At 48.9% G+C, this 57,671-nt stretch carries 47 protein-coding genes (1 of these 47 only partly in view); 18 read left to right on the top strand and 29 right to left on the bottom strand.

Annotated features, from left to right (window positions below; genetic code table 11):
- On the bottom strand, window positions 1-270 hold the start of the coding sequence (locus EKM73_RS03760) for an ABC transporter permease (protein WP_125700651.1). The gene continues 498 nt to the left of window position 1, outside the view; the window shows 270 of its 768 coding nt (coding positions 1-270); it begins with the start codon at window positions 268-270; its stop codon lies beyond the left edge, outside the window.
- The gene (locus EKM73_RS03755) at window positions 267-917 is read right to left on the bottom strand and encodes an ABC transporter ATP-binding protein (RefSeq protein ID WP_125700650.1); all 651 of its coding nucleotides are present in this window, start codon (window positions 915-917) and stop codon (window positions 267-269) included. Before EKM73_RS03755 ends, EKM73_RS03760 begins: the two co-directional genes overlap by 4 nt.
- Before the next feature lie 1,104 nt (window positions 918-2,021).
- Here EKM73_RS03755 and rlmD point away from each other — a divergent pair.
- The 5 genes from rlmD to EKM73_RS03735 all read left to right on the top strand — a co-directional run bounded on the left by rlmD (window position 2,022) and on the right by EKM73_RS03735 (window position 5,878).
- Complete coding sequence (gene rlmD / locus EKM73_RS03750; RefSeq protein WP_164508852.1) at window positions 2,022-3,422, top strand: 23S rRNA (uracil(1939)-C(5))-methyltransferase RlmD; 1,401 nt, start codon at window positions 2,022-2,024, stop codon at window positions 3,420-3,422.
- A gap of 163 nt (window positions 3,423-3,585) precedes the next feature.
- Window positions 3,586-4,038 carry a hypothetical protein gene (locus EKM73_RS03745; protein WP_125700648.1) on the top strand — a complete coding sequence of 151 codons (453 nt, stop codon included), beginning with the start codon at window positions 3,586-3,588 and terminating at the stop codon, window positions 4,036-4,038.
- A 207-nt stretch (window positions 4,039-4,245) separates the two neighbouring features.
- Window positions 4,246-4,371, top strand: a complete 126-nt coding sequence (locus EKM73_RS12940; RefSeq protein ID WP_263853795.1) for a hypothetical protein — start codon at window positions 4,246-4,248, stop codon at window positions 4,369-4,371.
- 104 nt (window positions 4,372-4,475) lie between these two features.
- On the top strand, window positions 4,476-5,333 hold the full coding sequence (locus EKM73_RS03740) for a DUF368 domain-containing protein (RefSeq protein WP_125700647.1): 858 nt from the start codon (window positions 4,476-4,478) through the stop codon (window positions 5,331-5,333).
- Window positions 5,334-5,581: 248 nt separating this feature from the next.
- Entirely contained in the window at window positions 5,582-5,878 is a 297-nt protein-coding gene (locus tag EKM73_RS03735; RefSeq protein WP_125700646.1) for a helix-turn-helix domain-containing protein, read from the top strand.
- A 236-nt stretch (window positions 5,879-6,114) separates the two neighbouring features.
- Here the strand turns inward: EKM73_RS03735 and glpK are convergent, their stop codons facing one another.
- The 4 genes from glpK to EKM73_RS03715 form a co-directional block, all read right to left on the bottom strand.
- Entirely contained in the window at window positions 6,115-7,632 is a 1,518-nt protein-coding gene (gene glpK / locus EKM73_RS03730; protein ID WP_125700645.1) for a glycerol kinase GlpK, read from the bottom strand.
- A gap of 498 nt (window positions 7,633-8,130) precedes the next feature.
- A complete protein-coding gene (locus EKM73_RS03725; RefSeq protein WP_225421264.1) occupies window positions 8,131-8,817 on the bottom strand; it encodes an endonuclease III domain-containing protein in 687 nt (228 codons plus the stop codon).
- 205 nt (window positions 8,818-9,022) lie between these two features.
- Complete coding sequence (locus tag EKM73_RS03720; RefSeq protein WP_125700643.1) at window positions 9,023-10,276, bottom strand: RNA-guided endonuclease InsQ/TnpB family protein; 1,254 nt, start codon at window positions 10,274-10,276, stop codon at window positions 9,023-9,025.
- A 284-nt stretch (window positions 10,277-10,560) separates the two neighbouring features.
- Window positions 10,561-10,806, bottom strand: coding sequence for a hypothetical protein (locus EKM73_RS03715; RefSeq protein WP_020089441.1), 246 nt, complete (start codon window positions 10,804-10,806; stop codon window positions 10,561-10,563).
- 592 nt (window positions 10,807-11,398) lie between these two features.
- Between EKM73_RS03715 and EKM73_RS03710 the strand changes: the two genes are divergently transcribed.
- The 3 genes from EKM73_RS03710 to EKM73_RS03700 all read left to right on the top strand — a co-directional run bounded on the left by EKM73_RS03710 (window position 11,399) and on the right by EKM73_RS03700 (window position 15,111).
- Complete coding sequence (locus EKM73_RS03710) at window positions 11,399-12,133, top strand: gamma-glutamyl-gamma-aminobutyrate hydrolase family protein (RefSeq protein ID WP_125700642.1); 735 nt, start codon at window positions 11,399-11,401, stop codon at window positions 12,131-12,133.
- Window positions 12,134-12,202: 69 nt separating this feature from the next.
- Window positions 12,203-12,859 carry a YczE/YyaS/YitT family protein gene (locus EKM73_RS03705; protein WP_125700641.1) on the top strand — a complete coding sequence of 219 codons (657 nt, stop codon included), beginning with the start codon at window positions 12,203-12,205 and terminating at the stop codon, window positions 12,857-12,859.
- Between the two features lie 431 nt (window positions 12,860-13,290).
- On the top strand, window positions 13,291-15,111 hold the full coding sequence (locus EKM73_RS03700) for a DUF5776 domain-containing protein (protein WP_225421263.1): 1,821 nt from the start codon (window positions 13,291-13,293) through the stop codon (window positions 15,109-15,111).
- A gap of 294 nt (window positions 15,112-15,405) precedes the next feature.
- Here the strand turns inward: EKM73_RS03700 and EKM73_RS03695 are convergent, their stop codons facing one another.
- Window positions 15,406-17,253 (bottom strand): S53 family peptidase, encoded by a 1,848-nt coding sequence (locus tag EKM73_RS03695; RefSeq protein WP_125700639.1) that lies wholly within the window; start codon window positions 17,251-17,253, stop codon window positions 15,406-15,408.
- Between the two features lie 186 nt (window positions 17,254-17,439).
- Window positions 17,440-18,327 carry an alpha/beta hydrolase fold domain-containing protein gene (locus EKM73_RS03690; protein ID WP_125700638.1) on the bottom strand — a complete coding sequence of 296 codons (888 nt, stop codon included), beginning with the start codon at window positions 18,325-18,327 and terminating at the stop codon, window positions 17,440-17,442.
- Between the two features lie 163 nt (window positions 18,328-18,490).
- On the opposite strand from EKM73_RS03690, the gene EKM73_RS03685 reads away from it, so the two are divergent.
- Together EKM73_RS03685 and EKM73_RS03680 are read left to right on the top strand one after the other, a co-directional pair.
- The gene (locus tag EKM73_RS03685) at window positions 18,491-19,285 is read left to right on the top strand and encodes a tyrosine-protein phosphatase (protein ID WP_125700637.1); all 795 of its coding nucleotides are present in this window, start codon (window positions 18,491-18,493) and stop codon (window positions 19,283-19,285) included.
- 424 nt (window positions 19,286-19,709) lie between these two features.
- Window positions 19,710-20,651 carry an alpha/beta hydrolase gene (locus tag EKM73_RS03680; protein WP_125700636.1) on the top strand — a complete coding sequence of 314 codons (942 nt, stop codon included), beginning with the start codon at window positions 19,710-19,712 and terminating at the stop codon, window positions 20,649-20,651.
- Window positions 20,652-20,967: 316 nt separating this feature from the next.
- On the opposite strand, the gene EKM73_RS03675 is transcribed toward EKM73_RS03680, so the two are convergent.
- Window positions 20,968-21,198: a hypothetical protein gene (locus EKM73_RS03675; RefSeq protein WP_125700635.1), complete on the bottom strand. Its 231-nt coding sequence runs from the start codon at window positions 21,196-21,198 to the stop codon at window positions 20,968-20,970.
- A gap of 26 nt (window positions 21,199-21,224) precedes the next feature.
- Complete coding sequence (purB, locus tag EKM73_RS03670; protein WP_125700634.1) at window positions 21,225-22,520, bottom strand: adenylosuccinate lyase; 1,296 nt, start codon at window positions 22,518-22,520, stop codon at window positions 21,225-21,227.
- A gap of 273 nt (window positions 22,521-22,793) precedes the next feature.
- Between purB and EKM73_RS03665 the strand changes: the two genes are divergently transcribed.
- Together EKM73_RS03665 and EKM73_RS03660 are read left to right on the top strand one after the other, a co-directional pair.
- The gene (locus EKM73_RS03665) at window positions 22,794-24,080 is read left to right on the top strand and encodes an adenylosuccinate synthase (RefSeq protein WP_125700633.1); all 1,287 of its coding nucleotides are present in this window, start codon (window positions 22,794-22,796) and stop codon (window positions 24,078-24,080) included.
- Between the two features lie 24 nt (window positions 24,081-24,104).
- On the top strand, window positions 24,105-25,091 hold the full coding sequence (locus tag EKM73_RS03660) for a GMP reductase (protein ID WP_125700632.1): 987 nt from the start codon (window positions 24,105-24,107) through the stop codon (window positions 25,089-25,091).
- Window positions 25,092-25,480: 389 nt separating this feature from the next.
- Here the strand turns inward: EKM73_RS03660 and EKM73_RS03655 are convergent, their stop codons facing one another.
- The 3 genes from EKM73_RS03655 to EKM73_RS03645 all read right to left on the bottom strand — a co-directional run bounded on the left by EKM73_RS03655 (window position 25,481) and on the right by EKM73_RS03645 (window position 28,110).
- Window positions 25,481-25,912, bottom strand: coding sequence for a universal stress protein (locus tag EKM73_RS03655; protein WP_125700631.1), 432 nt, complete (start codon window positions 25,910-25,912; stop codon window positions 25,481-25,483).
- Between the two features lie 179 nt (window positions 25,913-26,091).
- Window positions 26,092-26,523, bottom strand: coding sequence for a universal stress protein (locus EKM73_RS03650; RefSeq protein WP_125700630.1), 432 nt, complete (start codon window positions 26,521-26,523; stop codon window positions 26,092-26,094).
- Between the two features lie 3 nt (window positions 26,524-26,526).
- Entirely contained in the window at window positions 26,527-28,110 is a 1,584-nt protein-coding gene (locus tag EKM73_RS03645) for an Nramp family divalent metal transporter (protein ID WP_125700629.1), read from the bottom strand.
- Between the two features lie 398 nt (window positions 28,111-28,508).
- Here EKM73_RS03645 and EKM73_RS03640 point away from each other — a divergent pair, with 398 nt between their 5' ends.
- Window positions 28,509-29,156, top strand: a complete 648-nt coding sequence (locus tag EKM73_RS03640; protein WP_125700628.1) for a metal-dependent transcriptional regulator — start codon at window positions 28,509-28,511, stop codon at window positions 29,154-29,156.
- Between the two features lie 433 nt (window positions 29,157-29,589).
- Here EKM73_RS03640 and nhaC read toward each other — a convergent pair whose 3' ends face one another.
- Window positions 29,590-31,047 carry a Na+/H+ antiporter NhaC gene (gene nhaC, locus EKM73_RS03635; protein WP_125700627.1) on the bottom strand — a complete coding sequence of 486 codons (1,458 nt, stop codon included), beginning with the start codon at window positions 31,045-31,047 and terminating at the stop codon, window positions 29,590-29,592.
- A gap of 354 nt (window positions 31,048-31,401) precedes the next feature.
- Entirely contained in the window at window positions 31,402-31,932 is a 531-nt protein-coding gene (locus EKM73_RS03630) for a GNAT family N-acetyltransferase (RefSeq protein ID WP_125700626.1), read from the bottom strand.
- Between the two features lie 588 nt (window positions 31,933-32,520).
- Here EKM73_RS03630 and EKM73_RS03625 point away from each other — a divergent pair.
- Window positions 32,521-32,910: a hypothetical protein gene (locus EKM73_RS03625; protein ID WP_125700625.1), complete on the top strand. Its 390-nt coding sequence runs from the start codon at window positions 32,521-32,523 to the stop codon at window positions 32,908-32,910.
- On the opposite strand, the gene EKM73_RS03620 is transcribed toward EKM73_RS03625, so the two are convergent.
- Window positions 32,911-33,774 (bottom strand): aldo/keto reductase, encoded by an 864-nt coding sequence (locus EKM73_RS03620; RefSeq protein ID WP_125700624.1) that lies wholly within the window; start codon window positions 33,772-33,774, stop codon window positions 32,911-32,913.
- Between the two features lie 206 nt (window positions 33,775-33,980).
- Here EKM73_RS03620 and EKM73_RS03615 point away from each other — a divergent pair, with 206 nt between their 5' ends.
- A complete protein-coding gene (locus EKM73_RS03615; protein WP_125700623.1) occupies window positions 33,981-34,595 on the top strand; it encodes a hypothetical protein in 615 nt (204 codons plus the stop codon).
- Between the two features lie 75 nt (window positions 34,596-34,670).
- On the opposite strand, the gene EKM73_RS03610 is transcribed toward EKM73_RS03615, so the two are convergent.
- Together EKM73_RS03610 and EKM73_RS03605 are read right to left on the bottom strand one after the other, a co-directional pair.
- The gene (locus tag EKM73_RS03610; protein WP_125700622.1) at window positions 34,671-35,429 is read right to left on the bottom strand and encodes a potassium channel family protein; all 759 of its coding nucleotides are present in this window, start codon (window positions 35,427-35,429) and stop codon (window positions 34,671-34,673) included.
- Window positions 35,430-35,634: 205 nt separating this feature from the next.
- The gene (locus EKM73_RS03605) at window positions 35,635-36,807 is read right to left on the bottom strand and encodes an ArgE/DapE family deacylase (RefSeq protein ID WP_125700621.1); all 1,173 of its coding nucleotides are present in this window, start codon (window positions 36,805-36,807) and stop codon (window positions 35,635-35,637) included.
- Window positions 36,808-37,000: 193 nt separating this feature from the next.
- On the opposite strand from EKM73_RS03605, the gene EKM73_RS03600 reads away from it, so the two are divergent.
- Together EKM73_RS03600 and EKM73_RS03595 are read left to right on the top strand one after the other, a co-directional pair.
- A complete protein-coding gene (locus EKM73_RS03600) occupies window positions 37,001-37,513 on the top strand; it encodes a YbhB/YbcL family Raf kinase inhibitor-like protein (RefSeq protein ID WP_125700620.1) in 513 nt (170 codons plus the stop codon).
- Window positions 37,514-37,542: 29 nt separating this feature from the next.
- Entirely contained in the window at window positions 37,543-38,055 is a 513-nt protein-coding gene (locus EKM73_RS03595) for a universal stress protein (protein ID WP_125700619.1), read from the top strand.
- A 96-nt stretch (window positions 38,056-38,151) separates the two neighbouring features.
- Here EKM73_RS03595 and EKM73_RS03590 read toward each other — a convergent pair whose 3' ends face one another.
- The 7 genes from EKM73_RS03590 to xylA form a co-directional block, all read right to left on the bottom strand.
- Window positions 38,152-40,713 (bottom strand): YfhO family protein, encoded by a 2,562-nt coding sequence (locus EKM73_RS03590; protein WP_125700618.1) that lies wholly within the window; start codon window positions 40,711-40,713, stop codon window positions 38,152-38,154.
- Between the two features lie 255 nt (window positions 40,714-40,968).
- The gene (locus tag EKM73_RS03585) at window positions 40,969-41,343 is read right to left on the bottom strand and encodes an iron chaperone (protein ID WP_318531129.1); all 375 of its coding nucleotides are present in this window, start codon (window positions 41,341-41,343) and stop codon (window positions 40,969-40,971) included.
- Between the two features lie 233 nt (window positions 41,344-41,576).
- On the bottom strand, window positions 41,577-42,947 hold the full coding sequence (locus tag EKM73_RS03580) for a sugar porter family MFS transporter (protein WP_125700617.1): 1,371 nt from the start codon (window positions 42,945-42,947) through the stop codon (window positions 41,577-41,579).
- 440 nt (window positions 42,948-43,387) lie between these two features.
- Window positions 43,388-45,421 carry a right-handed parallel beta-helix repeat-containing protein gene (locus tag EKM73_RS03575; RefSeq protein WP_125700616.1) on the bottom strand — a complete coding sequence of 678 codons (2,034 nt, stop codon included), beginning with the start codon at window positions 45,419-45,421 and terminating at the stop codon, window positions 43,388-43,390.
- A gap of 315 nt (window positions 45,422-45,736) precedes the next feature.
- The gene (locus tag EKM73_RS03570; RefSeq protein WP_125700615.1) at window positions 45,737-47,110 is read right to left on the bottom strand and encodes a sugar porter family MFS transporter; all 1,374 of its coding nucleotides are present in this window, start codon (window positions 47,108-47,110) and stop codon (window positions 45,737-45,739) included.
- 392 nt (window positions 47,111-47,502) lie between these two features.
- Window positions 47,503-49,011 (bottom strand): xylulokinase, encoded by a 1,509-nt coding sequence (xylB, locus tag EKM73_RS03565; RefSeq protein ID WP_125700614.1) that lies wholly within the window; start codon window positions 49,009-49,011, stop codon window positions 47,503-47,505.
- A gap of 424 nt (window positions 49,012-49,435) precedes the next feature.
- Window positions 49,436-50,785 (bottom strand): xylose isomerase, encoded by a 1,350-nt coding sequence (gene xylA / locus EKM73_RS03560; protein WP_125700613.1) that lies wholly within the window; start codon window positions 50,783-50,785, stop codon window positions 49,436-49,438.
- 435 nt (window positions 50,786-51,220) lie between these two features.
- Between xylA and EKM73_RS03555 the strand changes: the two genes are divergently transcribed.
- Window positions 51,221-53,413, top strand: a complete 2,193-nt coding sequence (locus EKM73_RS03555; RefSeq protein WP_164508846.1) for a MucBP domain-containing protein — start codon at window positions 51,221-51,223, stop codon at window positions 53,411-53,413.
- An 80-nt stretch (window positions 53,414-53,493) separates the two neighbouring features.
- On the opposite strand, the gene EKM73_RS03550 is transcribed toward EKM73_RS03555, so the two are convergent.
- The 4 genes from EKM73_RS03550 to EKM73_RS03535 form a co-directional block, all read right to left on the bottom strand.
- Complete coding sequence (locus tag EKM73_RS03550; RefSeq protein ID WP_125700611.1) at window positions 53,494-54,693, bottom strand: ROK family transcriptional regulator; 1,200 nt, start codon at window positions 54,691-54,693, stop codon at window positions 53,494-53,496.
- A 365-nt stretch (window positions 54,694-55,058) separates the two neighbouring features.
- A complete protein-coding gene (gene arsC, locus EKM73_RS03545) occupies window positions 55,059-55,472 on the bottom strand; it encodes an arsenate reductase (thioredoxin) (protein WP_125700610.1) in 414 nt (137 codons plus the stop codon).
- 91 nt (window positions 55,473-55,563) lie between these two features.
- Window positions 55,564-57,288, bottom strand: a complete 1,725-nt coding sequence (locus tag EKM73_RS03540) for a DUF2075 domain-containing protein (RefSeq protein WP_125700609.1) — start codon at window positions 57,286-57,288, stop codon at window positions 55,564-55,566.
- A gap of 14 nt (window positions 57,289-57,302) precedes the next feature.
- Window positions 57,303-57,635, bottom strand: coding sequence for a nucleotide pyrophosphohydrolase (locus EKM73_RS03535; RefSeq protein ID WP_125700608.1), 333 nt, complete (start codon window positions 57,633-57,635; stop codon window positions 57,303-57,305).
- Window positions 57,636-57,671 lie beyond the last annotated feature (36 nt).

The raw sequence follows: 57,671 nt of genomic DNA, 5'->3' as shown, positions 1-57,671 counted from the left end.
CGCCCGTGGAATCCCGTTACTGCGCTGTTTGGCATTATAGCCGGCATTAAAAATAATAATTAAGATCAAGACTGCCGTGAGCCAAACGTTATCCAAACGGAAGACGTATTTCAACAGGTACCCGACCACGAACAGCTGAATGACGGCCCGCACAACCCCAATAATCATGTCGCGGTCGATGCCCAACTTCTCATGCCACCCGATTGCCAGGACAATCATCACCAACCCCAGTGCCAGAATCAACGATTGATTATTCACTGCTAGATTCATCGTGTACCTCCCGTGATGCGCCCATCGGTCAAGGTTACCAGCCGCGTCGCCGCATCGATCTCCGATTGATCATGCGTGATGGCAATGATCGTAATCCCATCGTCGCTATTAAAATGCCGAATCATCGACCAGACAAACGCCTTGTTTTCGGCATCTAGGCCAGCCGTAACCTCATCTAAAATCAAGGCCTCGGGATAGATCATCACGTTGCGCAGTAAGGCTACCCGTTGCCGCTGACCGCCAGACAGGTCAATAACGGCCTTATCCAAGTCACTGGCAACTAACCCTACGTAGTCCAACGCCGCCACCGCGCGTTGTTCATCGAACGGTAGCTGACGAATCTGATAGGGAAAGCTCAGGTTGTCGCGCACGGTTTCACCGAACAAGGTCGGCTGTTGAAGGCTGTACGAGACCCGCCGCCGATACGCTATCGGGTCGTAGGTATCGATAGATTTGCCGGCAAAATTCAACTCGCCACTGGTTCGACTCAGAAGTGACGCGATGATCCGTACCAGCGTGGACTTCCCGCTCCCCGACGGTCCGGCGATGGTCACCCACTCACCGGCGTTGATGGTCAGGTCGATATCTTCCAGGATCGTTGTTTCACCAGCTCGGTAGCCGACCCCTCTCAGTTCCAGCAGACTCATAGGCTCCTGCCCCCCTCTTTGGCCTTCATGCAGCATCTTGGGCAAAAACTGTCGCCTCCGGCTGCCAGGAATTCCGGCCGCTATGGGGAACGCCTCCAGCCAAAGAACGGGCTTCCGGCTCGGTTTAGAACCTCGCCAGAAACACGCGAGTTTCCAAACGCGTCCCGCGCTGTAAGACCGGGGAAAGTCATCCGGGTCTAACACCGCCGACACAGCTACCTCCATCCCTGGCCTCCTGCGGCTAAGCTAGTTTTTACCAAAGATGCTAATTTACAACCCCTACATAATTTACCTGCACCTGTGGGACAGCTTCCAGCTAACATCCACTATCCACTAGTGACGACAGCACATGTGGGATTACCGCCATCTCAGCCGCAGGGACGGTGAAAATGGGCCCAGCCGTGGGAGCTCTCTTAGCGGTGAATTGGGCCGCTTAGAGAACTGGTGACTTTGAGACTCGGTTCTCAGAGGCTTGAAGTCAAGCTTCGAGACCACCCTTTGGCTCGGAGCGTCCGCCCACCGCGCCACGGTCCCATTTTCACCGTCCCGGAGGCGCTATACTAACCCCCACGTTCGATGATATTGCCGTTATTGCTCACATCCGCGTCAGCCGTGAGGGGGTCGCAAATAGGCTCAGCCGTGGGGATTCTCTTAGTGACGTCCTTCGTCGCTTAGAGAATTGGTGTCTTTGAAACTCGGGCCTCAGAGGTTCAAAGCAAGCTTCGAGACCGCTCTATGGCTCGGAGCGTCCGCCCGCAGCGTCACGGCCTATTTGCGGCCCCCGGCAAGGCGCCAACAACGACCAATGTGAGCGATAACCGCATATAAGCTTATTGTACATAAATGGGGGCGGATTGCCTATGGAAACGGCTTCAATTTGGTGAAAAAGGCTCACGGCCCCGGTGAGCTCTAAAGTTTGGTATAATGTTCAAGACCGTAACTGTTCGGAATTAATGATTTAACTTAACTAACGTCAACCTAGTAGGAGAAAATATGCCAAATTATGAGTCAAAGAATCACCGCGGCTACGACCGCAATGACCGCAACGATCGGCGCCAACACAATGCTGGCAACCATTACCGGCCTAACAATAATCACCGGCCCATGAACCGACGGCCACGTCAGGAGACGCCCCAAGTTCAAGTCGAAGTTGGCCAACGTTTCCCACTGACCATCAAGCGCATGGGGATCAATGGTGAAGGGATCGGCTATTACAAGCGGATGGCCGTCTTCATCCCCGGCGCCTTAACGGACGAAGAAGTCGTTGCCGAAGTCACCAGCGTAGCCACGCGTTACCTGCGCGCCAAGATTCACCGGGTCCGCAAGACTAGCCCCCACCGCGTGGAACCTCGCGACAGCTACGCCGATCAAGTCGGTGGCTTTGAGCTGGAACATTTAGACTACCCCGGCCAATTGGCCTTCAAGCGAGATGTCGTTGCCCAGTCCCTCGAACGCTACAAGCCCGAGGGCTATCGCCACTACGACTTGCGCCCAACTCTGGGGATGGACGACCCTTATGGCTACCGTAACAAGGCCCAATTCCAAGTCCGCCGCAACGCCGAAGGCAAGGTCGAAGCCGGCCTGTACGCCGAACGTAGCCACGACCTGGTCGACCTGGAAACCTGCTCCGTCCAGATGCCTGTGACCATGACCGTCATGCGCGCCGTGGTCCAGATGCTCCAGGACTTAGACATGCCGATTTACGACGAAGAAGCCGAATCCGGTATCGTTAAAACGCTGGTGGTTCGCGCCGCTGCACATACCGACGACGTTCAGCTGGTGGTCATCACCAATTCACCAAAATTACCTCACAAACATGACCTATTGACGCGGATCGCAGACGAACTGCCCCAAGTTACTTCCGTCATGCAAAATATCAATCCTGGTAAGACGTCTCTTATCTGGGGTGATGAAACGGTTCATTTGGCCGGCGAAGAAACGATTACGGAAAAACTCGACGGCCTGGCCTTCAAGCTTTCCGCACGTGCCTTCCTACAACTGAACCCGTCACAAATGGAAGTCCTCTACGGCGAAGCCAAAAAGGCCCTGGACTTACAGCCTGGCGAAACCGTCGTCGACGCCTACTCCGGTATCGGGACGATTGGTCTCTCCCTAGCCGATGTCGCTGAAGAGGTTCGCGGGATGGATGTCATTCCTGAAGCCGTGGCGGATTCCAACGAAAACGCCGCCGCTAACGGCATCACCAACGCCCACTACGAACTCGGCACGGCCGAAGAACTCCTGCCTAAGTGGATCATGAGCGGTTTCCATCCGGACGCCATCGTGGTCGATCCACCCCGTACCGGTTTGGACGACACGTTGATTGAAACCTTGCTGGCAGTGCGGCCACCAAAACTGGTCTACATCTCCTGCAACCCTTCAACACTGGCCAAAGACTTAGTTGAATTAACGCACGATTACCAAGTCGACTACATTCAGTCCGTGGATATGATGCCCCAGACGGCGCGGTGTGAAGCCGTGGTTAAATTAAGTCGCCGTCATTAATCGCAAGAGCGTTGGCTGTTGACATTTCACTCAGTGGCATGTCGCTACTGCTTAATCGGCACCAAATAGTCACCGCCAATAGATTAATAGGCAGACACGTCTTTTCGTGTTAGACTTTTACTTAACGTATAACACTGAATTCTGTAGAAAGTTGGCAAATGACATGCAAGATCCTTTTAAGGGCTTTAACGACGATGATCCTGATAACCAAAATGGTGACGGCCCTCAAGGTCTGCCGTTACCGCCGAACTACGCTACCGTTGTTAATCCCGAAACGGGGAATATGCGTATCGCCAAGGTCGGATTTTCCTGGACGATGTTTATTTTCCCCCCATTTCCGACCCTTTTCCGGGCTGATTGGTACAATCTATTCTGTATCATGGGTGTGGAATTAAGTCTCATGATGGTGCTCTCCATGGCCGTTCCCGTTAAACAACTCGCCCAATTCTTCGCGATCGGCGGTTGGGAAATGTTGCGCGGCTTTCTGTGGGGCTTCCTTTACAATATGATGTACTTCCGGCACCTGTTCACCAAGGGATTCGTTCCAGCAGACGACCGGTCAAAAGAGCTTCTGACCCGTGCCCGCTACTGGTCACAACCAAAGAATAATGATTAAACGAACGATAACAAAAGCGCCCAGAACATAATTTGTTCTGAGCGTTTTTGCTATAGATATAAGACTTGGTCTCGATTGAAAAATCTGGGCAAATAAAAATCGTTCATCAAACTTTCGACAGACTAGAACGATTTTTGTTCGCTTATCAAACTGTCAGTAGTCTTCAACGACTTCACCATTGGCATGGGTGTAGACGCACCTGTGCCTTTGTTGCGTTCAGTATACCACAGACATCTGAAGGACAGTGACTTGACGCCCATCATGATTCAAAACAAGTACACGCAATCACCATCACTCAAGGTCAAGGCAACAGCCAAACCGTTCCTAAAGTAATTCCTAAGTTAACTCGCCCTTAGCCGCTTTTAGTTGCGCCGCTGTGTGGGATTTGGTAAATTGAGAGCTACAACTATGACCATTAAGTAAAAAAGGAGAAACGCATGCAAACTACGCGATCCGATGGCCCAGTGAAACGCTTCTTTAAAGGCGTGATCATTGCGCTAGGCTTCATTCTTCCCGGTGTTTCCGGCGGGGTACTCGCCGCCATTCTGGGAATTTACGAACGACTACTGGGCTTCATGGCCCATTTCCGACAGAACTTCAAACGTGACTTCTGGTACTTTGTGCCGGTCGGCCTGGGCGGCATCGTGGGCATTGCCCTCCTGTCGGCCCCACTGGAATACCTATTGGCGCACTGGCAAGTCATCGTGCTATGGGGCTTTGCTGGTGCCATCGTGGGGACCCTTCCTGCGCTGCTGCAGACGGCCAGCTCCCAGACACCCCGCGACGCTGCGGACTACGGTTGGTTCTTTGGCACGCTGGTGATCAGTGGCGGCCTGCTGTACTTCATGAGCGATATTTTTGGCACCCTTCCGGCTAACTTCTGGGGCTTCGTGGTCGCCGGTATCCTGATTGCCCTAGGTGTGCTGGTGCCTGGCCTGAGTCCATCCAATCTCCTGTTGATTCTGGGGTTATTCACGCCCATGTTGACTGGCTTTAAGAACTTCGATCTACTGGGCGTCTACTTGCCGATTGCGTTGGGGGGCATGCTGTCCATGATTCTCTTCTCCAAGGGCATGGACTATCTAATTCACCGCTTCCACTCGCGCGTCTACCACTTTATTCTGGGTATCGTGGTTGCCAGTACCATCCTGATTCTGGTCCCCAATTCTCACGCCGCCGAAAGTATCTCTTACGCGGGCGCGACCTGGAGCACCCTGTTATTCAGTGTGCTGGCATTGGCTATTGGAACTGGTCTAGGCTACTGGATGAGCCGGCTGGAAATTAAATATAAATAATTCCAAACTCCGCGAAAAATCAACTCTTTTTCAAAAATCAACTCTTTTTCGCGGAGTTAGTCTATGTACCGCCAATTTGAATTTCAACCTTTACCTACCGAATATGACATTTCCCTTACTTTCCGTAAGATTACTTGTTCCTAGCCACCAGATTAACTACACTGAATAGTGTTGTTTATTTTGTGCGCCAACGAATCGTGCACGATAAGCTGTTTACTCTTAATTCTACGATGTAAGAAGGAATCCCCATGTCCACTGATATCACCTCAAATGAGTCTCAAGACGGCGCTCAGCACAACGAACGCCCGCAACAAGGCGTCGATAACCCTGAAGTTGCCGTGGCAATGCGCGCATTACGCCAGGAAACTGGTTTATCGCAACACCGTTTTGCAAAGCTAGTCGGCAAACCCCAGTCGACCATCATTCGCATCGAAGCCGGAACAATGAATGTCTCCATCAAGGTTCTGCGCGACATCGCCACCGCTGCTGGAAAATCACTTTCTGTGAAGTTTGTGGCCCCGACGACCAACGAAAACATCTCCTAGATGATATTAAAGCACCGCTGTGATTCCCTTCACGGCGGTGTTTTTGCTAACGCAACTATTATTCAATCATCGGCTGAATTGATTCGTTACTGAAACGATTTTTAACCTTACTTCGCCAAATTATGAGACTAGATTCGTCATTTTTACATTAGTAATAAGTAAGGGACCAGTTCCGATTGGAACTGGCCCCCTCATAGAAAAAAGCAACTCAGTTAAATTCAACGCAACATCTTAACTCACAGATTGTCCGGTTTGAATGCCCGTGTCGCCTTCACTGCCTGCTTCCAGCCGGCGTAGAGATGCTCGCGGCGATCCGGCAACATGTTCGGCGTAAACAACCGGCCATCCGTCCGAATCTGTTTGATTTCATCCAGACTCTTCCAATAACCCACGGCCAAGCCCGCCGTAATGGCAGCACCCATCGCCGTGGTCTCTTCATCGGCCGCCCGTTGCACTGGCGTGTCGAGAATATCGGCCTGAAACTGCATCAGGTAGCGGTTCCGTGAAGCCCCACCATCGGCCATCAGTTCGGAGATGTCGATGCCGGTATCCTGCTTCATGGTCCGCAAGACGTCGCGCGTCTGATACGCAATCGACTGTAACGTCGCCTTCACAAAGTCATTACGATTGGTTCCTCGCGACAGACCAAAGACAGCGCCCTTCGCATCGGGATCCCAGTACGGCGCACCCAAGCCGTTAAAGGCGGGCACCACGTAGACTTCATCCTCATCGGTCGAGGCCATGGCAGCCTGGCGCGATTCGGGAACATTGTCGATGATCTTCATGCTTTCGTGAAGCCAGGCCAACGCGGTTCCGGCGACCAAAATAGATCCTTCTAGTGCGTAAGTCACCTTACCATCCAGTTTGTACGCAATCGTGGTCAACAGATTGTGCTCGGATGTCCGCGGTTCATCCCCAGTGTTCATCATGACGAAGGCCCCATCACCGTACGTGTTCTTGACGGTTCCGGGTTCCAAAGCCAGTTGTCCTAGCAGGGCAGCCGATTGGTCCCCAATCAGACCGGCGATGGGGACTTCGACCCCGTAGAATTGGAAGTTCTGCGTGACACCGTAGACCTCGGAACTTGACTTCACTTCGGGCAGCATTGCGGCTGGAATATTGAGCCAGTTCAGAATATCCTGATCCCACTTGAGCTCGTGAATGTTGAAAAGCATGGTCCGACTGGCGTTACTATAGTCGGTCACGTGAATCTTTCCCCCGGAGAGCTTCCAGGCTAGCCAACTGTCGACTGTTCCAAATAATAGGTCACCATTCTCGGCGCGTTCTTGCGCACCCGGGACGTGATCCAAGATCCAGCGAATCTTGGTGGCACTGAAGTAAGCGTCCAGCACTAGTCCGGTCTTGTCCTTGATGGTCTTGGCGCGCCCATCAGCAGCCAGCTTCTTCGCTAGGCTCGCCGTCTGTTGACTTTGCCAACCGATGGCATGATAGATTGGTTCACCGGTAATTTTATCCCACACGATGGTGGTTTCCCGTTGGCTACTAATGCCAATGGCTTGAATATTTTCTGGATGAATCGAGGCGTCGATAAGGGCGCTCGCGATCACCGAGAGCACGCTGTTCCAAATTTCATTGGCGTCGGATTCGACCCAGCCCGCATGCGGATAATACTGGGGAACCTCCTTATAGCCTTCGATGACCTTGCGCCCGGTGCGGTCAAAAATCATCGCCCGGGTACTACTCGTCCCTTGGTCGACCGCCAAAATATAATCTTCCGGTTGTTTAAGTGCCATATGTATTTACTCCCTCCATAACTGCTTTCGAATCGGAAGCGGTTCCAATTTCACTTCACTCATCATAGCACGACCCCGGTTGAAAACACCAGATTTTGTATCGGGCGCCCGCCGGCTTGGCAATTCCTTAAGATTTCAAATCCACGTGTTCATCGCCTTACCGGGTGGCGAAAATAAACTGGAACGCTAGGGCGGACGCTGGGAGCCAAAGAACGGTCTCCCAGCTTGACTTTGAACCTCTGAGGACCGAGTTTCAAAGGCACCAATTGTCTAAGTGGCCAAAAACGCCACTAAGACAATTCCCACAGCTGAGCTTATTTTCGCCACCCTCGCGGCTTACATGGATTTAAACCCTTACATCGCGCAATCCCATGTTCTCCCATGGACACAACTCGCCACTATCCTATCAATCCTGACGTGAATCCAACCGCAACTCACCGGCCCTACAGCTTCACATAGATTTAAACCCAGATAACCTTCAACCTCATGTCAGTCATTCTAAATCATCAGTTGTTTTCCGGCCAGAAATGATTGGTCAAAATCAGTATCGTTTTTGACTTGCTTGCCGAACTCGTCGATCAGGGCGTGGAACTCCTGGTAGTCGGCCAGACCGAAGTCGAGTCGACCCATGACTTTCTTCTGGAATGCTGGGTACGTCTTGGGCATGGTCACACCCAACCAGCCGAATAGTCGCCGCGCATAGGTGTCGACCATGAAGGTGCCGTGATCCAACGTGTACATCAGGATGTAATCGGCGGTCTCGTTGCCGATACCCGTAATACTGAGCAGTTCGGCACGTAGACTGGCCCCATCGCGTTGTTTCAACGCAACTAAGTCGTCATTGGCCCCGCCTAACCAGGTTGCCAACGCAAGAATCGCCTCACTCTTCCGTTGGTAGAACCCGCTGCTGCGAATCACCGGAATCAACGTATCCGGCGTGTATTCCCGCAATTTGGCTGGGTCGAATCCCGTCTGAGTCTTGAGGGCGATCAATGATGGTTCCACGTTGCGCCAGTTGGTGTTCTGGACCAGAATCGCGCCCAACATAATTTCAATCGGCGTTTCGGCCCACGGCGTACCGGGCTTCAACCAGGGTTGCGGCCCCATCTCCCTCGCCATCGTGCGATACAGTTCTTCTAGCGTCACATTGTCTGCCTCCAATTCTGTCAAATCAATCCTATCCATTCTACCGAAACTAGCCGCAATCCGCCAGCGAGCCCTCTTTTAATGGTAGTCAACCACGCCCGTTTAAAAACGGACGCTTGTGAGAACCACACCCCACGGCATGGTGACCACAATTTGCTTAGATACAGCGCTAACCTACGCATAGGACTTATCCGCTAATTACCAAAGCCTTTTAGGTCCGCAGGTTGCCAGGCGGACTCATTTCTTACAGGGTTGCTAAACCCTTAGCTAAAATATTTTCAGCTGCGTTATGATCACGCATATGAAACGTATCACATCTGGGACACGTCCACTTGCGATCAGCTAACGTCAACTTGTTCTTACCAGTCATGATGTGCCCACAATGGCTACAAGTTTGCGTGGTATTTCGAGGGTTGACAGTCAAGAATTTCCGGCCGTACAAATCAGCTTTGTAGGACAGCATGTTCAATAGTGTTCGCCAGCCAACATCCGAGATACTCATTGCCAAAGCATGGTCCCGCAACATATTTTTACCCCGCAGTTCTTCAGCTACGACTAAATCGTGGTTTTTGATCAAGGCCGTAGAGATGTGGTGTAGGAAATTCTTGCGTTGATTAGCGACTTTAAGCTGTAGCTTAGCCACTAATGACCGTTGCTTTTGATAATTCTTTGATTCTGATAAGCGTCGTTGGCTCTTTTTAGCTCGTCTGGCCCGCCGTGACAGCTTCCGCTGAGCTTTAGCTAATTTTCCGCTAATAGTCCGGTAGTAACGTGGATTGTCAACCATTTGTCCATTGGAGTCCGTCAGAAAATTATCAAGGTTCAAATCGATGCCAACTTTAAACTTAATGACTGGTTTCTCAGAAACGAAGGGGTACTCCGAACCCATCTGCAGGGAAACGAAGTAATGGCCAACAGCATCCATCGAAACTGTCGTGGTCCCGATTCTAATATCATCGGCCTGATCCAAAATTTTCGATGGTAACCCCTTGAAACGGAGATGCCCTAGCTTGGGTAGTTGTAGGTGATGGGTATCATTTAGTCTTACGCTACCATTACGCATGGTTGGCACTGTCACCTTAGCACTGTAAAGACAAGACGTTTGATAAGTCTGGGTATAACCACGTTTATGAAATTTAGGAGTTCCCGCCTGATGGACCTGGTGGAATAGCTTCCAGGCAGTCTTGTAATTCTTAATGGCATTAGCTTTCATCAGACTGTCAAAGTCCGGGTGATTGAGCCAACCATGAATGTTGGAGATAGCAGTTGATGGCTTTCTTAGACGTTCAGTCAGATCAGCGATCCGATCCAAGACAATTGTAATTGGAATCTTCACTTGCTTTAACCAGAACAATTCATTATTCATGCCGTTCATCTGATTATAAATAAATCGACTGGCGTCACTGTTACGCCTAATCAACCGTTTTTGTTCGGTTGAAGGAAAGACTCTAACTTTAACCCCATAATGATAAGGTAATTGGGCCATTGTCTTCGCCATAAGCTACCACCTCCTCTTGCTTGATAGGAGCATAGCATATGGGCATACTGTATCCATAACAAAACGGCTTATAATAATATTTATGGAGGTAACGTATGAGCAAGGAAATCGTAGAAAACTACATTGCCAGTCAGCGAAGGGCATAGCAGCATTCATCCCTTGTTTGAAAGCAAGGGGATTCTGCCTAATTTATATTAAAAAGAGCTTGAGGTCAGCCCCCAAGCTCCGGTAAGTCTAAAATTCGTTGCGCCCTATTCACTACCATAACCGCGAATATGTAAAGATTAAACCCGTTTGATGACTAAGCGGATATCGCCTTCGCCTTCAGGATTCAACTCTTCTTTGTACTGGAAGTTAGCGCTTTCGAAATACTTCTTGATTTCGTCGTTTAACTCCTCGATGGGCCGAACATCCTTATCTTGACGTTGCAGTAAAAGCGTGTATTCCTTTGAATCCTCATCGACGTTTTCAAAGCTGTAAAGAACCGCTTCAGAATTCAAAATCTCTTGAATCACTTGTCGTTCTGTCATCATGTTTACCTCGCTTTATTTTTTTGTCTACTATCCTATTGTAGGGTTATTCAAAATAATTGTGAATTATTTTGTCAAAGTATTTTCCACAGATTGGGTAGCGTTTCCAAATCAGTTAACTTAAGGCTTTCAATGCCCAGCCGACGACCGCAAATAACTCGCTGAATATCGTTACCAGCACCTGATTGAATCCCCAGTTTCCACCCAATCCCAACATTCCTATGCCCCAACTTAGCCAGAACCTCCAATTCGCCAAATAAGCGTGACAAAGGTTCAACACCACGGGTATACTGGGCAGTATCATCATATTGATTTCCATAAGATATGACCAATTACTAGAAATTCACTGCGGGTTAACACCGTGTCAGCCGTGAGGGTGGCGAAAATAAGCTCAGCTGTGGGAATTGTCTTAGTGGCGGTCTTAGCCGCTTAGACAATTGGTGATGTTGAAACTCGGTCTTAGAGGTTCAACATCAAGCTGGGAGACCGCTCTTTGGCTCCCAGCGTCCGCCCTAGCGTTCCAGTTTATTTTCGCCACCCGGCAAGGCCACGGACTTAACCCGCAATGAAGAAATTGAAAGGAAGCGACGCTATGCGCCCACGCATTGCTTTACCCGCCGACACCCTCGACGAGGCCACCAATATCATTAACGAACGGAACGCTGCTTTTGCGCCACGCCCCGCAGTGGAGGCCATCGTCAAGGCTGGCGGCCTGCCGGTTATCTTACCCAGCGTCGATCCAACCGATGTTGCCGAATACTTGCCCCTCTTTGACGGGGTGCTCTTCCTCGGTGGTGCCGACGTCGACCCGACGTTCTTCAATGAAGAACCCCACATCCGGTTAGGCAAGACCTACCGTAAACGCGACCTGTTTGAAGTCGAATTACTGAAGCAGGCCGTTGCCAACAACAAGGCCATTCTCGGTATCTGCCGCGGCTTACAGCTGATCAACGTTGGTCTGGGGGGCACCTTGTATCAGGATCTCAGTGAAGATAAGACTGCCTACATCAAACACAGCCAGGCGGCCATGGGCAACCAACCCAGTCACCACATCACGGTCACACCCGGTAGCATGTTGAGCACGTTGGTCGGTCCCCGGCCCTACGTCAACTCGCGGCACCATCAAGCCGTCAAGGACGTCGCGCCCAGCTTGCAAGCGACCGCTACGGCTGATGATCAAGTCGTCGAGGCCTTGGAGTCTCCCAACAGCGACCAGATTTTGGCTGTCCAGTGGCACCCTGAGAACATGTATAAACATCACGAAGAGTCACGTCAGATCTTCGCAAACTTTGTCCAGCGGGCGGCCAAGCGCACAACGACTTTGTGAAAAGACTTCCCATTGCAGACAAATTAAACTACACTAGAGGGTATATGAAAGAAAGCAGGGTGACGGAAAGTGGCGAAAATGCAAGACTTTGGACAACGCATGCGTTTTTTGGTGTTCTCCATCTTTTTAAACTCCGCCGCTAACGCCTTAACCATTTCGACCAACCTTGGGAGTGCCGTCTGGACTGGTTCATCCGTCAACCTGGCGAATTGGATTCACGTGCCCCTGGGGACGACGCTGTTTGGTTACGGGATTATCGTCACCATCATGAACCAGCTGTTTCTGGGTCACTTCGACCGCAAGCGGTTCGTGTCTAACATTCTCTATATCATCCCCTTCAGTTACCTGGTCGAATGGATCGGCTACTTCTGGAATTGGATCGGGGTCAACACGCTGAATCTGACCGGCCGCGTGATTGTCGATATCATTGGCCTCTTCGGGGTGGCAGCCGCCGTGTCCATCTACCAGCGTTGCAATATCATCATGCATCCCAACGATGACCTAGCTTATATTCTGCGGTTCCGCTTCCTGAAGGGTTCCGCCGTCATTGCCCAGTGGACGAGCTACATTCCACCAGTCACCATCATCGTGTTGTCCTACATCTTCACGGGCCAGTTACATGCCATCGGTTTCGGGACGGTGTTGGCCCTGGTTGCTCAGGGTGCCGTCATGGGCTGGTCAGACTATCACGTCTTTCCAAAGTTGAAGCACCACGTAGATGTTTAAATTATTTTACAAATTAAAAATATTTTTTTCGAACTATCCGAGGTTAGAACCCTATCGTCCTAACCTCTTTTTAATACTCAAAATGAGGGTAACCAATCATTATCGGTGGCATAGGTCATCATCCCCTGAAACCATTTCCATGTGAGACAAACCCTATTTAAATTGCTTGATATAACAAGTTTTCTAACCAAAAAAATTTTAAAATGATCATCGGATGAACGATTTCCGTGTTCATCATTCAACTGATTACCACTTTTTAGTTGTTTTGTGCAACTGACATTTTATCTATTATTCATCTCATTATATTTTAAAGTAGTCCGCTTTCATCATTATTACAAAGGCATTTCTGCTCTTATATTATAACTATAATTATGGTATACTGCTCTCCAATGAGTAAGTAAAAAGTATATGGGGTGATTTAAATGCTTAAAATGACTAGAAAAATTACAATTGCCGGTCTAGCACTGATTCTCTTTGGGGGAGTTGTCAGTCCCAGTGTCGTTCACGCTGATAGTACCGGAACAACAGATAATGCGACCGCAGCCACGACTAAGGCTAACGATTCTGCAGAAACCACGATTAAGATTGGCTCAATTGGAATGCCCTATACCCTAATTAGTGATAAGGATGGTAATACGAAATATTACACCTATCCCAATGCACCTACTGTGCTAACTGCCACAGAAATTAATAATGATGAGTTTATGAATAACATCCTGGCTGATTATCCTAATATCTCTATAGACCAAAGTTCACTTCAACAAATTCTTGAAACGCCTGTTACTATCAACTTAAATGAATCCTATCTCGATTACATGTATGACGCCTATGGCGCGGCAGAGGGACTTACAAAAGATGAGCTACGCAATGGACTAGTTCTACAAGCATACGCGGTAACATGGCTTGCTAGTCACGTTGCGCAAAAAAGTGCAGGAAAAATCACCTTTGATCAGCTCCAATCCGACTACCAAAACTCACTTCAAAAGAAGCTGGCTTCCTCTGCACTCACTGCAGGGACTTTATCAATGACAGATAAAATGTTCGCAGACGAACCGACTTATGACGCTGTGGGAGGGATCGTCTATGCTAGCTTAGTCGGTAATTCCGCCTTAAGTAACTATTCGGATGCTAAATTAATGACGCTTGATTCTGACGCCTCTTATCGCCAAATGGTCTCACTGCTCAACAAGCCAATGTCCGACTACTATATCAAACAAGCAGATGGTACTTACCAAATGAGTGGTCTACTTCTAAATGGTCTGCAGGCCTACAGCTTCTGGTTTGAGGAAAAGCCATCCATTCCCGACCCAACACCAACACCCACGCCTAGCGCCAGCCAACCCGTTACTGTCCACTACGTCGATGACCAAGGTAACACACTGAAACCAGACAAGACGCTAACGGGTAAGCTTGGGGACAGCTACAAGACTGAACCGCTCGACATCGATGGCTACGGTTTGACCAACACCACCGGTGACGAGACAGGAACCTTTAGCAATACTGCTAAATCCGTGACCTACACCTACGCTCCGGTTATTACCAGCGGTGGTGGCAATGATACCATTGCACCTGAAGGAACCGTTATTTACGCCACGAAGAAGATTGGTCTCTACAAGCATGCCACCTTCACCAACAAGGCGCGCAAGCAATGGTACGCTAAGAAAGCGCGGATCAACCGGCCAATGTTCGTCGTAACCGGCTACGCCAAGTCCAAGAACGGCGTCAAGCGTTACCAAGTCAAGGACGTCAACCACCACAGCAAGACTAACGGTAAGACCGGTTACGTCACGGCCAACGCGAAGTACACCAGCCGCGTTTACTACGCCACTAAGCACAAGACGATTACTGTGATTAATCCTAAGGGGGTCAACGCCTACAGCAAGAAGACTCTGACCAACAAGAAGGCCCACTACAAGCAAGGCCAAGTTCTAAAAGTTAAGAAGATCGTGAACCAAAACCTAACGACCCGTTTCGTCTTAAGCAACGGTCGTTACATTACTGCCAACAAGATGCTCATTCAGTCCGGCAAGCAAACGATGCCTAAGCGCGTTCAGACTAAAACTGGTTTGAACCGTTACAGCACAGCCAACCTGACGAAGCAGAACAAACACGTCTCCGCTCACGCCATTCTCAAAGTGACTGGTTGGACTTACTCCAACGCCAATAACTTTAGTAAGAGTGACACGTTGCGCTACCAAGTTGCCGGTGGCTACATCACTGGAAACAAACAATTAGTTCGCGTGTTTAAATAGAAGTTTAGATGTGAAGAACCGCCTCCCGAATGGATTGGGAGGCGGTTCTTTTTGGGTTTGGTTTAATATGATTTGGTTTGGAGATTGGGGCTGGGTTCTTTGTAGGTAATTGCTTGGCCTCTATACTTGCAGTGAGATCACGGCCGCTTAGGGACTTTCGCACCCTTTTCACATTGCCGAAACGTGCTCCACAAGGCAGGTCCCTGCGCTTAACCCCAATAAGGAAAAATCCAGGCCCGGGATTTTGCCCTTATTGACGTTAATGCTCAGGACCTAATCGCCTTGTTCCGCACTCTATTTATACTCCCCTGCCAACTTCCCAAAATCAACCGTCCCCAACCCCGCGGCTTGATTGTACGTCTTACCAGGTTGGCCAACGTAATAGAGATTGCCGTTGTTGGTTGAAGCATCTAGCGGGGTGAATGGCGACTGCGACGTCTGGGCTAGCTTGTAGATCTGTGGATTCCATAGTCCCATGCGCTTGCTGCGATTACTGTTGATGACCGCCGTCATGGCCGCAAACTGCGGCGCTACCACGCTAGTGCCACCAATGACATCCCAGCCATCTGCACGCGTGTAGGAATCGTAACCCGTCAATGGGTCCGCATCCGCCACAACATCCGGATAGTTTCGGCCGCTTGCCCTGCCCTGAATCAGACTCGCATTCAGGTTAGGTAGACCGCTCGCCGTCAGATATTGCCGCGCGTTGTAGGTGTTTACCCCGGAGACGCCCTTTTGGTATTTCGGCGTGCCGTAGAGTGTGGAAATTCCACCGCCACTGCCGGCTTGGAGCATCCCCATCAACTCGTCATTCTTCGTGAAGAACGCCTGGTCCTTCTGGTAGGCTGCGAAGAGGTAATCGCCACCCCAGGTCCGTTCCCGATCAATCTTGACCGTGATACCGTTGGCCAGCGTTCCTTCAACGGGAAGCGTCGTCCCACCGGTCGCGGTGACCCACGGGTTATTTGCTGGGAAGTTGGCGTAAATGCCTTCGGTGGTTGAACCGTCACGTTGCAAGCTTTCACCATAGGCTCCAGTATCACCGGACGCCGCAAAGGTTGAAATTCCTTGCGTCGCCCCCTGCGCAAGTAGCGTACTCATAATGCTCCCGTAAAGCGGCGTCAGGAGATGATATTTGTTCAGACTCTGAAGCACGCCTTCCGACAGCCCCCAACTCAATGATAACGAGCTGGCCTTGTTCTCCGCAAAGGCGCTGGCAAAGGAATTGATCCAACCAACATCACTCAAAGATGCCGTATACACGCGAATCTTAGTCTTTGGCGCAATCGCCCCCGCCTGTTCAACGTCCAATGCCGTCTCGGCGTTGCCAGGATCCACGTTACCCCAAACGTTATCGCCACCAGTTGCTTTCACACTGATCCGCGACGCTGAGGAAGAGACGCCCTCAGCCGACCAGAAGTGGGTAATGTCAGATTGGGCCACCTTACTAAAACTAATGATACCAATGGTCTGGCCCTTCCCCTTATTGCCTTGGGTGGCCTTAGTCGTCGCGTTGTATTGCGTCAAGAAGTTCTGCGGTGCACCATCACTCGTAGGCCCATTAGAACTCGTCGACGACGTATCCGCTAAGCTACTGAGCTTGACCATGTTAGTAATCCCCACGACCGCTTCGATAGGTTTGGCCACATTCTTGGGTAATTTGGGGGTCTTCTTAGCATACTGAATCTTTTCGCCGTGGTAACGAGCCGTCTTCAGATTTGTCGCAAACGTCTTATTCACAGCAGAGGCGGAACCCTTCAGTTGCATGATCAGTCCGTTGTTATAGGTCGCCACCTTTAAATGGTGGGCTTTAAAATAGGTGGCCAGCCGTTGCGTCGTGGTCGTAGACTGCCCGAACTCTTGGCGGAATTGCTTGGGCGTCAGGTACTTCTTGAATTGCTTGTTGCCGGTGGTATTGACCGCCAGCGCCGTCGATGTCAGCTTACTCCCATTGCGGGTCTTCAAGACCAAATCCAATGTGATCGTCTTCCCAGCCGACACCTGCTTAACTTGTTTCAAATTACGCAATTCACTCTCACGATAAGGTGTTGCTACCGGGGTGGTCGTCGCGGCCGAAGCCTGCACCCCACCATAACCAGCCAGACCCACTAACAGGCTGGCTAAAATCAATCGTCCCTTCATCCAATCCCTCCTCTAATCACTTACAAGTAGGCTTATTATACCCCGTGGCCATCTGAGTTGCGGGGTCAGATAACAGTGAATGACACAATTAGTTATCCTGTCAAACAGAACCCCCATCCACCTTTTTTCGGGATAAGTAAACGGGCAGCCGCAACCATTTCACGTTGCAACTACCCGTTTTAATGCCTATTCTAGTTCACCGGTTAAGATAAACTGTTTGATTTCTTTGAAAGTCTTTTTTGATTCCGGCAATTCTGGCCACAGAATGTAGTCATGTAGCATCGACTTCATCACGTGGGCCGTGAACGGCGTGCCGCTGGCGGTCTCCAACTTCTGGAGCAGGCGCTGATCATCGGCCCACAACAGTTCATTGGTGCCATAGTACAGCATGATTGGTCCCAAGTCGTCAAAGTTCCCGTAGATGGGACTGACGATGGGGTCCGTCACCGGATGATCACCCGCATAGCGATAGCCAATCTTCTTCAACGTTGCCAAGGTGAGAAACGGATCATGTTTAGCAGCCACGTTGAGATCGGGATTCATCATACTGAGGTCGGTCCACGGCGAGACGAGAATGGTTCCGGCCGGCAATGGTTCTTGGTGTTCCTGCAACTGCTGCAGCACCGTCAACGCCAAGCCACCACCGGCTGAATCCCCCATTAAGAAGAATTGGTCATCCGGATACTGTGCCCGCAGATATTCGTAGGCATTCATCGCAAACGTCACCGTTTGATCTACAGTGGCCTCGGGAACTAACGGGTAATCGACATAGGATACGCGCAGATTAGCTTGCTGGATCATCGCCACCATTAGCTTACGGTGACCTGTTGTGCCTTGCATGGTGTAGGCCCCCCCGTGAAATAAGATCACGTGTTGGGGCAACGGCGCACCGGAACCTGCGGTGAGAATCCGACCGCCAAACACTTCGCGTTCCTTGGTCACGATGGACTCAGGGAATTTCTGGGGTACCACGGCGCGATTCTGCCGACTGGGTTGTAAAAATGCCTGCTGCATCTGCTGCTTGAGCTGACTATGCTGGGTCTTGAAGAGTAACCATTTCCCACGCAAACTCACGACTATCACCCTATCTTTTTGCCTTCTTCATTCTCTTTGCCCTTATGCCAGTATACAGCGTTTCATGAAAAAGCGCTTCCCCCAGAAGCAATTACTAGGTAATTTTTGCAAAAACCGTTAAAATAGAACGCGTAGCAACTGATAGGAAAGGGTGGAAATAGTAATGACAAACAACCGAATTATCGCTGTGACTGGGGGCCTCAACTTCAGAGAATTAGGGGGTTATCCCACGATCGACGGGCACACAGTTAAATGGCATAAACTGATTCGGACTGCCGGTTTGGCTGACCTCACCCCCGCCGATCAACAACACCTCACTGATTACGGTGTCGTGGCTGATGTGGACTTTCGTTCCAAGGACGAACAGCTCCAGTCCCCCGACAAGGTGCCCGCTGGCGTAAACTATCATTTTCTCCCAGTCTTCCCTGCCGATGACGAGACGGACGCCTCTGCTTCACAGGAGCAATTGGAAGAACGTTTCTCAACCGATGACCAGTCTGGCCACGATCACATGCTGGATGTCTACCGGCAGATGATGACGCTCCGCTCCGCCCAGGTTGCCTACCACGACTTCTTTGAAACGTTGCTGGCAAATGACCAACCGGATAAGTCCGTACTATTCCACTGTACGGCTGGCAAGGACCGCACCGGGATGGGCGCCTACTTTGCATTGAGTGCCCTGGGCGTCGATCCTCAGGTGATTCGTCAGGATTATCTGATGACCAATGACGTGATTGCCCCTAAGATTGCGCAGCAGAGTGCGGCGGCCAAGGAACGTGGCTTGAGCCAGACCTTCATCACCAACATGCGCGCGCTCTACACGGTCAGCCCGGATTATTTTGATGCGGCAACTAAGATTGTAAATACCCAATATGGGGGTGCCCAGGACTATTTACGCGATGTGTTGGGTCTCTCTGGTCGTGACATTACCGACCTGAAGCGGCTGTACCTGGACTAAAATTAATTGACAAATCGTTGAATGACTGCCAGACTGACCGTTTATCGGTTAGTCTGGTTTTTAACCACAGTAAACTGTTGAGGTTAGTTTCGCCTGCGGCTGCTAGGGATTCCGCCTGCTGTGGGGACCGGTACAAGCCAAAATGCTGTCTTGTACCTCGACTCGGAGCCGTCAAAATACAGACGTCTCCAAGCTCGTCCCGTGCTCTAACCTGGCTGAGGAACGCCAGATAAGACCACCGACACAGCTGGCTGCATCCCTAGCCTCCTCCGGCTTACGGTATACGTTCAAAGTTTATCGTGGTTAAAGTCCTACTGCCTTCTCTATAGTGGCTTTTTATCAGCTACCTCTTGACCATGATTAGTGACAGCCATATTCAAAAACAAAATCCCAACAATCTCAAAATACGAAAGGACCTGATTAATTGAAGAAGAAAACATTGACCTGGACCCTCCCTCTGGCTGGTATCGCGGCGACCTCGCTGTTTGCCAGTGAACGGCTCTTTAATTTCGCTTTTAAGCGGGTCAATTACGTTCCCGAAACGTCTGCCGATAAGCAAAAATATGCCGATGCCTACTACGCCTACGTGGACTGGTACAAAGCCGTCCCCAAGGAAAAATGGTACCTCCACGAACACGATCCCAAGAACCGGATGGTCGCAGAATACATCCCCGCAGAGACACCGAGTGACAAGACCGTCATCATTTCTCACGGCTACAAGGGCAACGGCGAAACCATGGCGAACTTTGCCCAGATGTATCACCGACTTGGCTTCAACGTGCTCTTACCCGACGATCGCGGTCACGGTGAGAGTGCCGGTAAATACATCAGCTTCGGTTGGCTGGATCGCTTGGACTATCTCCAGTGGATTCAACAGGTCATCGACCGGTCTAACGCCGACGTAAAAATTCTAATGTTTGGCGTCAGCATGGGCGGTGCCACCATGGAAATGTTGTCTGGCGAAAGCCTGCCACCACAGGTCAAGGCCATCATCGCCGACTGTGGCTACTCGAGCATCGAAGCCGAATTAACCTACCTACTCAAACGGCAATTTCATTTGCCAAAATATCCGATTGAACCGCTTGTCAGCACCATTTCCAAGCGGCGGCTGGGTTATTATCTGGGCGACGTGACGGCAACCGATCAACTCAAGAAAAACAAGCGACCAATTCTCTTCATTCACGGCGAAAAGGACGTCTACGTGCCGGTGGGCATGGCCTACGAAAATTACGCGGCAACCCACGCGGCCAAACAGTTGTGGATCGTGAAGAACGCCTCGCATGCCGAGAGTTTCTGGATCAATCCGACCCGCTACCAAACCCACGTGGAAGAGTTTCTGGAGACCTACTTTGACGCAAAGAACTAAAGAAACTTCACACGTTTAGAATTCCTTTAATAAATTGTCAAAAAGTCGTCACAGGTTTCCCCCGTTTCTATTCACAAACTCCGGGTATAGTAATAATCATAGTAATTAGCCAATAACTGTTACTAGTCAAATTCTAGATATCCAATCCCTTTAGATTCTCTCCCCCTAAGAGAATCGCATCCTGGTTAGGTTCCCTCAAGCCTAACCAACTCCTCTAAACTGAGTGTCACTCCCCCTTAAGTGACCTCACTCCTCATAAAAAAGAATCGCACTGCTCTCTCCCCGAGACGGTGCGGTTCTTTTCGTTTACGTTCGTTTATAATCGACCCCACGCCCGATAGAAATCTTGGCGGTGGTGCAGTTCGTCCTCTGGCTCTTGACTGGCAAGCTGTTGTTGAATAGCCGCCCAGCGTGCTTCACTAAGAAGAACGGCGCCCTGTTGCGACCCTGCCTTGGTTTCAATCTTAACGGGTGCCCCCGTGCTGGCTGCCTGCATGAGTGCTTGTAAATTCTGCTGTGCGTCAGTCACTGAATAAGTCGTCTTCATGGTATCCGTTCCCCCTAGGATGTGCGCTAGTCTAAGCCTAACCGGTGGAAAATATAGTCCACCCGACGTAAGTGATAGTGATAGTCAAAGGCATCTTCGATTTGTTCTGGCGTCAACCGTGCCGTAATTTCAGAATTGGCTTCTACCAATGGTCGGAATTGCACCTGTTGGTCCCAGGCCTGTGCCGTTAAGGGTTGCACCAGGTCATAGGCGTCTTCTCGACTGAGTCCCGATTCAATCAACTTCAACAGTAACCGTTGGCTGTAGATTAGACCGTACGTCCGGTTCATGTTAGCCTTCATGGTTTCTGGGAAAACATCCAGATTACTTAAGATCCGGTTAATCCGGTGCAGCATGTAATCCAATAGCGTCGTGCTTTCCGGTAGAATCATCCGTTCGGCCGAGGAGTGGGAAATGTCGCGTTCGTGCCAGAGGCTCACGTCCTCGTACGCCGTGACCATCGTTCCGCGTAAGACTCGCGCCAATCCGGTCACGTTTTCCGAGCCAATCGGATTTCGCTTGTGTGGCATTGCCGAGGATCCCTTTTGTCCAGGATTAAAGTGTTCTTCAACTTCATGAATTTCCGAACGCTGTAAGCCACGAATCTCAGTGGCAATATTTTCCACACTGGTGCCAATCAGCGCCAGCGTCGCCACGTAATCGGCATGCAAGTCTCGCGGAAGCACCTGCGTTGCGATGGGCTGTGGCGTAATGCCGAGTTGGTCGCACACGAACGCTTCCACTTCGGGTGGCACGTTGGCAAAAGTTCCAACGGCCCCACTGATCTTCCCTGTCTCAACCTCGGCAGCTGCCCGGTCAAAACGGACCAAGTTACGTTGCATTTCTTCATAGAAGCGTGCCATCTTCAACCCAAACGTGGTGGGTTCGGCCTGAACCCCATGCGTCCGGCCAATCATGACAGTCTTCTTATACTGCAATGCCAGTGACTTTAAGGTCGCAATCAAATCTGTCAAACTTTGCCGAATCACGACATTGGCCTGCTTGAGTCGATAGCCCTGCGCCGTATCCACGACATCAGTACTCGTCACGCCAAAGTGAATCCACTTCCGTTCGGCCCCTAGTGATTCCGACACGTTACGCGTAAAGGCAACCATGTCGTGATGCGTGACAGCTTCAATCTCGGCAATACGATCCACGTCAAAAGTCGCGTTGGCCCGAATCTTCCAGGCATCTTCAGCGGGAACCTCTCCCAATTGTGCCCAGGCTTCATCAATGGCGATTTCAACCGCCAGCCAGGACTTGTATTGATTTTCTAGTGACCAGATCTGACCCATTTCCGGTCGGGTATAACGTTCTAACATGCGTTTCCTCCTATAAATACGGACTAAAACCCGAACATTATTTAAATTATAGCTTATGTTGCTCCGCAAGTAATCATACCATAGATTATCCCATTTTAGCTAGTCATTTTGAATGCAACTAGGGGATAATTAGTTTTATATAGAAATAAGTAGAACTTTATTGAATATAAATATAAAAATAGTTCGTTTTTCGGTTGCTTTTTAATTCCGAACTTGTTACACTTATTCTTGCTGGGTGTTCGGCCTAGCAAAATAAAGTAATGAGGTGTTGTTATGTCATCAACAGTAGTAGTTGGTAGCCAATGGGGCGACGAAGGTAAAGGAAAGATCACGGATTTTCTGAGTGAGAAGGCTGATGTCATTGCCCGCTACCAAGGTGGTGACAACGCCGGTCATACTATTGTCTTCAATGGTCAAACGTTTAAACTGCGACTGATTCCTTCAGGGATCTTCTACGCCGACAAGACCAGTGTCATCGGTAACGGTGTCGTCTTGAACCCCCAATCATTGGTTCAAGAACTCGAATATCTGCATGAAAACGGCGTAGCCACGGATAATCTCCGGATTTCCGACCGAGCTCACGTGATTCTGCCTTACCACATCTTGCTGGATCAAGCGCAAGAAAAGATGAAGGAAAATAAAATCGGGACGACCAACAAGGGTATCGGTCCCGCCTACATGGATAAGGCTGAACGTATCGGTATCCGGGTGGCCGACCTGCTCGACCACGATATCTTTGCCGACAAGCTCCGGCAAAACTTAATTGAAAAGAACAATGTCTTAACGAAACTCTACAATGAAGAACCGTTAGACTTTAATGAAATTTTTGAAAAATACTACGCACTCGGTCAACAGATCAAAGCTCACGTGACTGACACGTCCGTTGTCATCAACGACGCTTTAGATGCCGGCAAGAACGTGCTGTTCGAAGGTGCCCAGGGTGTCATGTTGGACATCGACCACGGAACGTATCCCTTCGTCACGTCATCGAATCCCGTTGCTGGTGGGGTAACCATCGGTGCTGGTGTGGGGCCAACCAAGATCGACCACGTTGTCGGTGTCTGCAAGGCTTACACGTCTCGCGTCGGCGATGGCCCATTCCCAACTGAATTATTTGATGAGATTGGTGATACCATCCGCGAGACCGGCCACGAATATGGGACCGTTACCAAGCGTCCCCGTCGAATCGGTTGGTTTGACAGTGTTGTCCTGCGTCACGCCAAGCGGGTTTCCGGCTTGACCAGCCTATCCTTAAACTGTCTGGACGTCCTGACTGGTCTGGAAACCGTCAAGATCTGCAAAGCTTACGAACTCAATGGTGAAACCATCTACCATTACCCAGCTAGTCTGGTCGATCTCGATGCTTGCCAACCTATTTACGAAGAATTCCCAGGTTGGACTGAAAACATCACGCACTGCCACTCAGTAGAAGACCTGCCCGTTAACGCCCAAAACTACGTCAAGCGCTTGGCTGAATTGGTCGGCGTCGATATCGCGACCCTTTCCGTCGGCCCTGACCGCGAACAAACGAACATTTTGCAAGACGTCTGGAACGCCTAATTCACGAACGAGGAGTGACCTTACATGCATCCTGCTGAAGTATTTGATTACGAAGATATCCAACTGATTCCCAACAAATGTATCATTGAAAGCCGTCACGAGGCCGATACGAGCATCGAATTTGGCCCCCACCGCTTCAAGATTCCCGTGGTCCCTGCCAACATGGAAACGGTCATCAACGAACCATTGGCCGTCTGGCTTGCCCAAAACGACTACTTCTACGTCATGCACCGTTTCCAACCCCAGGAACGTCGGGGCTTCATCGAACGGATGCACGAGAAATCACTATTTGCTTCCATTAGTGTCGGGGTCAAAGCCGACGAACATGCCTTTATCGACGAACTGGCTGCCGCTAATTTAGTTCCCGAATATATCACGATTGATATTGCCCACGGCCACAGCGATGCCGTGATTCGCATGATCAAGCAGATCAAGGATAAGCTCCCTGACAGCTTCGTCATTGCCGGTAACGTAGGCACGCCTGAAGCCGTCCGTGAACTCGAAAACGCTGGTGCTGACGCTACCAAAGTTGGCATTGGCCCGGGTAAGGCCTGCATCACCAAGCTCAAGACTGGCTTTGGGACCGGGGGCTGGCAACTGGCCGCCCTGCGGCTCTGTGCCAAGGCTGCCCGGAAGCCAATCATCGCCGATGGTGGAATTCGTTACAACGGTGACATTGCTAAGTCCGTACGTTTCGGCGCCAGCATGGTCATGATCGGTTCAATGCTTGCCGGTCACCAACAATCACCTGGTAGCCTGCTAACCATCGACGGCCGCACCTTCAAGCAATACTGGGGCTCCGCATCCGAGAAACAAAAAGGTGCCTACCGGAACGTTGAAGGTAAGCAGATGTTAGTGCCATTCCGTGGCGACATCGCCGATACACTCAACGCGATGCAAGAAGACCTCCAGTCCTCAATCTCCTACGCCGGTGGCCGCAACTTACTAGACATCCGGACCGTGGACTACGTCATCGTCAAGAGCTCCATCATGAACGGCGATAGCTACTAATCGTTTCACCTAACCCAGTGCTCCAATGAAATACTCTAAAATCACACACAAAGCTACCCCTGAAGACCAGCATCTAACTGATTTTCAGGGGGTAGCTTTTTTACTAGGCACTGTTGCTACTGACGATACATCGCAACCCTCATGACCATCAGCGACAAACGATAGCCGAAGGCGGCCAGAGATGGAACCAGCCGTGCAAATGGTGTTAGGGCGGGTGCTTGGTTCTTCCCGTTCTTACACCATGGGACGAACTTGGAAACTCGCGATTTTGGCGAGGTTTCAAGTCGAGGTCCAAGACCGCTCTTTGGCTTGGACCGGTCCCCACAGCAGGTGGAGTCTCTGGCAGCCATAGGCGACACTTTTACCCAATTTGGTCGCAGGTGGCAAGTCTATCGAACCACTAACACCGATACCGGCGAGTACTTCGCCATATAAGCCGCCTGGCTACCGAAGTGGCGACTAACACCCTTCTTAGCCAGCGACCCCACGATCAACAGGTCCGGGTCCACTGCCGGAATTACGTCCTTAACGATTGTCTCGCCGGGTTCACCCTCGGCCACCATCATGCGAACGTCTGCCACACCAGCCTCACGCGCCTGCTTCTTGTATTCCCGCACGTGATTTTCCAGGTCAGCATATTCACCGTGAATAAAGTCCGTGTCTAACGTCTGATAAATATTCATCTGTTGGTTCTCTAATACCGAGGCAATTACCAACTCCGCGTCATCACGTTTCGCTAAATAAATGGCGTAATCAAATGCTAACAGCGCATCCTTGGAATCATCGACACCAACTAGAATTCGTTTAAACGTGGTCGCCATCAGCCATCCCTCCCTCTAATTAATCTTGTGACTAACTCTCTTATCGCCGCTAGTGTACGCGCATTTACCATTAAGTGACTCATTTTAGGGATATTGTTGCGGGCCAACACCAACCCTAGCCACGAAAAAAGCCGGTAGACCGGGCATAACCGGTCTATCGACTTTGATAAGTCAACTTATTAGCGGATCACTAATACTGAGATTGGTGCGTATTTGGCCATGTAGGCAGCTTGGCTCCCAAAGTGACGCCGAACGCCCTTCTTGGACTCCGAGCCCACGATTAGCAGGTCCGGTTTCACATGAGGAATCACATCTTTGACGATGGTCTCACCGGGATCACCCTCGGCAACGACCATTCGTACCCGCGCGACACCCGCATCGAAAGCCCGCTGTTGATACGTTGCCACGTGTTCTTCCAATTCGCGATGTTCGCCGTGAATGTAATCAGAGTCCAACGCCTGATAAACATTCATATCGTCATTTTCCAATACGGAAACAATGACCAATTCTGCATCGTCTCGCTTCGCCTGATGCGTCGCATAATTAAAGGCTAACAAGGCATCCGCAGAGTCATCGACCCCAACTAAAATCCGTTCAAACGTTTTTGCCATGAGTTAGTCCTCCTTGTGTAGTTGCTGAGCATCAGTAGCGGCCTCAAGCGCCATCCGCTTAGCACTGCGATGCAATTCCCAAACGGTCCAAGCTAGCAATGCAATGATTGCCACATTCAAGGCCCAGGCAATCACATTGGCCATCGTCGTTTGACTAGCAGAAGGCGTATTGCCAAAGAAGGCAACGATTGAAGCTGGCATGTTGTACAAGTTCAAGCCAGTCAGCAAGAGTACTGAGAACCAGCCCAGGCCCTTGATCCACCAAGAATTCTTGAACCGTTTGCCCATTTCCAGTTTACTATCCGTCATCATCAATAACGGTAACATCGAGAATGGCAAAGCAAACGCCAGGAAGACTTGCGAATTGTTCATCAAATCGTTTAACGCTGTGTGTTCATCAATGGCACTCTTGCCACTGGTCAACATGACACAGATCAATACTGGAATAACGGAGATCAACCGGGTAACTAGCCGCCGTAACCATAGTGGCATCCGCATGTGGACGAAACCTTCCATGATAACTTGACCGGTTAAGGTCCCGGTAATCGTGGAGTTTTGCCCAGAAGCCAGTAAGGCAACCGCAAACAGCGTAGAAAGCACACCGGTCTTGGCAACCCCAGCTAACAAGCCATTGCTCATGGTGTTGGTGTCAGACAGCGCTTGGAACAACCCGAAGAAAGAAGGATCCTTGACGGTACCGCTCTTGAAGACGGCAACCCCCATGATCAATAGCAAAGCGTTGACGAAGAAGGCCAACGTCAGTTGAATGTTGGAATCCAAGCTGGCAAACTTCACTGTCCGAGCAACGTCGTCTTCATCCTTGTGATTGATTTGACGCGTTTGTGAAATCGCAGAGTGCAGGTAGAGGTTATGTGGCATAACCGTCGCCCCAATGATTCCCAAAGCCCCACTAATTGGCGTTTGACCACCAATTGTTGGTGATGATGAGATTGTCTTAACGTTAGGAACTAACCCAGCAAAGACACCCATCCAGTCAGGCTTAGATAAAGCCACTTGATAAGCGAAGACTAACAGAATTACCAGAATCAGGCACACAACGATTGCTTCGATCTTCCGGAAGCCAATCTTGGTCAACAGCAATAATAGCAAAACATCAAATACGGTGATAAACACTGAAATGACCAATGGAATGTGGAATAACAGGAATAAAGCAATCGCAGCCCCAATGACTTCGGCAATATCCGTTGCCATGATGGCAAATTCAGTCATGATCCAGAGCACGATCCCCAGTGATTTACTAGTCCGCGCCCGAATTGCCTGCGCCAAGTCCATTTGACTCACGATGCCAAGTTTAGCCGCCATGTATTGTAATAACATCGCGATCAAACTTGAGATCAAGATGATGGACATCAGCAGGTACTGGAAGTTTTGCCCACCGGTAATCGATGTGGACCAGTTCCCGGGATCCATGTACCCCACCGCAACTAATGCGCCAGGCCCAGAGTACATGAACAATGCCTTCCAAAAACTAATATTCTTGGGAACAGCCACGGTACCGTTTATTTCCTCCAATGAACGGCCGTTGGCATATTCAATCAATTTGTGCTTTTTAACAGTGTCACTCATGTTAAAAGCCTCCTCCTCAAAAATTTCTAACGGGTTCATTGTAACGTAAAAGTTAACCTTTGCAAATACTTTTTTAGGCGACCTTAACTTTAATATGCTTGTATATTAAGATATTAATATGGCGATTAAGCGATTTCATCCCCAGCCGATTACCATTTTGAATTTGTATAAGCCGTGACTATATCGTAATAAATGTTTTTTTGGTGTCCCAAACAGTAACAAGGGTAAATGCCCATTATTCAACGTTTTGTCTATAAAATAAAGTAAACTTTCATTGGCCAAATTCTATGATATCTAGAAAAGGTTGCAACCATGACTCAGAACCCTTAAAATTTCATTTGGAGAATATAATTTTTAGGGGCACTTAACTATTACAGAATTAATGGGGAGCTGATTGGATGTTGAACCATCGAAATACCTACTTAAAGATCATTGCTGAGTGTAACTTTGCCCGGCCACGCGTTAGCAATAAACAAATCATTCATTTCGCCAACGTTTCACCGGCTACCGTGACTGAAATGACGCGGTCATTAGAACGCGCCGGGCTCGTCAATCGCCGGCGTTATACTGGCGTCACCCTTACCACTACTGGGGAACAACTCGCTTGTCAACTCCTGCACCACTACCGTCTCTGTGAGACCTTTCTCGTACAGAAACTTCATCTGCCATTGATTGCGGTCCCAGAACAAGCCTGGAGCATGGCAGCCGACCTGAATAGCGAGACAGCGCTGGCACTTAACCACTATCTCAACGATCCACAGCGCAGTCCATTTGGCGGCAGTCTTCGTCCTGACCAGATTCTTAATGACCACCCCATCACGCGTCTAAGCGCTGTTAGTGTGCCGACGACCGTTGTTCTCACCAGTTACTTGGAGTCGGCCGCACTAGTCGATTACCTGCAGCATCTGGGCCTTCCTTTCGGCGTCCCACTTCGAGTCACCAAGGCGGACACCAGTCTCAACCTGCTCTACTTAGAGGATGCCCAGCAACGCGCGTACACCCTCAACGACCAGGCTGCGGACTACATCTACACGAAAAAGGCGTGAGCCACTTTGCTCACGCCTTCCAGAGGATACGATTTATATAACGGTGGTAAAAGTTGTCGCCTGCGGCTGCCAGAAATTCCGTCTGCTGTGGGGACCGCCTACAGCCAAAGTACGGGCTTCCGGCTTGGTTTGAAACCTCGCAAAACCCATGCGAGTTTACAAACGCATCCCATGATGTAATCCCGGGAAGAATCAATCACCCGGGCTAACATCATCGTCACGGCTGACTCCATCTCTGGCCTCCTCCGGCTAAACAAACTGTTTAACCGTAAATATTAATCAACTATCACGGCAGCTCTGTCTACATTCAGTCCGCGACGTCTAGTCGTTCACGGATGCCCACACGTTTGGTAGTACATTGCTGACATGATTTTAAAGATGGAGATTCATATATTCTCAGTTGCAGGCGACTTTATAGCACAGATTCAGTTACTTAGGCACCTTGGCCTTCACGTGCTTGTGTCGCAACGGTTGCGGCAGTTGCACTGCTGTCATCAGCTGATGGCAGGCGCTTCAGCCCAATGCCAGTGAACCCACTGAGGATGGAGAAGATCGGTGACAGGAGACTGAAGAAACAGAATGGCAGGTATGCCAACGTGGAGACACCCAGTGTGTTGGCTGCGAAGACAGCGGCAACACCCCATGGTATCAAGTAGTTAATAACAGTCCCACCATCTTCAAGGACCCGGCTCAAGGCCAAGTTGTCCAAGCCCCGGTCGTTAAAGGTTTGCTTGAAGGCTTTCCCAGGTAAGATAACTGAGAGGTATTGTTCCCCAACGAAGATGTTCACGCCAATCCCGGAAAGAATAGCGGCAGTGACAACGGAACCAGTATTCTTCAGGCGTTGGGCCAATGGCACCATTGCCGTTTGAATAATGTTGAACTTCATCAACAGACCACCTAAAGTCAGCGTCAAGATAATCAGAGAAACTGTAGACATCATGGCGCTAATCCCACCACGAGAGAGTAAAGCATCAACACTGGCATTACCAGTCTTAGAAACGAAACCAGATTCGATCATCGTGGCAACACTGCTCAATGACGTTGATGGCTTTTCGATAAATAACATGACGATCCCTAACCCAACGTTTAACAGTAACGTGGCGATAGCGGGAACCTTCCGCCATGCACAGACGAACATCACGATGATTGGTAAGGCAGCCCACCAGGACACGGAGAAGTTAGTGGTCAAGGTCGCAATGGTCTTGTTAATCTTGCCCATTGCATTAGCATCGGATGAACCCGTCCCTAAGATGAAGTACAGCACCAGAGAAACCAGAAAGGCAGGAATCGTAGACCACATCAAGTTCTTGATATGCGCGAACAATTCGGATTCGGCAATGGCAGAAGCCAGGTTGGTCGAGTCGGACAGTGGTGACGTCTTATCACCGAAGATAGCACCGGAGATGATGGCCCCAGCAACTAATGCGGGGTTAAAGCCCATCGTGGTTCCCATCCCGAACAAGGCAATCCCAATCGTGGAGATAATGGTAAAAGCACTCCCGATAGACGTCCCAACAATAGCACAAACTAAGAAGACGGATGGCACGAACCACTGTGCTGAAATCAAATGGAACCCGAAGACCATCATGGATGGAATAATCCCAGCGGCGATCCAGACACTGATCAACGCCCCAATCAGAATGAAAATGAAGATTGGAATGATCCCGGTTTTAATCCCTTCAATGATCCCATTATGAATGTCATCCCATTCGGCCCCACGAATCTTGGCCCACAGAATAACTAAGGCGATGACCAATAACACTGGCGTCATTGGGGATAAGCCAAACTTGATAACGCCCAAACCCATAATCAATAACATTGCTAACAGAATAATCATTGCTTCGCCAAAACTAACTGGCTTCCATGCTCTCTTGTTTTGTTCTTTCATAAAAATCGCTCCTCTTTGTTTATGCCTGATTTATGTATAAAAAAATCGCCCCCGCTGCAATCAACATTGCAACAGGGACGATTTAGACTTCAACCGTGGTACCACCCAGCTTGAGCCACTGGTTCTAGACCCAGTAACTCCACTCACTAGATGGTAACGGCTCTAGTTATTATCCGCCTGCCGGAGCAGGACATTCCACTGTATTTCATCGTAATCACCCTGATCGGTTCGCAGCAACCACCGACTTTCTGACACACAGATGACACGCTACTTGGTAATGGAAATTAGCGTTCGTTGTTTGATTGATTTGATAATAGCACGATGAGAAAGTATCGTCAACCTCTAATCAAAAATTTATTTTAGTGAGGTTGGATATTCCAGCATCCCACCGACGTGAGCTAACGCCCCAGCCGTCAACGGTTTGATGAGGTGACTTCCCATCGGTACAGCTAGACTATTATGAATTGAAAAATCTTCTGCCATGACATAGCCACGGCCACCAAAGAAATTCATATCGCCCACCACGCTGATAGCCGCAAAGCCAGCCAATCGCGCACGGGATTCCAATTCACTTAGAAGTTGACTTCCAATGGCTTGACCCTGCCACTCTGGCGCAACGGCCAGCGAAGCCAACCCAAGAATCGTGGTCGTATGACGGTTGCCACGAATCGTCACGGGACTCAATAGGCCATGGCCCACAACTTTGTGGATTTCTGGCTTAGCGACAACTTCTAAGCTTGGTTGATAATCGTAGGTCGTCCGTAACCGATGGACCAGATTACCCTCGGTACCGGCACTGGCCTGAGCGGGTGTGAACGCCGCCGTAACCAATTGGTCTACCTGTTTAAAATCTTCCGGTTGAATGGTTTCAAAACTCAAATTCAATTCGTCTACCTCTCATTTCCAAAGCGGTCTGTAACAATACTGTGCTATTATACACGACTCACCATTAAATGCGAAACTTTCCTTTGGTATTGATGGTTTTGTTTACTGAAATTTAAAGGTCAGATACAACTGTGATCTTACTTACGCCTTACCAGGGGACGGAAATCAACCGGAACGCGGTGGGCGGACGCCTGGAGCCACAGAGCGGTCTCCAGACTTGGTTTTGAACCTCTAAGACCCGAGTTTCAAAGCCACCAGTTTTCTAAGCGGCAAAAATCACCGCTAAGAAAACTCCCACGGCTGAGTTGATTTCCATCCCCCTCACGGCTTACATAGATTTCATGGTCGTTACTGGCCTTTTATTAATCGTCACATTTTCCCTAACCTCTCAACTCCAGTAAAAACATTCAGCACAGCCTCCTATCTTCAATAATCTTCGCTCCCAAAATAAACGGTTAATTTCCATCGCTTGTTATCCAAATAAGGCAGCTGTTTGAACTCTCACTAACTTATCACCGAAAATAACTTGAAATCTATCCCATAACCCCGTAAACTAAACGCAATCATTCAAGAATCGAGCTGAATCTTATGACGTCCAAACAGCGTTGGGCTGGTCTTTCCGTATTAATTTACGTAGCTTTTGTCCTCATCGCGATCTTTACCGGCTTCATCGCGCCCAGCCAGGTTGGCCTGGAGTGGACGATTTTCTGGTACTTTACCGTGGCCGGACTTTGTTATTACTTTTACTTTAAAAATGTCAGTTATCGCGAAGTTATTTATTACGCCAAAAAACTAGGCTATCACAAGGATGACCTAGTCTCGATGGTATCTAAATTAAAGGAAACTCAGGATGTGCCCGATCCGGACCATCCCCACATCTTCAGTCCCTTTGCGAAGGTGCCTCTCACCGTCGTCAATCAGTTGACCGACCAGCTAGAGGTCATCGCTAAGGAGCAGAATATTCCACCCTACCGTTAATTACTTACGGCTAGAGTACGTCTGAGATTGCTTGAGCCAGGCTTCGTCAGCAGGATCTGGACCCACGCGCTTGCCAGCATCCAGGTCGCTAATGGCCCGCATTTCATCTTCATCCAAGCCAAAGGCAAAGACATCGCGGTTTTGTTGAATCCGTGCCTCGTGGATGGACTTAGGAATCACGATTTCTTCGCGTTGAATGTGCCAGCGTAAAATGATTTGGGCGGCACTCACATCGTGGGCCGCAGCCAATTCATTGATAACTGGGTCAGTCAGCGCATTGTTGTTGCCGCCACCCAGCGGACTCCAGGCTTCGTGCAGAATGCCTTGGGTTTCCAGGTAAGCGTGCAAATCGTCTTCTTGGAAGTATGGGTGCGTTTCGATCTGGTCAACTACTGGCTTGACCGTGGCCGTCTCCATTAACTTCTCGAGTTGAGCTTGATTGAAGTTGGAGACCCCAATGTTCTTGATCTTGCCGGCCTTGTACAGGTCTTCCATGGCGCGCCAACTTTCAGCGTAGCCCGGAGCTGGCCAGTGAATTAGGAACATGTCGAGATAGTCAAACCCTAACTTGTCCAACGTCTCCTGGAAGGCCTGCTTCGTTTCGTCATAGCTCCGGACGCTGTTCCAAAGTTTGGAAGTGACGAAGATATCTTCGCGCTTCACATCACTCTCGCGAATGGCTTCGCCGACCCACTGTTCGTTGCCGTAGTAAGCCGCCGTATCAATGTGACGGTAGCCGGCAGCCAAGGCCCACTTGACCGCGTTCTTCGTGTCTTCAGCGTTATCGACTTGGAAAACACCCAAGCCAAGCTGGGGAATCCGGTTGCCATTATTTAGAGGTAATTCAGGAATGTCATTATGCAAAATAAAAACCACCTTTCAAACTTAGTTCCACTACCATCATACAATATGCTGGCAGTTTTCGCGGTAAGAAAGCTGGATAAAAAGTAAAATTTAGGGCTAAAATTTTCTTCTGCACCCGTTTTGCGTTACTATGGAGGGTGTGGTAGTTTGTCGTCCTGGCGGCAAGCTTGTTTTTTCACACCGTTTCTGACATGGAGGTTTTTCAGTTGAACAACCAAGAACCAAAATCACGCGTACAACGGTATAATTTTAATCAAGATCCTAACCGCCCTATGCGTCAACGGCCACGAAAGCCGCGGCGCTGGTGGCCGTGGGTCATGACGTTATTAACGTTGGCCATCGCTATCCTGTTAGTCTTAGGCATCACTCACCATAACAATTCCGCATCCAATACCGTCTCGTCATCGAGCAACAGTGCCTCTCTCGTAGCCAAGGCATCGTCCGTTTCCGAGCAGACCGCCTACGAGAGTTTTAAAGCCAAGTATGATGACTACAACGATAATGGCCTTACCGTTTCGCAAAAACAAAAGCTACAGAATGCCATCAATGATGAATCCAATAGTGCCGTTCAAGCACGCGAACAAAAACTACTCAACCAGGCGCAGACCAAGTCGTCTAACGCTAGCAGCTCGAGTACGTCAAGCTCATCATCAAGCAACCAAAGCCCAACATCGTTCGATTCTGTCCACACCTTCTCTTCCGTCGAAGACGCCCAGAGTTGGGCCCAGGCTTCTAAGAATCAATGGTTGCAGGCGGGCTACACGACCTATACGATCACATCGGATGGTCAGGGAAACTATAATTTACAGTTTGTCCGTTAAACGCGGCGCTCACAAGAGCGTCCGCGTTTTTTTGTTGTGGTTAAGAGCACTCAAGCTCTTGGCGCACGTGGTCGCCTATTCCTTCTTCTGCCGCGTCGTCGCCTCGAGCTGACGCTGCAAGTCATCGACCTTGGTCGATAGCGTCTCGATTTTCGCTAATAATTGGTCGAGATCGGCCTGCTCGTGGTCTTCTTGACTGGCCGCCATCTGCTGACCTCTGGCCGTGAAGAACCCACTAATGGTACTGGTCAACAACCCAATGAATCCGACGCCACCGATCATCAGGACGCTGGCAATGATTTTACCAAAAGCTGTGTGGGGCGTCTCATCCCCGTAGCCTACCGTGGTGGCCGTTGTGATGGCCCACCACAGGGCGCTTGCCAGGCTCTGTTTCTCGGTCAGGGAGAAGAGAAAGGCACTGATAACGATGATGGTCACACTGAAAGAAAACAAATAAATGAAACCGGTCTTATAAATAAACTGATGGTAGGCCCGCGTCCACTTGCTGTTGATTCTTAGCCGCCAAAACAAGTGGTGGTAACGAATCAACCGAACCAGTCGGCCCAACCGAAAGAACGCAAATACCGGGTGAAGGGGAATGATCCCCAACAGATCGAATGCCGACTGGACGAGAAAAATTTTACGATTCCTAGTCAACACCAGCCGAGTCACATAGTCAATGGCGAACACCACCAACAGACTGTTAATGATTGTCATTTCAACAGTCGCGTTGCCCCATCCCATTAACAATAGTAGTACCGTGCCAACGGAGATCAGCGTCAATAGCGTGACCCCCACGTGGTAGACGATTAGTCGTGGTCTCCGTTTTGCCATGGCCTTTCCACTCCCCCAATCACAATTACATCTTAATATAGGCGCATCTCTCAGAATTACCAGCCTCAGGAAGTCAATTTAACCAGTTTGCTAGTTTCTATATGTAAACTTAATAATTTTCCGCCATCACTTTGCGCAATCGTTGCCACACAAAAATGGTGATTACCCCGACTTAGCGGTAATCACCATCCCTAATTTTAATCAATTATTCAATAACACTCTCTGGCTTTTGTGCTTGTTGCAAGAAGGCGGGCACCAAAGCTTCATAGAAATCGATAGCCTGCAAATACTCCTTGATGGAAATGTACTCGTCAATCTGATGAGATGTATTGCTTCCAGGACCAATTTCAATACTGGTGAAGTCGGCCTTGGCCCGCAAGAACTCTGCCCCATCGTTGGCGCCACCGGAACCGACGACCTGCGTATCGTGACCGCAAACTTTATCGCTGATCTGCTTGGCTAGTTGAACCAGTGGGGCCTGGGGATCACCCGGAATTGCCTCTTCGGGGAAGCTATAACTGAGGTCGAGTTGTACCCCATCCTCTTTATTCAGCTCAGCAATCAAGCTCTCTAACTCATCGTAAATCACTTGGTTTGGATAGGCAGGAATCGTCCGCATATTGGCCATCAGTTCGGCATGGGCGGGAATTGAATTAATCTGTTCGCCCCCGGAGATCAGGTCCACGTTGTGTAGCAAGCCACCTAAAACGGGATCGGTCTTGGTATGCTTGGCCATCAACGGCCCCACCGCGTTATAGAATTTCATCAGATTATCAATGGCGTTGATGCCATTTTCAGGCTGCGCACTGTGGACACCTTTCCCGGTAGAAACGACCTTGTAGTCAATGACGCCCCGCGCCGTGTAGACCACATTGTCTAAGCCGCTGGGTTCGGCAATGACCAGGCCGGCCAGGTTATCCGCGTAGCCTTCATCCGTCAGTTGACCTGCGCCATATTCACCGGTCTCTTCGCCCACTGTAGCTAGTAACCGAATACTCCCGGGCAATTGTGTACCCTGTTCCAAGAATTCCAGCATCGTAATCACGATAGCCGCGAGTCCACTCTTCATGTCGGAAGCGCCCCGGCCAAACAGTTGATCACCCACGACCTCACCGGCAAATGGAGCGTGCGTCCAAGCGGATTCGTCCCCGGCAGCAACGACATCCATGTGCCCAGAAAGTCCCAATTGCGGGCCTTCATGGCCAATCGTCACGACCAGATTGTCACGGCCATTGGCATAAGTTACTTTCTCGATCTTTGCTTGGGGATACGGGGCAAACAGGCTAGCAATATAGTCCGCTACCTGGGCCTCGTGGTCGTTTACTGAGGGAATCTGAATCAAATGCTGTAAAATGGCAATCTTTGCTTGAGGAGTCATCCGCGTCAATCCTTTCGTCGTTTCGTTAAGTTGTTATTAGCATACGCCCTTTTGTGCAAAAGTCAAGCCATTTTTGTAATTATATTAGTTATATTCTATTTATTCGCATTTTTATACATTATTCATGAATATTCGCGACTGGCGTTTGACTGCGGTATAATGAAGAGTGTTAGATATATCTAGGAGGGATTTCATGCGAATCGTTGTGCCAACCGAAGAAAATGGCTACTTAGCCGATGAATTTAGCAAGTACGCCACGGGTGATGACGTCTATGGCGGACAACCCGTCAAGTCGTTCCCCATCAAGCTTCACAAGATACCGAAGAAGACTCAAACGCTAGCGCTGAACCTCATTGATTTCGATGCCGTTCCCGTTAGTGGTTTTCCTTGGATTCACTGGGTCGCCGCTAACTTTCCTGGGACGACGCGCGAGATTCCAATGGACGTCTCCCGGACCAACGCCATTCCCCACGTCCACGGCCGTAACAGTAATGGTGGCTCACTGATCGGCAACACCGACCCCGCCGTTTACCAGAATTACACCGGGCCGTTCCCACCAAATGAGGATCATGACTACAGTCTGACCGTTTATGCATTGAATACCAAACTCGACTTGGCCGATGGCTTCTGGTTAAATGACCTCCTCCATCAAATCAATGGCCACGTTCTCGACACCGCCACTATTACCTTACGTGGTCGCGTCTAGACAACTCAGCTCAAAGAAGAAGGCTAATTATGGGACAACAATACCAACAGATCTTAGTGCCCGTGGACGGCTCCATTCAAGCGGAACTGGCCCTAAAGAAGGCAGTGACCGTGGCCCAACGCAACCACGCCCACGTTGATCTGCTCAACGTCTTGCGGATCAACCACTACGGCTTCTACGCCAGTGGTTCCATGCCGGGCAGCGTGATTCACGAATTGGCAACGGACGCCACCTCTTATCTGACCTCATTGGTCGAAACGACCAAAGCTGCTACTGGTTTTACCGACCTCGACATTCACGTGCGGTTCGGCAATCCCAAGACGGTCATCGCTCACGAATTCGTCCGCGACCACCAGAATGACTTAATCATGCTGGGCGCCACCGGGATGAGTGCCGTGGCTCGGATGGTCGAAGGCTCCGTGACTGCCTATGTCAGTCGGATGGCCGACGTTGACGTCATGGTCATTCGGACCGACGAAGCGGGTAACCCCGTTGATACCAAGCAAGTTGCCGTTAAGAACCAAGATCAGCCAAAACTCTAATTGTATATTTTTCAAATTATTGTATAAAAGGATGGTGCTTCTCCAAACTTCTGGAGAAACATCATCCTTTTTATGTCACTATTTTTCAATTTACATTTACAACCGTTTACGATACCACAACGTCCCATAGCTGACCGCACAGCCGATGCTGGCTGCGAGACCGACCCAGCCGCCTGGCACATGATAACTGATGACGACTCGGTTCTGGCCCGGCGTCAGTGGGACTGCAGTCATATCGCCGAGTACCGTGCGGGTCTTAACTGACTGATCATTCACCGTGATGCGCCAACCGCTGTCCTGCGGCAGGCTCAGGTAAGCCCAGCGCTTGTTAGGCGTGGCTTCGATAACACCTTGATAATTGGTCCGTAAATGCCCGCGATGCTGCCGTAACCGCAACGCATGGGCACTGACGGCCTGATGGACCGCCGCCATGCGGTTGGCGGGTAGGGTTGCTACCGCTAAGACCTTCGGCGTGGGCCGATTGCTGGCGTATTTAATGGTCAATGCTTCACCTTGCCGGTACTCCCCCAGATTGATCATGCTGGTATTTCCATCGGTCAGCATCTTCGGCGCCACATTATGGCCATTGACACTCATCGTAGAATACTTGCTGGCGCTGGTCGGATCAAAGAGATAGACCCGTCCGGTAGCCCGAGGCGTCACGTGCCAAACATGATTGTAGACGAAGTTGGTGGGATGATTGTTGATCCGCCAAATCGCTTTGACCTGATCATGCCCCGCCATCACCGGCACAAAGTAAGCATGTTGACTGGGCCGTAATGCTTGGAGAATACTTTCTTGATTCGTCAGCGCATTAGCTGTCAGCTTCACCTTGAGGAGGCGTGAACTGACGGCAAACCCCATCCCGCTGTAACTACCCACGCGAACGTTTTCGTCCTTCGTCAACTTGTTACGTACCCCGAAGAGCATTTCGGTCACCGGCGTAAAGCCCTGATTACTGAGCCGACGGGCATCTCGCGTATAGAGCCCAAGTTGTTTAGCCATGGTCATCGTGTTGGCCGGCGTTGTCGAACTATACGCACCGGTCCCGTTATATCCCAACCACATCGCATCATTATAAGGATTGTAGTGATGCTGAAATCCAGGTGCCACGGTCGGTGCATCGTTACGAATACGATAGAGCTTAGACGTTGTCGTCACCGGCTGGAGACGCTGAACAGATTCATTGTAAGCCTTGGCGTAACGCTGCTGACTCCCGTAATCAATGCCAACCAGTGCAAAGCTAAAGTTTACAAATAGCTCGATAACGACAACCACGCCCAACCAGACTGGCGGTACGTTTCCAAACCACAGAAGGCCGGCCGTTACTGCCAAAATAGCGAGACTCGTCCATACAGCTGACCAGTTAATTGGCTGCAGACTGGCGTAATAGTCAGACTGGGTCCACGTCTGCATCAGTGGAATCATCCAACATCCCAGTAACATCAAGATGCCGAGAATCAACGGCGTGCCCCACCGCCAACGACGAGACAGCTGGGACAAACCCGCCTGCCACGCGCTACTGGCAATTAAGATCAGGACGAAACTAAAGAAGAAACTGTTACGGAATGGATAGCCAGAAGGCGGCGTCATTAAATGCCAGACCGTGTTGAACCCCCGTAACCACATGCCTAGGAATAGAAAGACAAGTAGCGCGGCTGCCCGGACCTTAGCGCGTGTTTTAATCTGCGGCAATCCAAAATACGTGATCGCTAGTAAGGCCACCAACGATGACGAAAAGATTGCTGGACCATGGCTCAGCCGTTGTAGGTAATCACCGGCACCTACGCCCAACTGGTTAAAGAACTCGAGGCCAAACATCGGAATCAAATGAAAATTTCCCGCTTGTCCCTGCGTTTTAGGCGTCGTTAGCATGCCCAGAACGGTCGGTAAAAGGATTACTAGCGTCGTACCGACACTCAGTAAGGAGGCCCCAATGAAGCGATAGCAGATGCGGTGCTTCTCATGGAACCATTTCCGTACCGATTGTCCAACCGGCCATTCAGCCGTCAGCATATACACGAAGTACGCCACAATAAACAAGCAGGTCATGTACCCCAAGTAGTAATCTGTCAAGACACTGACCAGTAGCCAGCCAAAGTAGCCGCCAGTGCGCCCCGTAATTACGAGACGATCAATCCCCCAGGCAACCAGTGGTAAGAAGATCAAAGCGTCCAACCACATCAAATTAAAGAAGTTCAGGGCAACAAAGCCACTGAACGCAAAGGCCAACCCGAAGACACCGGTAAATAGCTGTTGCGTCCGCCAATGTTCTTGCAGATAAAAAGTCATGGTCCCAGCAATTGTCGCAATCTTCAGCATGATAATCACGGCCATGGCAATCGGAATCTGACTCGTCTTAAAGAAAATCAGGAGCAAATTGAACGGACTTAATAAATAGTACGCAATCGTCGGTACCCAACTGGTTCCTAGGGCTTGATGAAAATTAAATAGATCCCAGGCATGACTGCGAATCAGGCGCGTAAAGTCTGTAAAAAAAGGAATGTACTGTGTTCCCAAATCACCGATCAGCAGGTTATGGTCGCCAAAGGGCGTCACCCCACGGATCGCAAATAAACTGGCCACCAAAGCAAGGGCAATGATCCCCGTCAAAACGGGATTGCGCCAGTGGTTAAATCGCAATCTTTCTCGTCGCATTTTTCTAAAATCTCCCCGAACTCAAGCTACTCCGTCGTAAGCTCTGCTAAAGCTGTCCCCTGATAACCTGTACTGGGCTTACTTGCATCGTATTTGCTACCCAAATATCTCCAGGTAGCTTTCTCATTTTTCATTGTACCATTTACCAGTTGATAATTGGGCCACCCAAAATGTAAATTTCGCTTGCAGAAATTATTTAATATCCGAACAAAAACGGACCGCGTATCCCCTCAGGGACACCCAACCCGCACGCAATTATTTACGCCAAAAGGTCTCACAATCGGCCTTATCAGCAATGTTAAAGGCAATCATCTGATGGAGCAAGTCGTAATCGACTGGTTGGGTCCACTTGATGCGGCCAAACTTCTTGCCGGGATTATAGTGGGCAGCGGCAATCTGATCGGCAAACTGCGTCATGACAACGCCTTCTGGTGCAAAAGCCATGTGTGGCTTGGCGACACTAAAGCCAATGATAAACGTGCCGTGGTCAGTAAACATCGGCTGATTCCACGCATACCGCTGTTCCAACTGTGGGAAGGATGTCTGCACCCAGTTCAAAACCTCGCGGACACGGGCTTGGTGCTCAACGTCTTCAATTTTAGCAAGATAGTCTTCAAATTCAGCAATCATCATGTCACCCCTAAATGGTTTGATTAAGTCCCCATCAGTATAGCATTTTTCGACGACTGACTGCGGCTAAAACCCGTCACTTCCCCGTTATTACAAATATCATATTGACCTTTACACAATCTGTACAGAATCAAGGTGAAAACAACATCTGCGTCCGGTAAAGTTACCTTATTCGACGACAATAAAAAGAGGTTGCCCTCTCAGGAACAACCTCATTTCAAACATGATTTAAATTATTTCGTAGCGTGAGCGGTTTCTGGTTCACCAGCCTTGGCACGTAACGTAGCTTCGATCTCTTCCAGAGAACGGTTCCGCGTTTCGAAGACCTTGGCATGAACAAACCAGATAGCGAACAAGCAAAGCACACCGTAACCGATGAACAAGCTCCCAGTACCGAAGAAGTCCAGTAAGGATGGGAACGTCAAGGAAACGACCATGTTAGCACCCCAGTTGATAACACTGGAGAAGGAGTTCCCTAACCCACGAATGTTCAATGGGAAGACTTCACCAATCATAACCCACATTACAGGACCCCAAGTTGCAGAGAAGAAGGCAATGTAGATGGTCAAGGCGATGACGGAGATAATTGCAGCGGCATGAGAACCACCGGAGAACTTCATCCCGAAGCTCATGACGAACAATGAAACGGCCATCCCAATGGCCCCGTAGATCAGCATCTTCTTACGGTCAACTTTATCCATGATCATAACGGCCACGGCAGTAACGATAACGTTGAAGATCCCAATCCCAATGTGGGCAAGTAAGGCGGCGTTGACCCCGAAACCAACATCAGTAAAGATGGTTGGTGCGTAGTACAACACGGTGTTGCAACCCATGACTTGTTGGAAAATAGCTAAACCTAAACCAATGATGAGTGAAGGACGAACCATCTTACTGAAGAGTTCAGTCCAGCCACCACTGACGATTTTGGCTTGTTCTTGAATTTGCACAAGTTCTTTGTCAACGGCCTTGGTATTGTGTTTGTTCATGGTATCCAAGACTTCACGAGCGGTGTCAATGTGACCCATCTTGACTAAGAAACGAGGACTTTCTGGTAAGACCAACCCACCTAAGAACAACAGTGCGGCTGGAATAGCAGCAAACCCTAACATCCAACGCCAGCCAGTGTACATGCCAGAGAAGGAGTAGTTGGTGATGTAGGCGAACAGAATACCGGTCATAACCATCAACTGGAACAGACTGGACATGGTCCCACGCTTATCAGCAGGTGACAATTCAGCCAAGTACGTTGGAATCAAGGCAGAGGCGGCACCAACGGCCATCCCTAAGATGATCCGTGACACAATCAGCGTCCAGAACTCTGGTGAGAACGCAGAGCCTAAAGCCCCAATGAAGAAGATAATAGCAGATAACAGTAAGAGCTTCCGCCGACCAAATCGGTCAGAAGATGGTCCGATGATTGCGGCACCCAAAACGGCACCCAACAGTACGGCACTTACGACCCAGCCTTGTTGCCAAGAACCTAAGTGCATTTGTTTCTGAATAAAGAGAATAGCTCCTGAAATTACCCCGGTATCATACCCAAAGAGAAGTCCACCAAGGGCACCGAAGAAGTAAACGAAACCAGTCGAAACCTTTCGCATTATATTACTTCCTTTTCACGGTTTTCGCCGCCAGAATTATGCAATATGTAAGTTGGTAATTTTCTCGTTGGTTGATTGCGGCAACCAACTACGTTATCTATGATAGCACTTACATTGTATTTTTGAAAGCGTTTACCAGAAAAAGTTAGATTATTCACAACGATTGCTAAAGCCGTGAAAGCTAATATACTATTTTCATTTCACTGATTAAATGATTCATCCGGTTTTATCTGCCATGATCCATTTCCTATCAGTCAACGTTTAGCCATAACAATCCCGACCTTTACACAACCTGTACAGAAAGATTGTTAAAAATACATACAGGATAGTTAAGCTGATGATAACGCGTAAAAAAGATTCTCACTAGAATTTCTTCCTAGTAAGAATCCCAACTGCAACACAAAAATCATGTTGCTTTGAAATATGAATATTTTAATTACTTAGTCTTTCCAAAGACTTTCATCCGCATCCTTGCCTGATACGAATGGTCCTGGAACAGTTGAAACCCCACGATGGTTACCGAAGTAATCCTCGTTAAAGATGATGTCATCACCATTTGGTTGTTCGTAACGTTGTTCTGGCTCGAAGGCTTCACCCAAGGTGTCGGTCGTAATCACACCTTCGTAGTAGTCCCCAATCAGGTCATACAGGTTGGTCTTCAAAGCAACCTTGTCGCCATCTTCGACCAATTCGACGGAAACTTTGTCGCTGGTGTTGACCAGGTTATCCGTTTCCTTCTTCCAAGCCTTAGCCCCGTTGAAGTAAACATTCCCGGCAGCCCAGACTGGCAAATGACCATAATGGGCACTCATCAAGTCAAACATATCGGTTTCCTTGGCAAACGTCCCGTTGACGTTCTTGAATTGGGCATACCATTCGTCGTAGGTTGGATACTCATCGAAGCCATTGGTCCCAACTTGTTCCGTATCTTCGTGTTCACGATCAACAACCGTCTCCTCTTCTGGTTTTTCAACTGGCCAGTTCTGAACGAAGATGTTGTTGTAGAAGCGGTCATCCCCGTGGAGGATCGTCATAAAGCCGGCAACTTCAGTTCGGTGTTGAATGTGATAAGGTGTGAACCGTGGTTGGTTCTTGCCATCTACAGTGAAGTCCGTGTTGGCCCCAATGGAGGTAATGGATCCCAATATCAGATTGTGAACGCAGGCGACACCCTGTGTTGCCAACCGTAATGATGCTTTAGACAACAGCAGGTTGTTATCGATCAAGGTTGGCCCATGACCAACTTCAACGAAGATGTCTTGGCTTTGCATCGCCCCAACGATCCGTTCTGCAGTGCCAGTTGGCGCATAGTTGTGATCCAACAGATTTTGCGTGATCCGGGTTCCTTGCGCTTCCCAGTCGGTCCAGATACCCATCGTGCAATCGTTGATGTGGTTACGGCGGATAATGACGTCGATAGCGGCGTGCATCTTAATCCCGGCGATTTCAGCACCAGCTAATTCTTGCATGTTGTTGATGTCGTGAATGTGGTTGTCTTCGATAATACTGAAGACCCCACCTTGACGACCAACGATTCCGTCTTGTTCACAGTGGTGAATGTTGTTGCGACGGATGATGTGATGGCCGATGTTTTCCTTCAGCCAACCATGGTATTGACCGCGACAAACTGCGTCCCGTTCCATTTGAGTTGGACTCTTCACATGCTTGTAAGTAAAGTATTGGTTATTCACCGGATCTTCGTACTTCCCTAAGGAAATACCGGCACACCGACTATGGCTAATGTCACAGTCTTCAATAATCCAGCCGCGAGACCAATGTGGTCCGATCATCCCATCTTGATAAGATGCAGGCGGTGCCCAAGTCGTAGCCGCTTTGTTGACATTGAAACCACTAACCGTAATGTTATTGATGCCTGTCTCTTGTGGCATGAAGACTTCACGCCGAACGTTGATTTCAACCGTTTCTTTGTTAGGATTCTTGCCTTGGAAGTTAGCGTAAATAACCGTTTCATTCCGGCCGGTATCCTGTTCGGTATACCACTTGTAAACGGAATTCTTCCGTTCCCATGAACGGCCATAAACTTTCGCTTCAATACAGTCTTCCAATGACGTGGTTTCGTAGAATTGACGATCGTTCATGTAGACCGCACCGGTATGCTTGTTCACCGGTCCGAAGTACCAGTCACCCATAACAAATTCGGTATATGGATTATACGAGCCGAACAACCCGTTATTGATCCGAGCGACCCAAACATTACCTTGGTATTGTTGCCAGTTCTTAACGGCTTCAGCACCCGTAATGATGGCCTTTAAGGGTTCAACACTCCGATAGGTAATCCGGTCATCGTCCGTCCCACCATTCTTAGGGTTAACGTATTCCCGATAGGTCCCAGGGAAGACGAGCACCTTATCACCTGGCTGGGCAACCTGCGCAGCCTCATTAATTTGTTTAAATGGTGCCTTCTTGGTCCCGTTACCATCATGGATGGCTTTTGCATCAACATAAATTTTCACGATTGAATGCCTCCTCAATATTCAGTATATACATGGACGACCAACTATCTATCACGTACTTGGTTACTGGCCAGTCGTCCGCATTGCACTTTAATGAAGCGCTTACATTTATTAGTGTAGTCGAATCAGTCTCTAATTGTTTGCAGAAATATCCGTTTTTTTGGATAGTTATCCTGAATAGTTGGTCAAATCACCAGTCCCCCTCGTCCAACCAGTCTTTGTGACTAGCCTAAATGCAGTCACAGTTTTCTAAAAATTACCGTTCCCCCCAAAAAAGAGACCATCCTCACCGGAATGGTCCCTCGGTTAGCTCACTTATTTAGCAGAACTCAAATTTTCTTCGCCGACACCGGCTTTTTCCCGTAACGTTGCTTCGATTTCTTCCAGCGAACGGTTCCGCGTTTCGAAGACCTTGACCTTCACGAACCAGATGGACAGGAAGCAAAGGACTCCGTAACCGATGAACAGGCTCCCGGTTCCAAAGAAGTTCAGCAATGCGGGGAACGTCAGGGAAACAACCATGTTGGCAGACCAGTTAATCACACTGGAGAAGGAATTCCCCAGCCCACGAATGTTCAGTGGGAAGACTTCACCAATCATCACCCACATAACCGGACCCCAAGTTGCGGAGAAGAAAGCAATGTAGATGGTCAAAGCGATTACGGAGATGATAGCTGCGGCTTGCGAACCACCGGAGAACTTCATCCCGATACTCATGACGAACAGGGAAACCCCCATCCCGATGGCCCCACCAATCAGCATCTTCTTCCGGTCAATTTTATCCATGATCATCACGGCAATCGCCGTCACAATCACGTTAAAGATCCCGATCCCGATATGAGCCAGTAACGCGGCGTTAACCCCAAAACCAACATCGGTAAAGATGGTTGGCGCGTAGTACAGCACCGTATTACACCCCATGACTTGTTGGAAGATGGCCAGACCCAATCCAATAATCAGGGAAGGTCGAACCATCTTACCAAAGAGTTCAGTCCAACCACCATTCTTCATCTTGGCTTGTTCTTCAATCTGAGACAGTTCCTTATCAACGATCGGCGTGTTGTGCTTGTTCATGGTATCCAAAACTTCACGCGCTTGGTCAGAGTGCCCCATCTTCACTAAGAACCGAGGACTTTCGGGGAGGACTAACCCACCTAAGAACAACAGTGCGGCAGGAATTGCAGCGAACCCTAACATCCAACGCCATCCGGTGGCAATGCCGGCCCAGGCATAGTTGGTGATGTAGGCGAACAGAATCCCCGTCATAACCATCAGTTGGAACAGACTAGACATCTTCCCCCGTTGATCGGCAGGCGATAATTCAGCCAAGTACGTTGGGATCAAGGCGGAAGCGGCACCAACGGCCATCCCCAAGATCACCCGTGAAATAATCAGGGTCCAGAATCCCGCAGCAAACCCGGAACCTAACGCCCCAACGAAGAAAATAATTGCAGATAATAACAGTAACTTCCGCCGACCAAAACGGTCAGAGGATGGTCCAATAATGGCGGCCCCTAAGATGGCTCCCAAGAGCACAGCACTTACAACCCAACCTTGTTGCCAAGAACCCAGGTGCATTTGTTTCTGGATAAACAGAATGGCCCCGGAAATAACCCCGGTATCATACCCAAACAGCAATCCACCTAATGCACCGAAAAAGTAAACAAATCCGGTCGAAACTTTTCGCATAGATATCGCTCCTTAGTACGGCAAGCGCCGTCATGTCAGCAGTGGCAGTATGTAGAGAAAGTATAGCTGAAAAATGTAAGTTGGTTAACGCTGGTTGGTTGATAACCCCAACCAACCATGAGCCTATCATAGCACGCTGTTCATCAAAATGAAAGCGTTTTCTAGACAATTGATTAATTTCGGTTAAGTTTTAGTAATCACTTGGTTTCATCGCCGAATTGTTTAGTAAAAGGCCGGTAGCTACCACTCATATTTACTATTTTGAAAGTTCAGTGAACGTTCTGTCACTGTTGGAAGATTTACAGACCATAGTCAATCCGCTAAAAGGTGAGATGACCATTTGGCCGACAAAAAAGGTGCAGGATTTCTCCCACACCTTCCGATAATTCATCTTAAAGTTCTTTACGCCGGTAATCCAACAGCTGAGCACTAATGCTCTTCGTTTGTTGGTAGACCTGCTTGTAGATCTTGTGCATTTTAGCATATTTAGCCGCGTTCTCTGGGTTTGGTTCGTAAGCCTTGCCGAAGTGAACGAAGGTTTCAGCACAGTCCTGTAAGGAATCGAACCAGCCCAGGCCAGTGGCGGCAATCATCGCTGCCCCCATGCCAGGACCCTGTTCGTTCTTCAAGCTGACAACTTTACGGTTAAAGATGTCGGCTTGGATCTGTAGCCAGAGTGGGCTCTTAGCCCCACCACCGATGGAAACGACCGTATCGAAGTCCCCACCGTTTTCTTCATAGATATCGAACAAGTCTCTGAAGGAGAAGACGATGCCTTCCAGAACGGCCCGAACGAAGTCGTAGCGCTTGTGTGTGCCATCGACCCCGGTAAAGCTCCCCCGGATGTCAGCGTCGGCATATGGTGCCCGTTCACCCACAATGTAAGGGGTGTAGAGCAACCCATTTGCCCCGACCGTGGACTTAGCAGCACTCGACACGAAGTCCGTGAAGTCTTCGTTTGGTGCGAAGGTCTTCTTGAACCAGCTGAGTGAGTACCCAGCGGCTAAAGTAACCCCCATGGAGTAGTATTTGTCAGGAATAGCGTGGTCTTCGAATTGCACGACACCATGGTAATTTACGTCAGGCGTGTCTTCATACTTCAAGACAACACCGGATGTCCCGATACTGGATAAGACCATGTTGGGGTGTAAAATCCCAGCACCAACGGCCCCGGCGGCATTGTCGGCGGCCCCACCAAAGACTTTGGTGTCCGTGGTCAAGCCAGAGAATTCGGCATAGGCCGGCGTAACCGTCCCAGCGAAATCAACAGACTTGATCAATGGTGGACACATGCTCATTGGAATATCGAAGGTATCACAAATCTTCTTGCTCCATTCGCCCTTAGCAACGTCGAGCAGAACGGTCCCAGTGGCATCGGAATAATCCATAGCCAGGTTGCCAGTCATGCGGTAGCGCACGTAATCCTTAGGCAGAACAAAGTACTTGGCCTGAGCCCAGATATCTGGTTCGTTTTCCTTAACCCACAACAGCTTGGTTAACGTGAACCCTTCCAGTGGTTGGTTCCGCGTAATATCAACGAATTCGTCACCCATCTTGGCTTCGATTTCTTCACGTTGTGGCGTGCTCCGCGTATCATTCCACAGAATGGATGGCCGCAGAACCTTCTTGTCCTTATCCAGCAGAACTAACCCGTGCATTTGCCCGGAAAAGCTCAAGCCTTCAATGTCGCTGGCCGTTAAGTGATCGTTTAAAATCAAACGCACAATCGCAACGGTCGTGCCAGAAACCCAGTCCTCTGGATTCTGTTCGTTGTAGCCAGGCTTCTTCTGAATCAAATCATAATCAAAACTCTCTTGGGCGACAATCTGCCCACTGTGATCTAGTGCGGAAACCTTAACGGCACTCGTTCCTAGGTCAACACCGAGAACGTACTTCCCCATCGGTCATTCCTCCTAATTGTCGTTTCGTTTATTTTATTAATGTCATACTATCAGCAAGCCGATTAATCAGTAGACCATTTCATAATCCACACAACCTAGGCTTGACTAACCAACGTATTCTACTTGGTCGATCTAAGTTAGCCGTGAGGGTGGTGAAAATAAGCTCAGCCGTGGGAATTCTCTTAGTAGCGTTACTTTGCTGCTTAGAGAATTGGTGCCTTTGAAACTCGGTTCTCAGAGGTTCAAAGCAAGCCCGGAGACCGCACTTTGGCTCCGGACGTCCGCCCCAGCGTTCCAGCCTATTTTCACCACCCGGCAAGGCGGCCAGACTCAGGCCATACAAAACCCGTTGGTTATAAAAATGGCGGACGAACACACCGTCCGTCCGCCATTCTATTGATATTTTATTTCGCAGAACGCGAGATTACTTGCTCAAAGTGTCAATGATGTAATGGTTGATTGTATCCTTGACTTCTTCCAAGTGATCTGAGTGCGTAGCAGCAATCAATTGTGATTGTGGCATGTCGATAGCGTACTTTTCAAGGGACTTGAAGTCAGCCTTGCCGCTTTCGATATCAGCACCGATACCTGATTCGTAAGAGCTGTAACGGTTCTTACGTAAGTTGTCCAAGAAGCCGTCTTCCTTCATAGCAACAGCAACACGTAAGCCGGCAGCAAAGCTATCCATACCTACAATGTGGCCGTAGAAGAGGTCTTCTGGGGCGAATGATGAACGACGAGGCTTAGCATCGAAGTTCAAACCACCGCGAGGGCCGATACTCCCGTTGTCAACAACTTCTGACATAGCAGCAGTCGTTTCGTACAAGTTAGATGGGTATTCATCAATATCCCAGCCGATCAACTTGTCACCTTGGTTAGCATCCAATGAACCTAACAAGCCTGCTTCACGAGCAACACGGATTTCGTGTTGGTAAGTGTGGCCAGCCAAGTTAGCATGGTTACCTTCCAAGTTCAACTTGAAGTCTTTGTCCAAATCGTATTCCTTCATGAATGCGATAGTGGTTGCGGCATCGAAGTCGTATTGGTGAGTCGTTGGTTCCTTTGGCTTTGGTTCGAGCAACATTTGTGCATCGAAACCAATTTCGTTAGCGTAGTCTTTAGCCATGTGGAAGAACTTAGCTGCATGTTCTTGTTCTTCCTTCATGTTAGTGTTCCAGAGTGATTCGTAACCTTCACGGCCACCCCAGAAGACATAGTTTTCAGAGCCGACACGCTTACCAATTTCCAAACTGTGCTTCAATTGTGCGGCACAGTAAGCATAAACGTCAGCGTATGGTGAGGTTGCGGCACCTTCAACGAACCGAGCGTTCGTGAACATGTTTGAAGTGTTCCACAGAACCTTCATGCCACTCGTCTTTTGGTATTCAACGATCTTGTCAACAACTTTGTCCAAGTTGGCGTTAGTTTCACGTAACGTGTCGCCTTCTGGAGCTAAGTCACGATCGTGGAAGCAAAGGTAATCTACACCCAATTTGTCGTAAAATTCGAATGCAGCATCAACCTTGGCTAAAGCCAAGTCCATAGGATCAGTGTACTTGTCGTAAGGACGTTGAGCAGTACCGTCACCGAATGGGTCAACTAAGCGTTGATCGAAAGTGTGCCAGTAAGCTACGGCAAACCGTAACCAATCGCGCATCTTCTTACCACCAATAACTTCATCTGGATTGTAGTACTGAAAGCCTAAACCTGATTTTTTATCTGAATGACCGACGTATTGAATCTTGTCGATACCTTTCCAATATTCTTCTGCCATAATTTATAAAAACCCTCCTAGTTAGTTCGTTGCGACAACCAACTTACAAATTCAATTATACAAGGTTTCTGTGTTAATGCAAGCGTTTTCGAAAAAAAGATTTAAAAAATTGGTAGCGATTTCTAAAGGCGGTAGATCGGCATTTCAGGAGATGCTTACGGGGCGTAGTGATTCGGTCGGATTTGTTCCTTTTCCTTTATATAGTATTGGAAAATCTGTTGCGTTTTTTTAGCCTGATGGATTCGTGGTCAGAGCAATCTTCGATGAAGAAACGTCAAACAGTAGCTTGTACTCATGAAATCAAGGTCATTTTATTAAGACATATGTACAAAAGTTTTTATGATAAACTTTTTCACGTATATTATAGGTTGTCCGTTGCAAACACGCTATAATAATGGCGTACACAGGTAGATGATAAAAATCAAGGAGGAAATTATGGTTACTCTCGATAAGAAATCGGAAAATTCGTTAGTGTATAAAGTCGGAAAGAATTGGATTTTTGTCAGTCTCATCTCGGCAGGTGTCCTCTTTACGCTAAGCAATCCAGTGGTATATGCGGATACAACGGCCGATTCTCCAGTCGCAACCGGAGAAATAAATACGCCCAAAACATCACAATCACCCACAACGCCTCACAAACCTGATAAACTTGAAATCCCTGAAGATGCAGCACCTAAAGAACCATCAACGGACACTAATAATCGCGACAACTTAGAACTACCTTCTGAAGAAGCTCCAAAAAAATCTAGTTCTGTACATACGGCGACTATGGCGTTACCACCATCTAAGCCAACCGGCCGCTCCTCCTTGGCATCACCCACACCAGAAAAGCCACAGCCAGTAGTGTCCACGCCCCCCGCAACATCACCTGCTCCTGTAACTCCGGTTGCTCCTAACCCCCAGGTTCAGGTCGCACCAAGTCAATCAATAAGTGAATGGATGCCCAACACTACATTACAAAAGATGGTTGCCGATGCTTTAGGAATAAGTGTCTCAGATCTCTCACCCCAAGCCATGACTAAGCTAACCACTCTGACCTCACAACATAAAGTCGGCAGTACGACATTCGTAGATGGACAGACCCCCTTCTCATTGAAGGGACTCGAATGGGCTATCAATCTTACAACCTTAGATTTATCTTATGGCAACACGAGGGGAAAAGATGACTACACTAATTTGGAATATTCGCCCAATGGATCTGGCAATTCGGGTGATATCATTGATATTTCTCCATTGAACTGTCTTCAAAATTTAGTAACATTAGATCTCTCAGGAAATAAGATCCATGATTTAACCCCTCTTGCTCAATTAAAAAATCTCAAGACTCTTGATGTCACAAACAATCGCATTGCTGACTTTTCCATGTTGGATGCCAATCAAATCACATCGTTAAAGATCAGAAAACAAATAGTTATAGTCGATTATGCACAACGTCAATTTGTTAATCTCGCAACCCACGCGATTACTGTAGCCCTCCCAATACATTTGCCTAAAAATTCTAAAAGTAAAATTATCATGCCCTTTGCCATTGAAGATGGTTTCGAAAAAAAAGAAATTATGATTCAAGAATTTCATCTTGGTACTAATTCTGGTAAAAGCATATTTCAGCTTTATTTTTCAGGCGAGCCATCAGATGGCTTTCAGCTCAGTGATGATGGCGGTAGTATTGCCTTCAACTCTATCTCTTCTCAGGTAACATATCACTTTGGCGGTACATATGGTGGATACCCGTTTTCAATGGGTCTTCCCACTCCTGGTAATCACAGATACTATCTACGTGCCAATTTATGGTGTAGTACGGGCGGATCATTCATTATCTTCATTCCTTATTCAAACGCAACCGCAGCAGCCCCCATTACTATCCACTATCGCAATGACCAAGATAATTCTACGTCAATAAAACCAGATCTGACCCTTGGCACAGGGAAAGTAACCGGCGATACCTACACCCTAACACCGGACCAACTGGCGGTACCCGGGTACGCTTACGATACCGAACGCAATAAAAACACTTCAACCACAATTACCTTCACTGATCAGGCCCAAACAATTACCCTTTACTACAAGAAAGATACTACGAAGCCAGTCACACCACCTGTGACCCCAGCCAGCACCGTGACCGTCACCGTCCACTACCAAGACGAGCAGGGTCGGCAATTACTAACCGATGCCAAACTAACTGGTCAACCTGGTACGTCTTATCACGTCACGACCCCCACACTTACGGGCTATCAGCTGACTTCCACAAATAATCCAACCGGTACATTTGGTAATCATGACCAAACTATCACCGTTACGTATCATCAACTCAGCACTAGTGGTGGCGGTGATACATCTTCAACGTCAGAGACGCCCACCGATTCTTCTCAGCCCGACACAATCAAACCGGTCAAACCACAACAAGCTCTCCCTACGCCCGGTAACGGTGCCGCAACGATTTCAGTCACGAACAAACATCCCCAACGCCCAGCCACAGCATCTAAAAATCTCAAGCCGATGACACTAACTGAGCAATCCCAACCAGCTCTTCCCCAAACCAGTGAGCACCGCACCTCCCCACTGATTGGTCTTGGACTCCTGCTTGCCAGTCTCATTGGGATTACCGCTCGTTTCCGTAAACGTAATTAATTTGATAGCAACTCAAAAAACAATGGTCGGCGCGAAATTCATCGTGTCAGCCATTGCTTTTTCTGTACGTTATTTACACTTTAGATTTCGGTATCTTTGGCTTTCGGCCGCGTAAAGTTCAACTCGTACCCGTTCAGGTTCAGCACGCGGTGGGTAATCAAAGAACACCCACCTAGGACCGTGGCCAAACGTGCGTTGTTGGTCAGCTCAATCCCTCGGTCATCGTTCTCGGACAATTTCCGGTAAGCAATCCGGATGTCGTCCAGAATACCTGGCAACTCCTCAACTAACGGTGAGTTGAGAAAGAAGGCATCGGGATCCAGAGTCCGCATCGTGTTGTAGATCAACCCGGCAATCCCGGTCACAAAGGTCTTCAAGATCCGCGTCGTTTCCGCATCGCCATCTTTGTACAGGCGGACAATGTCGTCCCGGTCAAGATTGCTCAAACCCTTGCGTTCCTCGACCTGCTGAATGATGGCGTCTTCCGAACAGATATCTTCGGCGTGAATTGGCCGGGCGTTACCGGCATCGTCAAATTGCAGACTGGCAACCGTCCGTCCAATTTCACCGGCATCCCCGTGTTCCCCACGGAAGAGGTCCCGGTGCAAGATGACCCCGGCCCCAATCCCACGGTGGATACTGATGGTGACGGCACTGTTCAGGTTCCGAGCACCGTTAAAGTCACGTTCGTAGACGGCGGACAGGTTGGCTTCGTTTTCCAAAACAACGGGTACCTGGTAAGCGTCCGTAAAGACCTGTTCCAAATCAACGCCATCCATTTTAATGAAGGGTGACGTGACCACTTTATTATTCATCACGATCCCGTGAATGGAGAAGCAGATACCCAGCAAGCCATTACTGCTGGTATCGGCGGCCTGCGTATCCGCAATGTATTGCTGAATGCGGGCGACCATTTCATGAATCGACTGATCCTTGGTTTCAATCCGATCGTACTGCCAAACGTGACCGTCTAACCGTGTTGCCAGCGCATGCAAGTGCCGGTATCCCAAATCAAACGTCAACGTGTACCCATAGTTCTGGTTGATCTCAACTAACGTCGGCTTGCGCCCACCCGCAGTGGAAGCCTCCCCCAGGCCTAATTCCGTCAAGTAACCTTCGGCCATCAGAGTGTTGTACAGCGATGAGACCGTTGACTTATTTAGGTGAAGCTGGTGAGAAATCTCGATCCGCGAGGTGGGATGGTTATTAAAAATCTGCTGCAGAACGAACTTCAAGTTCTGATCATGCAACTGATTACGATTCATACTACGACGAACCATCCAAATCCCTCCTTAGGTCGTTCTTGCACCACTTCTCAAGTCGTTACTGTTAGTGCAGCAATAATACCAACTAACCGTGATATCTAGCTGACTCATTGATAATTCGATTGGAAGCGATAACAGAAACTAGCATCATGGTTCAGTGAACCAACTAACCCCAGTATCGCCCACACCTTGTGAAATATCAACTGTTTGTTGCTAATTTGTTCATATTTTTTCTGATTAGTGCCGTGATTAGGTTACTGGGGGGAGTATCTCCACCTTAAACATAAAAATCGTGGTCAGGCCTTCTCGCACACCTAACCACGACGCAATAGCTCAATTTCATAATTACTTTCACAATTACTTTAGCAGCAACGATTGACCTAGCTTAGCGTCTGAATCAAGTCTTTAACCCGACCCTCAATATCATCCCGAACCTGCCGGAAAACAGCAAGAACTTCCTCATCACTGCCAGTCACTTGGGCGGGATCCGGTAGTGGCCAGTGGCGCTTGGCGACTGTCGGCGGTGTCATTGGACACTTGTCGCGGGCATCCCCACACAGCGTCACCACCACGTCGCTGTGCTGTAGATAATCATTATCGATCAGTTTGGACTGGTGCTGGCTGATGTCGACACCCCGTTCCGCCATAACTTTGACGGCTAGCGGATTTAACCCGTGCCGTTCGACACCGGCACTGGCGATTCGCCAATCTTGCGGGGCCATTTGACGGGCAAACCCTTCTGCCATTTGACTTCGACACGAGTTTCCGGTACAGAGAAAATAGAGTTGGGGCATGGGTGAAACCTCCCTTAAAGTCATCAAATATTATTTACAACACTTCGGAGCTCAGTTAACTTCACTGCAATTTTTATATTTCCATAACTGCTCATTTGCCAGCAGCTGCCAGCAGTACCGACCTAAGCTCATCATCTACCGCATAAATGTACAAGCCATTGACGCCACGTGTCAACAGAACATTCAATTCATTCGGCAACAAATCTTCGTAAACAAAGTTCTTCTCACCACTCGACAACGTCCGTCTTTCCGTGGCACGCTTATTTGAACTTAGCTTGGGATCATAAATAATCTTACCATCACGATATTTTACCGAAGGGCCAATGATAACCCCACTATAATTCAAATCAAATCCTTGAATGGTGTACGTTGATCCAACTTCACCAATTGTCTGATTCTGCTCTGCCCACGCTAGCTTTTTTCCTTGCCCCCGTTGTTCTGGTGCTAGTGGCAACTGTAAATTCCAGGGTAACGAAAGATTGCCAACCGTCACGTAATCAACTTCCTGACTACCACTCTTGTATGGCCAATCAAACGTTGCTAGCACACGCGATAATCCTGATTGTTCATCGGTTGACTTACGTTTAATTGCTTCATACATCTCTACTGGATCATCGAATATGCGCAGATCATAGTTGTCATCCTTTGGAATCTTAGAAACGACTCGTCGATCTATCAGTTCACGAAGCCACATCGTCGTTGCCTCGCTAGCATTCATTCGCATTTGGGTCTTAAATTTAATCAAATTCCCCTGTTGACCAACCTTCGCTTCCAAAGCTTTAATTTCGTTACTGGTCAAATACTCTTCTGTTTTTAAAATTTGCTTAGGATCAAATACCGCCACCGTCAATTTTGCACGATCTATAATATCTTTGAGTTGATTTTTCCCGCGATAGGACTGCTTCCCCTGAGTCCATAAGAGATGCGCCTCATCCACGAGAACGATATCCGCAGGTGCCTCAGCACTATGTTGGTTAATAAAACGCGTTGGTTTACTAACATGAGTCGTGTCCATCCCCAGCTTCCGGGCAATGTTGTCATAAACCTTAACTTGCTCATCATGATTTACTAATAAGTAATTTTGACTAACACTGAAATCCGAGTAATTTTTATCCTGGCCTAACTGCCAAAGTTGATAGAATAGTGTGCTTAACAACACCGTCTTTCCGGAACCCGCCTCACCTTCAACTAGAATTAATTGATGGCCCTTGTTTGATCGCAATACCGCCTCGATGCGTCGCAAGATAAGCTCGCGTGCATGTTCCTGTTCGGTCGTCAATGCATGAAATGGAGACGCCTTGAATAATGCTGAGTCCTGAATAACCGACTCTACTGGAAATAGATTTTGATCAAATTGATTGAGTTTTCGCCAAATCTTAGAAAAAATAGTATCTCTTTCATCAGCCGTATAATACTTATTTTGTTGATTTTCACGACGATTATTTAAGCGTTTAACACTAGCAACGCCCGACATGTACAACATCATTTTATTTTCAATATCTAACGTCAGCGATTTATTAAAGTGTTCATGTCCAATAACCAATAACTTTGAGCTTCGACTATCAGCCAGATATTTCCAATCCTGCCGGCGATGAACATCATCAAGAAGGTGCTGCTGTGTCCGCTGCTCAATATTATTCGTTTCACCAACGTAAACGTCATATGCAGCCGGTTTAGTTTCGTCATAGACCAGATAAACGGTCGGAAATTCAAGTAATAGCTCCGCTTGATTTCCCTGTGATTTCTGCCTAATAGTGACTAAACCGTCCTTACTAAAATCAACTTCCTGAATAACGGGTTGCGGAAGCTTTGCCATTACTATCACCTCCCCTATTTCTGATCAAACGACCAATGACGATTTTGATTAACTTTCAACTTTTCATGAACCAATTCATTAGGATCAACCCCTAGTTGATCGCACATGTAGTACAGGTAAGTGAGCGTGTCCGCTAGCTCCATCTTCAAATCAGCCTGTTTTTTGGAAGATAGTTCACTTTGGTCATTTTGCCATAGGAATATCTCATTAACCTCTGCAGCTTCAACCGACAACGCGCGGGCCAAAGCTGGTAATGTATGATACTTGCGCCATCCACGCTGGTCCCGTAAATCGCGTAGTTCCTGCATAACACCAGAAAAGTTCCAATTTGAATCTGAAGCTCCCATATTTCTCCCACCTCTACACTATTCTGGTAAAAGTAT

This window comes from Levilactobacillus fuyuanensis (genome assembly GCF_003946395.1).
Lineage (GTDB): Bacteria > Bacillota > Bacilli > Lactobacillales > Lactobacillaceae > Levilactobacillus > Levilactobacillus fuyuanensis.
The sequence above is the reverse complement of the archived record's forward strand: the minus strand, read 5'-3'. Positions and strand labels throughout refer to the sequence as shown.

What these genes read in the sequence shown, in the direction of transcription:
- EKM73_RS03755 (WP_125700650.1), bottom strand. Translation starts at nt 917, where the DNA reads ATGAGTCTGCTGGAACTGAGAGGGGTCGGCTACCGAGCTGGTGAAACA.
- rlmD (WP_164508852.1), top strand. Translation starts at nt 2,022, where the DNA reads ATGAACCGACGGCCACGTCAGGAGACGCCCCAAGTTCAAGTCGAAGTT.
- EKM73_RS03745 (WP_125700648.1), top strand. Translation starts at nt 3,586, where the DNA reads ATGCAAGATCCTTTTAAGGGCTTTAACGACGATGATCCTGATAACCAA.
- EKM73_RS03740 (WP_125700647.1), top strand. Translation starts at nt 4,476, where the DNA reads ATGCAAACTACGCGATCCGATGGCCCAGTGAAACGCTTCTTTAAAGGC.
- EKM73_RS03735 (WP_125700646.1), top strand. Translation starts at nt 5,582, where the DNA reads ATGTCCACTGATATCACCTCAAATGAGTCTCAAGACGGCGCTCAGCAC.
- glpK (WP_125700645.1), bottom strand. Translation starts at nt 7,632, where the DNA reads ATGGCACTTAAACAACCGGAAGATTATATTTTGGCGGTCGACCAAGGG.
- EKM73_RS03725 (WP_225421264.1), bottom strand. Translation starts at nt 8,817, where the DNA reads ATGGATAGGATTGATTTGACAGAATTGGAGGCAGACAATGTGACGCTA.
- EKM73_RS03720 (WP_125700643.1), bottom strand. Translation starts at nt 10,276, where the DNA reads ATGGCGAAGACAATGGCCCAATTACCTTATCATTATGGGGTTAAAGTT.
- EKM73_RS03715 (WP_020089441.1), bottom strand. Translation starts at nt 10,806, where the DNA reads ATGACAGAACGACAAGTGATTCAAGAGATTTTGAATTCTGAAGCGGTT.
- EKM73_RS03710 (WP_125700642.1), top strand. Translation starts at nt 11,399, where the DNA reads ATGCGCCCACGCATTGCTTTACCCGCCGACACCCTCGACGAGGCCACC.
- EKM73_RS03700 (WP_225421263.1), top strand. Translation starts at nt 13,291, where the DNA reads ATGACTAGAAAAATTACAATTGCCGGTCTAGCACTGATTCTCTTTGGG.
- EKM73_RS03695 (WP_125700639.1), bottom strand. Translation starts at nt 17,253, where the DNA reads ATGAAGGGACGATTGATTTTAGCCAGCCTGTTAGTGGGTCTGGCTGGT.
- EKM73_RS03685 (WP_125700637.1), top strand. Translation starts at nt 18,491, where the DNA reads ATGACAAACAACCGAATTATCGCTGTGACTGGGGGCCTCAACTTCAGA.
- EKM73_RS03675 (WP_125700635.1), bottom strand. Translation starts at nt 21,198, where the DNA reads ATGAAGACGACTTATTCAGTGACTGACGCACAGCAGAATTTACAAGCA.
- purB (WP_125700634.1), bottom strand. Translation starts at nt 22,520, where the DNA reads ATGTTAGAACGTTATACCCGACCGGAAATGGGTCAGATCTGGTCACTA.
- EKM73_RS03665 (WP_125700633.1), top strand. Translation starts at nt 22,794, where the DNA reads ATGTCATCAACAGTAGTAGTTGGTAGCCAATGGGGCGACGAAGGTAAA.
- EKM73_RS03660 (WP_125700632.1), top strand. Translation starts at nt 24,105, where the DNA reads ATGCATCCTGCTGAAGTATTTGATTACGAAGATATCCAACTGATTCCC.
- EKM73_RS03655 (WP_125700631.1), bottom strand. Translation starts at nt 25,912, where the DNA reads ATGGCGACCACGTTTAAACGAATTCTAGTTGGTGTCGATGATTCCAAG.
- EKM73_RS03650 (WP_125700630.1), bottom strand. Translation starts at nt 26,523, where the DNA reads ATGGCAAAAACGTTTGAACGGATTTTAGTTGGGGTCGATGACTCTGCG.
- EKM73_RS03645 (WP_125700629.1), bottom strand. Translation starts at nt 28,110, where the DNA reads ATGAGTGACACTGTTAAAAAGCACAAATTGATTGAATATGCCAACGGC.
- EKM73_RS03640 (WP_125700628.1), top strand. Translation starts at nt 28,509, where the DNA reads ATGTTGAACCATCGAAATACCTACTTAAAGATCATTGCTGAGTGTAAC.
- nhaC (WP_125700627.1), bottom strand. Translation starts at nt 31,047, where the DNA reads ATGAAAGAACAAAACAAGAGAGCATGGAAGCCAGTTAGTTTTGGCGAA.
- EKM73_RS03625 (WP_125700625.1), top strand. Translation starts at nt 32,521, where the DNA reads ATGACGTCCAAACAGCGTTGGGCTGGTCTTTCCGTATTAATTTACGTA.
- EKM73_RS03610 (WP_125700622.1), bottom strand. Translation starts at nt 35,429, where the DNA reads ATGGCAAAACGGAGACCACGACTAATCGTCTACCACGTGGGGGTCACG.
- EKM73_RS03605 (WP_125700621.1), bottom strand. Translation starts at nt 36,807, where the DNA reads ATGACTCCTCAAGCAAAGATTGCCATTTTACAGCATTTGATTCAGATT.
- EKM73_RS03600 (WP_125700620.1), top strand. Translation starts at nt 37,001, where the DNA reads ATGCGAATCGTTGTGCCAACCGAAGAAAATGGCTACTTAGCCGATGAA.
- EKM73_RS03595 (WP_125700619.1), top strand. Translation starts at nt 37,543, where the DNA reads ATGGGACAACAATACCAACAGATCTTAGTGCCCGTGGACGGCTCCATT.
- EKM73_RS03590 (WP_125700618.1), bottom strand. Translation starts at nt 40,713, where the DNA reads ATGCGACGAGAAAGATTGCGATTTAACCACTGGCGCAATCCCGTTTTG.
- EKM73_RS03585 (WP_318531129.1), bottom strand. Translation starts at nt 41,343, where the DNA reads ATGATTGCTGAATTTGAAGACTATCTTGCTAAAATTGAAGACGTTGAG.
- EKM73_RS03580 (WP_125700617.1), bottom strand. Translation starts at nt 42,947, where the DNA reads ATGCGAAAGGTTTCGACTGGTTTCGTTTACTTCTTCGGTGCCCTTGGT.
- EKM73_RS03570 (WP_125700615.1), bottom strand. Translation starts at nt 47,110, where the DNA reads ATGCGAAAAGTTTCGACCGGATTTGTTTACTTTTTCGGTGCATTAGGT.
- xylB (WP_125700614.1), bottom strand. Translation starts at nt 49,011, where the DNA reads ATGGGGAAGTACGTTCTCGGTGTTGACCTAGGAACGAGTGCCGTTAAG.
- xylA (WP_125700613.1), bottom strand. Translation starts at nt 50,785, where the DNA reads ATGGCAGAAGAATATTGGAAAGGTATCGACAAGATTCAATACGTCGGT.
- EKM73_RS03555 (WP_164508846.1), top strand. Translation starts at nt 51,221, where the DNA reads ATGGTTACTCTCGATAAGAAATCGGAAAATTCGTTAGTGTATAAAGTC.
- EKM73_RS03550 (WP_125700611.1), bottom strand. Translation starts at nt 54,693, where the DNA reads ATGGTTCGTCGTAGTATGAATCGTAATCAGTTGCATGATCAGAACTTG.
- arsC (WP_125700610.1), bottom strand. Translation starts at nt 55,472, where the DNA reads ATGCCCCAACTCTATTTTCTCTGTACCGGAAACTCGTGTCGAAGTCAA.
- EKM73_RS03540 (WP_125700609.1), bottom strand. Translation starts at nt 57,288, where the DNA reads ATGGCAAAGCTTCCGCAACCCGTTATTCAGGAAGTTGATTTTAGTAAG.
- EKM73_RS03535 (WP_125700608.1), bottom strand. Translation starts at nt 57,635, where the DNA reads ATGGGAGCTTCAGATTCAAATTGGAACTTTTCTGGTGTTATGCAGGAA.